The organism is Sphingomonas sp. HMP9 (assembly GCF_013374115.1).
In the GTDB taxonomy this organism is placed as follows: domain Bacteria; phylum Pseudomonadota; class Alphaproteobacteria; order Sphingomonadales; family Sphingomonadaceae; genus Sphingomonas.
Map to the genome: position 1 here is coordinate 635,514 of NZ_AP022673.1, position 56,729 is coordinate 692,242.

The following is a 56,729-nucleotide window of genomic DNA, read 5'->3' on the forward strand; positions in this document are numbered from 1 at the left end:
TGTGTTACCGGCATACCTCGTCGGGCATCGTTCACCGTTGGGAGTTCGAGCGCGACGGACGTGCGTTCGAGCGCGCGATCCGTGGCGACTTCGTCACGAACGACGTCGACGTGATGCGTGACGCCGCGGTAGGCGGGCTCGGTATCGCCTGTCTGCCGCTACCGCATGCCGAGCGGCAACTGGCCGATGGTACGCTCGTCGAGGTGCTCGCCGGCTGGGCGACGACCCTGCCGCCGAACCACCTCTATTATCCGAGCCGACGCCAGCCGACCGTCGCGTTCCGGGCCTTCGTCGACGCCATGCGCTTTTGATCCTTGCTTGAGATGAAGTCGTCGTAGCCGCCGATCGCCTGCTCAGTCGGTGAAACCGTGATGTCAGATCAGCATCGACTATGAATGGACCTCCGGAGTCCGGAAGACGGATCACAAGCTCGAGCCGCGCCTTCTGCTTCCTTGCCGATTTTGATTGCCCGCCGCCCGCCCCGCAGCGCTATGCAATCAAACGATGATTTCGCTTCAATGCACCGCGCCGTTGCGCTCGTTGATAAGGCGCTGATCGAACAGTGCCAAATATTTGGTAGCGTAGGTGCGGCATGCCGACGGGTCGATAAACGGACTCAGGGTTTTGCCGGCCGCTAAGGCGTGTGCCTTGCGTTCCCCGTCTGATCGGTCGGGATGCGCCGTAAGAAGCACGTCGCATGGCATGGTGCGGAAGGTCGCGAAGCTGTGGCGAAACGCGGCGACTGCGCGCGAATGGTCAGGCGCGGAAAACCGATAACCGGGGCCGCCAACGGAGTTGAGGCTCGAGGCGAAGACAATCGTGCGGCATTGTCGGGCTTCGCATTAACGCCACGTCCGGCTCATGCTGCCCAGCGTATGGCCCGGCGTCGCTCGGCCGGTCACTTCCGTCGCGCCGAGCCGAAGCTTCGTTCCGTCGGCGATTCCCCGAACGCGCGGCAGCGCAGGGTAGGCGACGCCGTATGCGATCTGCGGATCGTCGGCGGCGGGTTGCCCGCGACGCAAAATCTCGGCGGTCGGGATGCTCGCAATCACGGTTGCGCCGCTATCGCGCGTGAGTGCGGCGATCCCGCCGGCGTGGTCGAAATGCCCCTCGGTTGCGAGAATCAGCGTCACATCCTGCACCCGGAAGCCGAGCCGGCGGATGTTAGCCTCGATTGCATGGACCGCTTGCGGCACGGCGCCATCGATCAGTATCAGACCCGCGTCGGTGCGGATCAGCCCGACATTGAGACCCTGAAACCCGACCAGATAGGTATTGCCGTATAGCCGCAGTGGCGCTTGAGCGCCCAGCCACTTCGCGGCGTCTGCAGGCAGGATCGGCCGCAGCAACGGATCATCTTGCGCAGGCGACGCTCCGCCAGCGCTCGCCAACGTCACAGCGACAAGCGCGGTAGAGAGTAATTCCCTTATGGTCACGACGCTCTCTCCACAAGTAGGCGCGTCTCGTGGCGGCCCGAACGACGGTCGCACAACGCATCATGTCTCGACACAGGTATGAGCTGAAGTCTTTGGAAGGCATAAATCGTGCTCCCGCCCACTGACCTGCGCGCGTTCGATGCGGCTGCCAGACACCTGAACTTCATGCGCGCAGCGATCGAGTAGGATTTACGGTAGCAGGTAGGCGTGGACTTGCTTCAGAAAAGTGGAGAGTTTTCCTGAGATGAAAGGTGAACTCGATGACGAAGCAGCGACGATTTACGAAGGAATTCGAGGACGAGGCGGTCCGGCTGGTGGCGACCAGCGGGCGTACGCAGCGTGCGGTGGCGGAGGATCTGGGCGTTGGCCTGTCTACGCTGGTACGCTGGATCGGCCGTCGTCGTGATCGATTGATGGAGATGCCCGGCGAGGCGCCGCAGGCAGATATGGCTGCCGAGTTGAAGCACCTTCGGCGGGAGAACGAGATCCTCCGACAAGAGCGCGACATACTGAAGCGGGCGACCGCTTTTTTCGCCCGGGAGGGAAGTCGATGAGGTTCGCGCTCGTCGATCAGGCGAAGAAGGATTTCCCCGTACACCGCCTTTGCCAAGTGCTCGGCATCAGCCCGAGCGGCTATTTCGCGTGGAAAGATCGACCTGCCAGTCGGCGTCAACGCGACGATATGGTGATGCTGGCGCATGTCCGTTCTGCGTTCGCGCTGTCGAACGGCACCTATGGCAGCCCGCGTATGACACGCGAGTTGCAGGATGATGGCTTCGCCATCGGACGCAGGCGCACGGCGCGACTGATGCGTGAGAACGGCCTACGGGGCCGGCAGAAACGCCGGTTCAAACGAACGACCGACAGCGAGCACAGCTGGCCGATCGCACCGAATATCATCGACCAGGATTTTACTGCAACGGCACCCAACCAGAAGTGGGGCGTGGACATCTCGTATGTCTGGACGCGGGAGGGATGGCTCTATCTGGCCGTGGTCATCGACCTCTTCTCCCGACGTGTGATCGGTTGGGCCGTCGGCGACCGGCTGCACCGTGATCTGGCGCTCGCCGCGCTGCGCAAGGCCCTCGTCATGCGGCGTCCGCCTGAAGGGCTCATCCATCACTCGGACCGCGGCAGTCAATATTGTTCGGTGGATTACCAGGCCGAGCTGCGCCGCCACGGCATCCGTATCTCCATGTCGGGAAAGGGAAATTGCTACGATAATGCGATGGTCGAGACGTTCTTCAAGACGATCAAATCCGAGCTCGTCTGGCGCACCGTCTTCTATACCCGCGACGAAGCCGCACAGGCCATTGCCCGCTATATCGACGGCTTCTACAACCCCGTCCGGCGCCACTCCGCGCTCGACTACATCAGCCCCGCCCAGTTCGAACGAACTGCGTCACGCTGAGCAAATGCCTCTCCACTTTATCGGGGCAAGTCCAGCGTAAGCCACAAAGAACGAGATTGTCATGGTGGCAAGCACGATGCCAATTCCGATCCAACCATTGAGAGGTGGCTTTTTCGAGATGCTGCCTTCGCGAAATGGCTTTGTCATGCAGCGCCTTTAGCTTCTAGCGGTTCCGGGCGAAACCCGAGATGCTTGTCACCGGCTAGTCCATGGTTTGCGCGAGGCAACCGGACGCCGCGCCTCACTTCACGCCGACAAAACTCGCAGCACCCAGTTCAAGCCAGAATCCACCTTAACGGTCGTCCGAAGGCGGGAGAGGCGAGAGGGCTTGGGAACGTCGGTTTGTGGGTCTGGTCAGACGAGGACCGTAAGGACACGGAGGCGGTCACCGAAGCTGACTGTCCTTGCTGCCTCGCCGATTGAATGCTGCGGCCAGCGGCCGGTCGCGGCCGCTCTGGCACGCTACGCAGGTGCGTACCCCAGGCACCGCACGGCGTCGACCCTCGGGGATGTCATCGCCACAGATTGCACAGAATGGTTCACTCGTTCCGCTTGGCATGCTTGCTCGTGCCGCGAGCACTGCGTCTGCCACTGAATCGTCGATCTGATCCTGAACCGCGCCATCGCGCGTCCAACCGCCAGCCATATGCTTCTCCTTACCAGATTCATATGGGGAGCGCAGAGCCCCGATGCCATCGCCAGTGCGTAATTGACGACGTCGCGGCCGCGCAGTTTGCTACCCATTGCGACGTCAAATAGTTCTCGGCCCCGGAAACGCGTGTACCGGTCAAGCCAGAACCGAATAGCCCAAACCTGCTGCGGTCTCAGGGTGCTTTGCATCCCGCGCACGGTCTTCATTCCGGGGGCGGAGTTCGTGAAAAGCGGGATTTGACGACGAACGCCCATCGCATATCCGCACCGGGTCGCGTTAACACGCCAGCGGACATCGAAGATCGTCAAAGTAGCCGTTTCCAGCGATCGTCGGCGACGATGCCGGTGAACTAGCGGTAGAGAGCTCAATGGGTAACTACCCGCCGGCGACCACCGTATCGGCCGGCTGGAGATGGGTAACGACAATGCCGGCTAATCTCGTCACGAAACGAACGTCGGTCAGGGCAAGGCATCCGCATCCTATGTTAGTGTTCTTACCAAGATGGCCAAGCGACCAAAGTTGGGAGCAGGATGTAAGTCGCGAACGTCCTTCTGCGGGTCAGCGCCGCTCCCGAGCGCTGCGTCTCGGCCGCTGGCGACGACCGCTAACACGGTCTTGAGGCCTCGCGCAGAAGTGCGTTGAACGTTTCCGCCCAATTTTATACGAGCACCGGATTGGTGACTTCGGTAGCCTTGTGCCCGCCAACCCCGCGCCCAGCAGCACCATAAAGGTCGATCGTCAGGAATTTTGAGTTGCAATGAATTATCGCCATTCCTTCCATGCCGGCAACAGCGCCGATGTCGTAAAGCACAGCCTATTGATCGCCCTCGTACGGGCCTTGCAGCAAAAACCGGGCGCGCTGACGCTGATCGACACGCATGCCGGCTGCGGGCTGTACGACCTTGGCGGCGAGGATGCCCAACGGACCGGCGAGTCCATGCAGGGCGTGCTGCTGGCCTTTGCTGACCCGAACCCCTTGCTGAATGACTACCGCGGCGCCGTCCAGACGGTGAATGCCGGCGCCGAGCCGCGTTTCTACCCTGGCTCGCCGCGGATCCTGGCGCAGCTTCTGCGTCCGCAGGATTTGCTGATCCTGAACGAGAAACATCCCGAGGACGCCTATACCCTGCGCGGCGCGATGCGCGGCACATCCGCTGCCGTGCATGAGCGCGACGCCTACGAGCTTTGGCTGGCGATGCTGCCGCCCCGAACCGCACGCGGCGTGGTGGTGGTCGACCCGCCGTATGAGCAGCTGGACGAACGCGCACGGATCACAACCACCCTTGCTGCTGCGCACCGCAAATGGGCGCATGGCGCAACGGTGATCTGGTACCCGCTGAAAGACCGCGCCACGCATTGGCAGTGGAAGGATCAGTTGCGCAAACTCGGCATTCCGAAATTGCTGTCGGTAGAGCATTGGTTGTACGATCGCGATCAGCCTGGAGTCTATAATGGCGCGGGTCTTTTTATCGTTAATCCACCTTACGCCTTCATGCAGGCGCTACCGCCTCTGCTGGAAGCTCTGCGCGCCGTGCTGGCGCCCGAGGGGCATAGGGGCGAGATCACGACCGAGTGGTTGAACGCTTGAAGTAAACCCTCATCGACGCACGCCCATATTGCATACGCTGGCAATCCCGGCCTAGGTTTCGCCATGGACAACACCGCATCGCAGTTCGACCTTCTGAGGCAACTCCGCGCGTTGATCGCGCAACGCAACGAAGCGGCGGAGGCGTTCGAGATATTCAAGCAGGATGCCGTACTGGCGCCGACTACCGAATTGGGAGAGGGCGGCGTTTCCTCCGATGATGCTGCGGCCGTGGCGGCAGAGGAAGTCGACACGTTCAAGGCTCAGACCGAAGGCTTGTTGGTAAGCGCAACCGACGATGAAGTTCTCGCCGCGTATCAGCAGACCGAGGGTGGGGTAGGCGATCTCGCTGCCGAAGCGCTCCGTGATGAGATGCGGCGTCGGAACCTCGACGAATAAACCAACCGGCACTAAGCAAATGAAGGGGCAGGTGACCAAGCGCCACGAATGCCCGTGGCATGCGAAGCCGTCATGCCGGGCTCACCGTCTGAATAACGTCGAACCCCTCGAAGCGTGGTGGGCCCAGGTAGAGCGGCTTGTGGTCGCCAGCGCCTCGATGGGCAGCGCGAAACGCTTCCGACCGAGTCCAGGCCTCAAAGTCCTCTCGCGAACGCCAGATCGTATGCGAGGAGTAGAGGATGTGGTCCTCGGCTGCCGGTCCGCGCAGCATATGGAATTCGATGAAGCCTGGTACGTCGGCAAGATGCGAGTCGCGCGACAACCAAACGTTCTCGAACGACGCCTCTCCGCCAGGAAGTACCTGGAAGCGGTTCATGGCAATGAACATGGGTATCACTCCTCGGTAAAGGTCGGCGGAGTGGGCCGAAGCTTGCGGCTTTCCATCATGTCGTACTGTACCTGCTCCGGCGCGCAGGACCAGAGCATCGGCTGGTAATCGGGCTGAGCAAGTTCGTCGCCGTCGACCAGTTCCATCCACAGGCCCATCTCACGCCTGCCGAGCAGCTGCCGAATGCCATCATCCAGCATGACGATCTCGCCGTCCGGGTAGGTCTCGATCGGTTCCCAGTTCGGCTCCCAAACGGTACCGGCCGCATCCCGCTCGGGGTGGTGGAATGCCTCACCCGTCACCTGCGCATTTCCGGCCTCAGCAGCGTGAAGGTCGACACTTGAGAAATCCTCACTTACGGCACGGTCGGCCGGAAGTCGGTTGCCAAAGTCTGTACCAAGCGTATCGCCAGTCATACGGTTCGTTCCTTCTTTTGACCGGTGAGCAGGTAACGAACGCCGCCCTCGATCATCGCAGACAGCCTGAACGCCAGAGCGATGCGACATGATCCCTGGCTAGACCCGACCGATCACGGTTGCCGTTCGCGGCGCTAGAGGCATCATTTCTGCAGGGCGACGTGGCGGTATTTCTCAAGATCGCAACTTCATAAACTCCAGCCACGGCAACGACGGATTGCCATAGCCAAGGCGGCGCACTGAGTTTCGTGTAACGAGCAGTCAGTTGGTCGCACGGCGCGTCGTTACGTTTGCATCGCCTCGACGTTATCGAGGACCCGGCGAAGCAGCCCGACGAGCGTCGTGACCTCTTCCTCCGACAGGCCTCGGGTCATCCCGGCATTGCCCTCGCGCAGCACCTGTCGGCCGGCCGGAAGTCGCTCGCGTGCGGCGTCTGTCAGGCTGACGAGGCTGCTGCGTCGGTCGCCTGGATCGGGCTCGCGAAGGATCAGGCCGTCGCGCTCCATGCGCGCGAGCAGTTGCGCCATCGTGGGCTGCTCCACCTTCGCCGTTTTGGCGAGCTCAGCTTGGGAAAGCCGCTCTCCGCCGTGCAGCATCGATAACACCGGCAACTGGGCCGTCGCGAGGCCGAGCGGACGAAGCCGGGCATCGCCGATGCGAGTCAGTCCACGGCTGATACGGCTGAGATAGTGGCCCGGATGCTCCATGGGTGCCCAGTCATCGTCCTTCACGATCATTGCATAGCATCCTATGGTTATGTAGATAGGCACCTATGTAGCTGAAGGAACGAGTCAAGGCAACGACAGGGCGTATTGGTATCGTGTGGCGGCCCCGGGGGGCTGATGCTCGCGCGGCTGCTTCAGCGGGGTGGCGCAGACGTGACGGTGTTCGAGCGAGACGCCCATGCTGACGAGCGCGCGCAGGGCGGCTCGCTCGATCTGCACGTGGACACCGGGCAGCGCGCGATGCGGCTGGCCGGCCTGGAGGCAGAATTCGCAGCGGCGGCTCGCCTGGAGGGTCAGGGTGATCGTCTGTACGACGCCGACGGAACGCTATTGTTCGATCGCGATGGCGCTGACGACGATCGCCCCGAGATCGACCGTACCGAATTACGCCGCATCCTGCTCGCCTCGCTGACGCCGGGGACAGTGCGGTGGGGCGCAAGGGCCGAGGCTGAAAGCCGGGTCGACGGCGAACCGCGGATTGTGGCCGATGGCGTTGCGCATCCGTTCGACACGGTGGTGGGCGCCGACGGTGCCTGGTCGCGCGTGCGTCCATTGCTGACCGACGCTCGTCCGGTTTACCAAGGCGTGACGCTTGTCGAACTCGGCTTCGACGCCGTTCGTCACCGCCATGTCGATGCGCTGGTCGGCGGGGGCAAGATGTTCGCCGTCGGCGACAATCGCGTGCTCATTGCGCAGCGCAACGGGCATGACCACATTCGGGGTTATGCGGGCCTCCGTATCGATGAGGAGACGTCCCGGAGTGGGACCACGCTTTCGCCCGACAGGGTCCGTGGCGAGGCGTTGGGTGCGTTTAGCGCGTGGGCGCCTGAGCTGACCCGGCTGATCGTGGAGGGGGAATTTCTGGCGGTGCGGCGGCTCCATGCGCTCCCCGTCGGCCTCCGATGGGCGCCACGAGCTGGCGTCACGCTGATCGGTGACGCGGCGCACCTCATGTCGCCGTTCAGCGGTGAAGGTGTCAATCTGGCGCTCGCTGATGCTGTCGATCTTGCCGATGCGCTGATATCGGTAGAGCCGGACGCGATCGCCTGCGCCGAGACGCGCATCGCGATCCGTGCTCAGGAGGCGGCGGAAGGGGCCGCCGCAGGATTGGAGAATGCGTTATCTCACGCGGGAGCCGCACCGGTCCTGGAGCACTATCGGGAGCGAGCGTCCGCCTGAAACGCGGGGTCGGCGCTCGATTCTTACTAAGCAGGAAGCGTTGGGATAGGCGGCCGTTTCGCCCGGAATGAAGAGTCTGAGCGGAGGGCGGGAGTCGAGTATCGGGCAACAGGCCGAGAATGGCGGCTTATGGGTCGCCGTTACACATTGCGTCGCCGTGTCGGTGCGCGAAAATCGGGGGGCTTGCCAGCGATCCATCCAAGATATTGCCGTATATCATCGCGTTCGCGCAACTGGTCCATCGTGGCATAGGACGAAGCCAGCTCGCGGTTCGGCACAAAGGCATGGATGGTACGGTGGCAGATGGGATGCACGGGCACGGTGTGCGTGCCCCCCTCGCTCTTCGGAACGACGTGATGGCGCTCCACGCGTTGCCCGAGTTGCCGCCCGCATAACGCGCAGCTCTCATCCTTGTGCTCTGTTGCGGATCGCGCGGCGGCCTCCGCCAACCCAGCTATCCGTTTCACGCGACCGCCCATGCTCGCCATATGATGATTCCGCGGTCATATTCGAGTGCGCGCTGGCCTAAGGCGTTCGAAAATATGCATGATGTGACGTTCACGCAGCGCAAACAGACCGTTATTTCGGCTGGCTGATACTTTGGGGTTCGAGATGTCCGATCGCTTTACCGTTCTGCTTCAATATGCCCTGCCAAAACAGCGCCTGACCCGTCTGGCAGGTCGTATCGCCCGGGCGCGGGGCGGTGCCATGACGACCCGCCTGATCCGCTGGTTCGTCGCCAAATACGGGGTCGATATGAGCGAAGCCGAAAATCCCGACATCGCCAGCTACGCCAGCTTCAACGACTTCTTCTCGCGGCCTCTCAGGAAAGGCATTCGCCCATTGGCGCATGCTGACTTCGTCTGCCCGGTGGATGGCGCGATCAGCCAAGTCGGTGCGATCGACGATCATCACATCGTGCAGGCCAAGGGACATCGCTTCACCACGACTGAACTGATCGGCGGAGACGGGACGCTGGCTGCGGAATTCCGTCATGGCAGCTTTGCGAACCTTTATCTGTCGCCGCGCGACTATCACCGTCTCCATATGCCGTGCACGGGTAGATTGATCAGTATGCGCTACATTCCGGGCAGCCTGTTTTCGGTGAACCCCGTCACGGCGCGAGGCGTGCCCAATCTGTTCGCGCGAAACGAGCGCCTCGTGTGCGTCTTCGAGAGTCCGGAGCACGGCACATTCGTCATGGTGCTCGTCGGAGCCACCATCGTCGGCAGCATGGCTACCGTATGGCACGGCGTCGTCAATTCTACGCGGACCGGCATGCCGGCGGAGTGGTTCTATGCCGACAAGGGTATCGCTCTCGAACAGGGTGAGGAAATGGGGCGCTTCATGCTTGGCTCGACGATCGTGATGCTATTCCGGCAGGGGACGATCGCCTTTGACGACCGCTGGATGCCAGCCCAGCCGGTGCGGCTGGGCGAACGCATGGGCGATCGACCGGTTTGAACCCGAAGACCGAACTGGTGCATCCGTCCTGAAAAGCCGTTTGAAACCGAGATGAACCGGTGGCGGGTTTTCGGAAGCAACAGCACGATCGAAGAGGTTGGCTGGGCCGAAGCGGAGCGGCGCGTCGGAGACGGCAGTATCCAATCTTTCGTTCGTGAACTCTGTCCATTTTCCGAGTTCGCCACCGCTACGGAGAAACGTCGGAACCTCGGTGACGTCGAGCGGGCTTCACGTCGCGACTACGCAAACGCACTTGGTCTCAAACAGGACGCCAAAGGCAAACTTCGGCGCCGGATCGTCGATTTCCATACGCCCCAAAGGTCCTATCGCGCGTTCAGGCCTCTGCTAGCCCCATTGCCAGGGGGCGATCATCGGCCGCTTCGGATGGCACGCCGCCGACGATCCGCGGATCGATCGCGAAGTCGCGCGCGATCTCTCGGGCGGTCATTTTGGCGGACATCATCACCGAGGGCGTGCCGCCGCCGGGCTGCGTGCCCTGGCCGACCAGATAGAGGTTCGCGACATCCTCGCTGCGGTTGTGCGGGCGGAAGAACGCGGTCTGCGTCATCCGTGGCTCGACTCCGAAGCCATTGCCGAGATGCGCGCCCAGCACCTCCTCGAAATAGTCCGGTGTCACGAAGCTGCGATGGACGATCCGTTCGCGCAGGCCGGGAATGTAGCCGCGTTCGTCGAGGAATGTCAGCACCGTATCGGCAAAGCCTTCGCCGACAACGTCCCAGTCAATGTCGCTCTGGTTGTTGGGGACCGGGATTAGCGTGTACGCGGCGTGATGCCCCGGCGGCGCGAGACTGGGGTCGGTGATCGTCGGGATATGAAGATATTGCGAGAAGTCGTCGGCGAGGATCTTACGTTCGAAGATGTCGGTCAGCAGCTCCTCGTAGCGCGGGCCGAGGATGATGTTGTGATGGCGCAGGTCTGGGTCGCCGTCCTGCTTGCGATAGCCGAAATAGATCACCATCAGCGACATGCTCTGCTTGCGGAACTTGACCAGCGCGTCGCGATTGATCCGCCGGTGCGCCTTGTCGACGAGCTTCAGATAGGTCGTCGCATAGTCCGCGTTCGAGACCACGAGATCGGCCGCGAGCGTCTCGCCGTTCGCCAGCGTCACGCCGGTCGCGACCCGCTTGCGGCCGCGCTTCTCGACCTCGATCCGGTCGACCTTGGCGTTCAGCCGTACCGATCCGCCGAGTTCCTCGAACTTGCGGACCATTGCCGCGACCAGCGCGCCGGTGCCGCCGACCGCGAAATGCACGCCCCAGGTCTTTTCGACAAAATGGATCATCGCATAGATTGCGGGCACCTTCAGCGGGTTGCCGCCGATCAGCAGCGGTTCGAAGCTGAACACCTGCCGCATCTTGTCGCTCTTGAAATATTTCGAGATCAGCGAGAACAAGGGCTGGATCGCGCCGAGCTTCAGCAGGTCGGGCAGAACGCCGACCATCGAACCGAGCGAACCGAAATAGGTATAGCCGAGCTCGAGGAAGCCACGCTGGAAGATCGCGCGTGCGGCCTCGTGGAAGCGTTCGTAACCGTCGAGATCCTCGGGTGCCAGCCGCGCGATCTGCGCCCGCACGTTGACCGGATCGGCGTCGTAATCGAAGAAGGTGCCGTCGTCGAAATAGATCCGATAGAACGGCAGGATCGGCACGATGTCGACGTAGCGGCGGGTGTTGGAGCTGCCGCTGGCGCCCGATACCACGCGGCTCCCTTCCGCGAGCACCGATGGCGGAAAGTCCGGCTCGTCGAGCATCGCCGCGTCGCGTTCCAGCGAGAACAGCTCTTCGATGAAGTGGGGGACAGTCAGCACCGTGGGACCCATGTCGAAGACGAAGCCATCAACGCGCCGGACATACGCGCGACCGCCGACATCGGCGAGCTGTTCGACGACTTGTGTATCGAAGCCGAGGCTCTGCAGGCGGATCGCGCAGGCGATGCCGCCGATCCCCGATCCGATTACGATAGCGCGTTGGCGAGTCATGACGTCGGTCTTTCTTGATAGTCGTTTGTCGATCGGTCGCGCTGCGCGAGCCGTCGTTCGATCCAACGCGAGAACAGCAGATGCGGTACCGCTACGGTGGCGAGAAGCTGGAACGCCTGAGCGGTGATGTCGGGGGTCAGGAATCGCGATAAACTTGCAGCGAACAACAACCAGCCGCCGATCGCCAAGCTCGACATGATTGCGCCGGTCGCCAGCCACCAGCGGCGGGATACGCCGTCCAGTGCCACGCGAGCGCCTTCAAGATGGCGCGGCGAATGCAGGAACACGAAGAACAGCGCGAACCCTGCAACCGGGGGCGCGACGATCAGGGCGAGGAATGCGATGGCGGTCGCCGCGGCCCAGCCGCGCGCCCCGTCGCGCCAGGCGACGGTAATGCCGACTGCAGTAACGAGCAGCGCGACCGGCGCGACCGCGATCATCGCACGGGCAACTGTTTCGCCACCCTCGCTTCCCGCCATCGCCACGAACAGCCGCGCGACATCGGCCGGATGTCCGATCGCGGGCGCAGCGATGATTGCGGTGCCGGCGGCGACTTTCAGCACCGGTTCGTCGAGCATCGTCCAGTCCTCGCCGAAATGGACCGAGGCGACCGCGATAAACAGGACCAGCGCGATCAGCGGCGCGGCGATCCACGCGCCGGCCATGGCGCCGGCGATGGCGATATAGCCACCGACCGCGAACGCTAGGCCGCGGCGTCCGAGCCGGGTCGCGCGCAGGAGCAGGGCGATGTCGTACGCGCCGTGCGGCATGCCGCCCAAGACGAAGACGAGCGTCGCGATAGAGGTCGCGGTCGGTCCGTCGAGCGGTAGCCGCGCGACGAGCGTCAGGGCGAGAGCAATCGCGGCGATCCAGAACACCGGATGCACGACGCCGCCGCGCCCCTGGGGGACGCGGCGGTCGGACCGTTCGATGGCTGCGGCTCTCGTCACCATCTCGCGGCGGTCTGGACTTCCATTTCGATCAGTGTGCGTGGATGGCGACGTCATGCGCATCGACCTGCGACTTGCGGACCGAGATCATGTAGATCAGCACGCCGACGCCGGCCTTGGCGATGATGTCGGCGATCGTGTAGCCGAGCTGGATGACGGTCGTCGCGGTCGCTCCGGTGATCCCGGCAAACGGTGCCATGTAGACGATCGGGTAAAAGCCCCAGGACGCAAAGGTCAGCAAGCGGGCCTTGCGCACCAGGTCGCGCGCGGCGGCAGGCTGCTGCTCGATCGACTCGCCGAGACCGCGGAACAGCTCCCAGACGATGTAGACGAAGGGGATCGAGGACAGCGTGCCCCACAATGCGCGCGTCGGAATGTCGGTCGCGATCTCGCCGGGATAGCCCAGCACGATCATCAATGCGGCCGCCGTACCGAGCCGCACGGTCTTCGACGAGGTCTGCTCGGGCGACAGGCGCATCACGAGCACCAGCTCGATCAGCAGCAGGGGGACGGTCAGCAACCAGTCGACGTAGCGATAGGCGTCGTTGAATGCGAAGCCGGTAGCGGCGATGACACCGTCCTTGAGCACATAGGCTGCGTTCCAACTCTCGAAGATGCGCAGGTAGTGATAGGCGGCGATCGCGGTCACCAGTCCGGATATCGTGACCGCGGTACGATAGGCAGGCGACACTTGCGATCGACACAGCCAGAGGAACGCGGTTGCCGCGGCCATCGTCGCGAAGGTGAACGAGAACGCGTTGTAGACCAGCGAGAACTGGAACGGGGTCAAGATATCCATAAACGTCTCCATCGCCTTGCTGCGCACTGGCCCGCTACGGTGGCTGGCCGGCATTGTTGCGGGGGGCGAGGCCGATGGACGGATCGGTTCGGGCCTCCCGAGGATGGCGCCACAGCGACTCCAAAGGGTATCGGAGGGAGTTCCACCCACGCCGCGAGCCGTTGGCTATTACCGCTCGTGACCTAGCCGCTGTGACGGCCGGTCCCTGCATACGACCGGGCCGGATGCGTCACGATACGGTCCTTGGCCCATACCCGCTCCGGCTAGCACTGCTGCTACGCCGGTCAGAGCCCGGCTTCGACCGCCAGCCGGATCAGGTTCGCGGTCGTCGTCAGGCCGAGGCGATCCATCAGGATGGCGCGGTGCATCTTGACGGTTTTCTCCGCCAAACCGAGCTCCGCGGCGATCTGTTTGTTGAGCAGGCCCTGTGCGACGAACTTGAGCACCTGTCCTTGACGTGGCGACAGAGCTTTGACCATTTCTGCGGCACGGATCCGGCGCATGCTGGTCGGCGGTGCCGCGTTGGTATCGATCTCGATCTGCGAGCCGAGAAAATACAGCAGCCTGTCCTCGTCGTCGTAGAGCGGCGCCACCAGCACGGCGTTGCGGAACGGTTGCCCATTTCGCTTATAGTTGAGGATCTCGACCAGCACCGGCTTGTGCTCGCGAACGCCGCGGCGGATTTCCTCGGACAGCCAGGGCTCGGTCCCGGGCCCCGACAAGAAGCGGCAATTGCGGCCGACGACCTCGTCCGCGGGGTAGCCGGTGAGATCGCAGAATGGTTGGTTGCAGGCGACGATGGGATTGTCGGGCAGCCGTGGATCGCTGATCACCCCCGGGATCGGGCTGTCGGTAACCAGCCGCATGAATCGCGTATTGACGCTCGCCAACGCGGAGCCAGTCGACAGACTATCAATGGTCATGCGCACCGATCTTCCCCCCTCCGGCGCAAAGTATATGCGTCCACCTTTTATGATCGAATAGCATGGTTTCTATCGCCGTACGAAAACCGAAGTTCGCGCCGGAATCGCAATGCCGAAAGGCGGAATTTGTTTATCGATTCGATTAACACCCGGCATGATTTCGCGTTCGCGGTGAAGATGAACCGCCAAAATATTATAGTCTACCACGCTCGATCTCAATATGTCCCGGTTGCGTCAGGTAAAGACTTTATGGTTGGTGGCTGACTTTCAACGCCTTACGCTCACGAAAACCGACGCGTTCGAACGCTACGGGACTGTCAGAAATTCTATGAATAAACATGATATCAGTGCACAACGGATATACTACCGAAAGTGTATCCATATTAGTTTAGAATAGAACTAGCATTCCTAAATAAACGCATGTCTCTCCGAGGGGCGTATTCGCAAATGTGAAGAATGATTCGGTTTACTGGTGAACTGAGGGGGCCGGTATTGCCGATTTGCTCGAAAAAATTAACCGACGGTATTTAGCAGAGCCGGCATGACGGTCGGATGACGCCGGGAAGCAGTCCTCGATCGAATGGCATATGCGAACCGTTCGTTTGCACTTTCTGGGTGGATCATGTTCGCGTAATCCAGAACCGATGCGCAGAGCGTTATCGGCCAACTGTCCGGCTAGATCGCCCCTTTACAACGATATGCATCTGCACCGCGCGTCGCGCTATCCATACCCACGCGCGTTCATCGCACAAACGTGCGAGGCTCTGTCGGGCCGCTAAGGCGCTACAGTAGCAAATGACCACGGCCGGTTGCTTGCCTGGTCGCTGCTATCCTACAGCACGTCGATGGCTCGCCGACCTGAATCTCTCGATACGGCGTCCACCACCGATCGCCGTTCGACTGGCTTCCTGCTGACCTTGGCATTGGCCTATATCGGCGGTGTCGTGGGTTACCTGCCGCTGCTGACGCTGTTGCTGCCCATGGAGGTCGACGCCGTCGCGGGGGCCGGGCGGCTCGGCGTCCTTACGGCGATCGTTGTCGCGGGCGGGTTGGCGGCCAGCCTCTCGAACATCGCGTTCGGCTGGCTCAGCGACCGATCGGTGAGACGCGGCGGCGGGCGTAGGGCGTGGCTCGGCACGGGGGGTGCCGCCACGGCGCTGTCCTACGTGGCAATCGCCGTGGCGACGTCCCCCGTTCGCCTGATCCTGGCCGTCGCGGTGTTCCAAGTCGCGGTGAACGCGCTGCTCGCGCCTTTGCTGGCGATCATGGCGGACGAAGTGCCCGATGCGCAGAAGGGCGTGGCGGGAGGGTTGCTGGCGATGGCGAACCCGGTTGCGTCGGCGCTGGCGGCGGCGCTCATGGCGACTGCCGCACTCGGCGCTGCGGCGCGTCTGGCGGTCGTACCGATCGTGACGGTAGCCTGTATGATCCCTCTGCTCCGCACCCGCGCGCAGCCGGTCGAGCCGCGTGGCCATCCGACCGTACCGATGAAGGCGGTCCTACGCTGCGATCTGGCCCTTGCCTGGAGCGCGCGGCTGCTCGTCCAGATCGCCGGTAGTGCGCTGTTCGTCTATCTCTTCTACTATCTCGAAAGCGTTTCGCCGTCCGTCGCACCGGTCACGATCGCGGCGTGGATGGGGACGTTGATGATCGTCGCGTACACCGTACCGCTGCCGATCGCGGTATTGGTCGGGCGGTTCGCGGATCGCTCGGGGCGAACCAAGCCGTTTCTGTTCGCCGCGGCGATTGTCGCTGCGGCGGGATTGGTCGGGATGGCAGTCGCCTACGACTTCACCAGCGGCGCGGTCGCGTTCTGTGTCTATACCGCGGGTGCGTCGGTCTTCCTCGCGCTCCACGCGTCGTTCGCCATGCAGTTGCTGCCGGACCCTCGTCACCGCGGGCGTGACCTGGGTGTGTTGAACCTGACCAACACGCTGCCGGGGTTGCTCGGGCCAGCGCTCACCTGGACGCTCGCGACGCCGACTGACTTCCATGCGGTCATGCTGGTCCTGGCCGCGCTGACGCTTTGCGGCGGGCTCATCATGCTCGCGGCGCGCGGTCGACGTTAGCGCGGGCGCCAGTAGCGGAAATAGTCGATCGTCATGCGCTGCGGAAAGGCACCATCGTCGATGCCCTTCTGGCCACCCCAGTCGCCGCCGACCGCGAGGTTGAGTATCAGGTCGTATGGACGCGTGAACGGCCACGCCGCCTTGCCGCCGGGCGGGTCATTGGCAACGCGCATGATGGCGCGGCCATCCACGCCGATCGTGATCCTGTCCGGACGCCAGTCGAGTTGATAGCGGTGATAGGCGGTGCATGTCGTTGCGATCACCGTCTGGGCGCCGCGCTGCGTTCCCTTCGCGTGATTGAAGGCGGCGGTGTGCAGCGTCGCGTGGACGATGCCGGCATCCCAGCCGACCATCTCCATCACGTCGATCTCGCCTTCGTCGGGCCATGTGCCGCTGGACGGGAGCAGCCAGATCGCCGGCCAGCTTCCACGACCGCAGGGCAGTTTGGCGCGGACTTCGTAAAAGCCATAGCCTCGCGGTGTACGGGAGACGAGCTTGGCGGACGTATAGGCCTGACCACCCCAATCGGCGAACCTCGCCTTGTCGAGCAGCTCGCGGCGGGCCTTGATGACCAGCACGCCGTGCTCCAGCCGGGCGTTCTCGGGTCGGTCCTTCGCATAATATTGACGTTCGTGATTGGGCCAGCCCTGAATGTTGCGCGACAGGTCGAAGCGCCATTTGGTCTGGTTGATAGCCGTGCCGTCGAACTCGTCGGCAAAGTTCGGTTTACCCTTTGGCACGCGCATTGGCGCGCTGACGCTGTAGTTGGTCGCGCCCAGAGTGGCTGCTTGCGCGGCGAGTATCAGCAGGATCATCGGATACCCCTTGCGCTTAGGGATAGCGGACCAGCGTCTGGCGGAGGGCGCCTGGTTGTGCTGGGGGGCCTACGTCATTGACTAGATGCGCGATCGTGCCCTGGCCGGTGCCGAGCGAGATTGTCGTGATGCTGGCGAAGCGGACTCCCGGTCGGCGTGGTGCCTCGATCGCGCTTTCCAGCACGATCGAGGGGTCGGCGGTGAAGTTGGCGTAGATGCCGAGCCCGGTCGCTTCATGCGAGGTGACGGTATCGCCGACCTTGTACGCAGCCCAGCCCCGCGTGGTGCGCGCCATATACGCGCCCTGGTTTGGCGGATCGTAGGGGAGTTCGCACTGGAAGAAATTGGTCCGGCCGCGCTCGCCGTTCCACGTCACCTGGTATTTCTGGAAATGCTCGACGAACAGGCCGTGGACGGTCACGTCGTCGCCGTTGACGACCAATCCCTGGTCGGCGGTGCTCTCGGTCCAGCCGACATGAACGCGGCCGGTCTCGCGGTCGCCATGGTCGGCGCGCCAGATCCAGAGGTGATCGCCGATCACGTGGTGGCTGTTGATCTCCAGGCAGGTCCCCGCCTTGCCGACGGTCGCGCCGCCGACCCGGAAGAACAGGTCGGCGAGGAGGGTAGGGTTGCGGCTGTGGTCGCGCCTGGCGCCGCGGGGACCGACCTGGACGAGTACCGGTGTCTCAACCGGCCCGGCGTCGATCAACAGTCCGGCGATCACGACACCCGGCACGTCCGCGACGACGATTGCCGCGGCGCCGTTTTCGGCAAACAGAGTCGCGAGCCCGAGGCCTAGTACGACCGTGTCGGCATGCGTGATCCGCAGGGGTTCGTGGTTGCGGTAGATGCCGGGGGTGAGCAGAAGGTGCCTCCCCGCGGCCAACGCCGCGTTGATCGTGGCGATGGGTGTATCGGGGTGGGCGATGAGGAACCGCGACAGGGGAATGGCCGACCCTGCGGGAGCATCCTTGGCCCAGCTCGTGCCGCGGGCATCGCGGCGGACGGCGGGGACGAAGACCGCCCAGTCGCCCGCCCGGGTGACGTGCAGGAAGGGTTTCTCGCGGACCACAGATATGGTGGGCAGGCTGGTGTAGGGTGGTTCTGGGAAGCGCGTCGGCGGCGCGCCTTCGACGCCGGCGAACATCATGTTCCAGTTCGATCCGCGCCATCCGCCGATATGGCTGTTGCGCGTGAACCATTGCTGCTGCGTGCCGGACCGCACCGTCCCGTCGATCCGGCAATCCGCCATGAACCCGCCGCTGGACCAACCGCCGTCGTCGAGCGCCAGATCGCCATGCAGGTGCACGCGGCGATAGGGTGCGGCCTGCGACACCGCCCAGCGATCCGCGCCATCGGCCGGCCGTACCGCCAGATTCTCGACGCCGCGCCAGAAATTGACCAGCGCCATGCCCTTTGCCCAGTCCGCCTCGGCATGGACATGCCCGTCGATCGCGACGTCGCCCGGCATACGCCCGAGCCCGGCGACCTGGGTGAAGAAACCGACGTTCACGTCGAGCGCGTAGCGTCCCGGCTTGAACAGGATCGCGTGGCGCGTGTCGGTAAAGTGGGCGCGCTCCTGCGCGGCGAAGACCGCGTCGATCCGCGCCTGGACCCGTTCGCGGGGCATCGCGGGGTCTACGACGAAGACGTTGGGACCGAAATCGGGCGGGGCGACCGCTTTCGCTGCGGCAGCGTCAGGCAACGCTGCGGCAAGGCCCGTTCCTGCCAGTCCTCCGAGAACGGACCGACGCGTCGGTGCATGCGTCACGCTAGGCCTCCCTTCATCCGTCCCGACCCTGTCGCCGCGTCGCGCGGCCCGTTTCGGTAACGACATGCGGACTAGGCCAACCATCGGCGCACCTCAATGCCCGCATTGTCCCGGCGCTGTGCGGTGCGCATCGGCTTGGTGATGAACGGCCCTGCGCGCTACACGGTCGGTGTACGAGAGTTTCGCTGGCAGGACGGACATGATGAACGAACCGGTATTCACATTGCACCGGGTTGGACGCGAGGCACAGCCGGTGGTCGTGATCGACGGTTTTGCCAGCGACCCCGATGCGTTGCGTGCCGCTGCGCGTCGGTCGACGTTCGAGCCTGCCGCCCATCATTATCCGGGACTTCGGGGCGTTCTCCCCGAACCCTATGTCGTGCAGCAATCTGCCGTGCTGGCGGCGATACTCGGGCCGATGTTCGGACGGGCGGGGGCGGTCGACGTGATCGACGCGAGCTTCTCGATCGTGACGACGCCACCCGGTGACCTCAATGTCCGCCAGCGACTCCCGCACTGCGACGCGTTCGGGGCGGACCGGATCGCCTTGGTCCATTACCTGTCGCTGGGCGACGGCGATGGCACCGCGTTCTTCCGCCACCGGTCGACCGGGTTCGAAACCGTGGACGAGAACCGCGCGCCCATCTTCTTCGGCCAGCTCGAAGCCGAGATGCGCTTGGGCGGCGTGCCGCCCGCATCCTATGTCGTCGACGACACGCCGTTGTTCGAGCGCACCCTGAGCGTGGAGGCGCTCTACAACCGCGCGCTCGTCTATCCGAGCTATCTGCTGCACAGCGGCGCGATCGGGCCCGATGCCGTACTCTCGCCCGATCCTGCCAAGGGTCGACTGACGGTCACCGCGTTCCTGTCCGTGGGCGGGGCGTAGCGGTCACCCCGCGTCACGGGGGAAGCGATCGTCAAGGCTTGATCGTCGCGGCCGTGACCATCGCGGTGGACACGACGCTACGGTCGCTCGCGTCGCGGGCGAGGGCTACACGGTACCGCCCACCGGCAACGCGCCAGCCGGGCAGCCTGGTGTCGTAATCCGCCAGGATGCGCGGTTCGGCAACGAGCGTGATGCGAGTCGATTCGCCGGGTTTGAGAGTCACCCGCCGGAACCCGGCAAGCCGCATCGGCGTCTTCGAACCTTCGCGCGTCACGTACATCTGCGGCACGTCGGCGCCCGCCATGCGCCCCGTGTTGACGATGTCGAAACTGACGCGGAGCGTAGCGCCCCCGGTGACGACCGGGTTGCGATAGGCGAAGCCGGTGTAGCTGAGGCCGTGGCCGAACGGGAACAGCGGCTTGGCGCGGGTCTTCTCATACCAGCGATAGCCGACATCGGCGCCCTCGACATAGTCCACCGGAAAGCTCGGCAGTTGACGCTCGCTGACATGGCCGGGATCGGCGGCGGCCTGTGCCTCGGCAGTGCTCAGCCTGTCCAACCCGACCGGCGCGGGTCGGGGTGCCTGCGACGCGGCGGCCGGGAAGGTGATCGGCAATCGGCCCGAGGGGTTTACGCGTCCGGTAAGGATGTTGGCGATCGCTGGCCCGCCGCGTTGACCGGGATACCAGGCCTGCACGACGGCAGGTACTGCCGACAGCCACGGCATCAGCACGGGGCCACCGGTTTCCATCACCGCCACGGTCTTGGGTTGTGCAGCGGCGACCGCCGCGATCAGCGCGTCCTGATGGTCGGGCAGCGAGAGGTCGGTGACGTCCTGTGCCTCGGTGGTCCACTGCGTTGCGAATATGATCGCGACGTCCGCGGCCTTGGCCGCCGCCGCCGCCGCCGCCGGATCGCGACCGTCGATCCAGGTGACCCTGGCTTGCGGCATCGCGGCGCGGATCGCCTGAAGGGGCGAGGATGCGTGCCATGTGACGCGGGCGAACGACATAGCGGCGCCATGCGTCAGCGGAATCTCGACTGGGGCGCCACCGACCGACCGCACCTGGCTCGAACCGCCACCCGACAGCACGCCGACATCGGCGCGACCGCCGATCAACACGACTCGTTTTGCGGTGCGGGCGAGCGGCAGTACGTTGCCTTCGTTCTTCAGCAGCACGATGCCAGCTTCCGCCGCACGCTGCGCGACGTCGGCATGCGCCGCGTACGGGATCGACTGTGGCACGCTGGCCGGCGCGTCGTAGGCACCCGTTTCGATCAGCCCGGTCAGATAGCGCGTCACCATGTCGTCCAGGCGTGCCACGGGTACGCGACCGGCCTGGACGTCGGCCTTGAGGTCATCGGCAAAGTAGATCTTGCGGTCCAGTTCCTGGCCCGATTCCTGGTCCAGCCCGGCGTTAACGGCCTTCGCGGTCGAATGCACTGCCCCCCAATCGCTCATCACCCAGCCGCGATAGCCCCAGTCGCGCTTCAGCACGTCGTTCAGCAGGTGCGCATTCTCGCACGCCCAGTCGCCGTTCACCTTGTTGTAGGCGCACATGACCGAGCCCGGCTTGCCGGTCTCGATCGCGATCTCGAACGCCAGCAGGTCGCTCATCCGCAGCGCCGCTTCGCCGATCCGCGCATCGACGACGGTGCGTCCGGTTTCCTGCGCGTTCAGCGCGAAGTGCTTGACCGTCGAGACGATCCGGTTCGACTGGACACCGGCGATGTGCGCGCCCGCCATCGTGCCGGACAGCAGCGGATCCTCGCCGAGATATTCGAAGTTGCGTCCGTTCCAGGGATCGCGCGTCAGGTTGACGCCGCCCGCGAGCAGCACGTCGAAGCGCTTGGCCCGGGCCTCAGCGCCGATCATCGCGCCGCCCGAGCGGGCGATCGACGGATCGAACGTCGCCGCCGTGGCGAGGCCGGAGGGCAGGGCCGTCGCCACGTCGCCCTTGCGCTGCTCGACCTGGTTGGCAACGCCGAGTGATGCATCGCTCTCGCGGATCAGCGGAATGCCGAGACGGGGGATGCCATCGACATGACCCGCCGACGGGATCAGTTCGTTCGTCGTCTTGCCCTTGGCAAAGGGCGGGAAGAGGCCGTGGACGAGCGCGATCTTTTCATCGAGCGTCATTTTGCCCACGATCGCAACTGCGCGCAGGCGCGCATCCTGGACCGCGGCCTGTGGGCTCGCATCACGCGCGAACGTGACCCCGCTCAGGCCGAATAGAAGTGTTGCACCCAGCAACACACTGCGCATCGTCTTTGCCATTTTCCCGATCCTCCCCCGTGTTCGGCGGTCGCGGCCGGTACGCCCGGCACTTCGCCTGTTCTGTCCCATAGACAGCATAATTGGAGAACGTTCACAACCTAACGATTGCCGCGTGTTGCAGGCTTGACAAAATTTGGACTTTGGCAGAGGGGAACGTTCTCAAACAAGACGGCGCGGGGGTAACTGCGCCGACACAGGGAGGATGATGATGAGGGGCTGCAGCACCCGTTTGGCTACGCGACTCGCGCTTGGCGCGTCGATGCTCGCACTAGCGGGCTATCCGATGATCGCGGCGGCGCAGGACACGTCCTCGACCATGGGCAACCCTGGTCCGTCGACGATCCAGGACAGTCCCTCAACCACCGATGCGACGACGACGCAGAGCACGGGTGTAGCCGATGGTACCGATGCGAGCGGCGACGATATCGTCGTTACCGGCATCCGCGCGAGCCTTCGCAAGTCGATCGATCTGAAGCGCGATGCCCAGGGTATCGTCGATGCGATCTCGGCCGAGGATATCGGCAAGTTCCCCGATACCAACCTGGCGGAATCGCTGCAGCGTATCACCGGCGTGTCGATCGACCGCTCCAACGGCGAAGGGCAGTTCGTCACCGTCCGCGGTTTCGGCCCCGAATATAACCTCGTCACGCTGAACGGTCGCCAGCTCGCGACCTCGATCATCGGCGACGGCAACAGTGCGCCGGTGTCGCGCTCGTTCGACTTCGCCAATCTCGCGTCCGAAGGCGTCGCGGCACTCGAAGTCTACAAATCGGGCCGCGCGAGCGTGCCATCGGGCGGCATCGGTTCGACCATCAACATCCGCACGCCGCGGCCGTTCGACAAGATGGGCCTGCGCGGCTCGCTGTCGGCGCGTGGCGTGATGGACACGTCGCAGAACGGCAAGAACGACATAACGCCGGAAGTGTCGGGGATCATCTCGAACACGTTCGCCGATGACCGGATCGGTGTCCTGCTGCTCGGGTCGTTCCAGGAGCGTCACTTCAGCGCGAACCAGGCGAACATCGGCTTCCGCGACGGCTATCTCGGGTCTGAGAACAACTGGGGTTCGCTGGCCCCGGCTGGCGATCCCCGCGCGGCCAACATCACGAACCGGCCGGATGCAACCGACGTCTACCAGGTGCCGCAGAATGGCGGCTATGACGTCGTCAACGGCAAGCGTCAGCGTATCAACGGGCAGGCCGTGCTGCAGTTCAAGCCGACGGACTCGCTGACGGCGACCGTCGACTATACGTACTCGCGCAACACGATCGATATCCGCGATAACAGCGTGGGTATCTGGTACAATCACGGCGATACGTCGAGCGCCTGGACCGATGGTCCCGTAGCCGGCCCTGTCTTCTATACCGAGCGCTTCGGCGCGGGCGAGACCAAGGATCTTGCCTATTCGGCATCGCAGACCTCGGCGCGCAGCGAGAACAAGGCGCTCGGCGGCAACCTCACCTGGAAGGCGCCGGGCGGCGTCACCATGGTGCTCGACGTCAATCACTCCACGGCGGAGTCGAAGCCGAACAGCCCCTACGGCAACAGCAATTCGGTCGGCACCGCGGTCTTTGGTATTCAAAACCAGACGATCAATTTCGAGAACACGCTGCCGGTCATCTCGTTCAATACATATGCCGGCATCGATCCGCGCAATGCCGCGAACATCGTCCCTACCGGCAGTGCGTTCCGCAATTCGTATTTCCGTGACGAGATCAACCAGGTCCAGGTCAAGGGTCATTACGACCATGACGGGGGTTTCCTCGACAGCCTGGATTGGGGCGTACAGTACACCGACAACAAGGTGCGCTCGGCGTACAGCGTGCTGCAGAACGACACGTGGGGCGGCACTGGCGGCGACAGTGCCGCGCAACGTGCAGCAGCGGCCGCGCTGCTGCCGGACAGTCTCTTCAATCTGACCAGCATTCCGGACAAGTTCTCGGGCCTCAGCGGCTCGAACGATCCGAACATCGTCCAGTCATTCTACTCGTTCGACCTCCCGAGCGTCGTCAAGTTGCTTGATCCGGCCTACAAGATCTGTGGCGGCAACGGTCAGTGCCTGATCCCGTACACGACCGATTCACGGGTGCGGGAAAAGACGATTGCGCCGTATTTCCAGTTCAACGGCAAGTTCGAGGTGGCGTCGGTACCCGGGCACATCATCGGCGGCGTGCGGTACGAGACGACCAACGTCACCGCGTCCGCGCTGGTGCCGACCCCGTCCGGCGCACGCCAGAATTCGCAGAACGAGTTCAATATCCTGTTCGCGGGTACCGGCTTCACGTCGTTCCGGGGCAGCTACCAGAACTGGTTGCCGTCGGTCGACTTCGACATCGAACCGGTCGACAGCGTCAAGCTGCGCGCGTCGTACAGCCACACGATCACGCGTGCGGACTATGGCAGCCTGCAGGGTGGCCAGCGGCTCGACACGCTGTTCCGCGTGGGCGGTGGCACCGGATCGGTCGGCAATCCGAACCTGATCCCGTACAAGTCGAAGAACATCGATCTGTCGGCGGAATGGTATTACGGCAACGAGAGCTACATCTCGGTCGGCTATTTCCACAAGAACGTGGCGAACTATATCGGCAACACGGTGGTCAACACCAACATCGCCGGCATCACCTCGCCGACCACGACGTTCAACGGTGTGACGCGGAACGGCCCGCGCTATCAGGCGGCACTCAACGCGTTGGGGGCGAACGCCACCTTCGCGCAGATCCGCGACTATATCGGCACCAACTATCCGGGCGGCGTCGTCAACGGCACGATCATCGCGCAGCCCAACGACCCGCAGGTGAATTTCGTCATCCAGACGCCGTTCAACAGCGACCAGACCGCCAATGTCGACGGCTTCGAATTCGCGATCCAGCATAATTTCTGGCAGACGGGCTTCGGGACGATCCTCAACTACACGATCGTCAACGGCAACCGGAACTACGACAACCGGCTGCCGTCGAGCGTGTCGCAGTTCGCGGTCACGGGGCTTTCGGACAGCGCCAACGCGGTGCTGTTCTACGACAAGAACGGCCTTCAGGCGCGCGTCGCGTACAATTACCGCAAGGGGTATCTTGCGGGCGCCGGCGTGAACCCGACCTACATCAACACCTACGGGCAGTTCGATGTCAGCGCGAGCTACGCGATCACGAAGAATATCGGGATCTTCGTAGAGGGCATCAACGTCAACAGCGAGGATCGTGGCGGTCACCTGCGATCGAACAACAATATCACGTTCGCCACGAAGCAGGATCCGCGCTACTCGGCGGGCGCGCGGATCACCTTCTAGGATCCGTGACGAAAGGCCATTCTCGCGTTCGAGGATGGCCTTTCCTGTCATCGACCGGCAAAGAGAGGTCGAACAAAGCCCGTGCTCGGGTCATTAGATAGGACGGGCCAAGTGGATACGGCCATTTCCAGCGTCGTCATCGTCGGCGGCGGCACGGCAGGCTGGCTTGCCGCCTGCCGGATCGCCGCCGCCGCTCGGCCGACGGCGGCACACCCGATCACGGTGACGGTGGTGGAGTCGCCCGATGTTGCGACGATCGGTGTCGGCGAAGGCACATGGCCGACGATGCGCGCCACGCTGGAGCGTATCGGGATAGGCGAGGCCGAGTTCCTGCTCGCCTGCGACGCATCGTTCAAGCATGGGTCGCGCTTCGTCGGCTGGGCCAGCGACGGGGCCAGTAGAACGGCCAGCAAAACGGCCAGCGACACGGCCAATGACGCCTATTTCCATCCGTTCACCCCGCCGGTCGACGCCGACGCGCGTACGCTCGTCGCCGGCTGGCAAGCCGACGCGCCCGGCTGCGCGTTCGCCGAAATGGTCACGTCGCAACCCCAGGTGGCGCGACAGGGGCTCGCCCCCCGCCAGCGATCGATGCCCGACTTCGCGGGCGCGTTGAACTATGGCTATCATCTCGACGCCGGCAAGCTGGCCGCGTTGCTCACGCGCCATGCCACCACGCGACTGGGTGTCCGGCATCTGCGCGACCATGTGATCGACGTGGAACGGACAGCCGACGGCGTCGTGACCGCGGTCCGGACCCGGGAGAATGGCGCCGTGTCCGGCGACCTGTTCCTCGATTGCACGGGGCATGCCGCGTTGCTGGTCGGTGATGTGCCGTTCATCGATCGCGGCGACGTGCTGTTCAACGATCGCGCGCTCGCAGTGCAGGTTCCGGTCGCGGCCGACAGTCCGATCGCCGCGCAGACCGATGCGACCGCGCATGCCGCGGGATGGATCTGGGACATCGGCCTGCCGACGCGACGCGGCGTCGGCTGCGTCTATTCCTCCGCGCACATCAGCGACGACGAAGCGGCGGCGACGCTGAGCCGGTATCTCGGGACGTCGGAGCCGATCGCACCGCGGCGCCTGACCTTCCGCTCCGGCCACCGTGCGCGGTTCTGGAACGGCAACTGTCTTGCAATAGGGCTGTCCGCGGGATTCCTCGAACCGCTCGAAGCGTCGGCGATCGTCACGATCGAACTGTCGCTCGACGCGTTGCTCGACGACTGGCCGACGCGCGAGACGATGGCGCTGACCGCCGCACGCTTCAACACGCTGTTCCGCTATCGCTGGGACCGGATCGTCGAGTTCCTCAAGCTGCACTACATCCTCAGCCGGCGGGAGGGGACGTATTGGCGCGACCACCGCGATCCAGCATCGGTGCCGCCGCGGCTCGCCGAATTCCTCGCGCTCTGGAAGTATCGACCGCCGACCCGTGCCGACTTCCCGATGGTGGACGAGGTGTTTCCGGCCGCAAGCTATCAGTATGTGCTGTACGGCATGGGCGGGCACCTTCCCGAGACGGGTCCACTCAAGACCGGAGCGTCGCCGGCGTTCGCGCCGATCGCGCAGCGCACGCGCGGCCTCTCTGCCGCACTTCCCACGATCCGCGCCTATCTCGACGCCTGTCGGATGGCATACAGACCGACCGCTATGGAGCAGCTTTCCTGATGGCCAATCACGTTATCCTCACCGGCGAGGAGCACCGTGCGCTGCGCATTGCTACCGCGCGCGGCGCAGACCTCGGCGATGCCGTGATGTCGTCGTTGGTGGTACCGAACGAATTTCGCCGCGTGCAGAACGACTACCCGATCCTGTTCCGGCTCACACCCCAGCGCGATCGGTTCCAGGCGCTGGCGATGTTCGGGTTCGAACCCGGCGAGAACCTGTTCCTCGCCGGCGACCGTTGGGACGCGCCCTATCGCCCGCTCGCGATGCAGATCCAGCCCTTCCTGATCGGCCACCCCGCGGCCGAGGGCGGCGACAAGCAGATCCATCTCGACCTCGACAGCCCGCGGATCGCGACCGACGGTGAAGGCGTGCGCGTGTTCGACGATCTCGGCCGTCCGACGCCGTATCTGGAGGGGGTCGCCGAGCAACTGGGCGAGCTCGACGCGGGTTGGCAGCAGACCGACGGCTTCTTCGCGGCACTGACCCGCCATGAACTGCTCGAGCCGTTGACGCTCGAGATCACGCTGGATGACGGCTCGACCAACCGGCTGGTCGGCTATCACGGTATTGCCGAGGAACGCCTTCATCAACTCGACGCGAGCGCGCTGGGCGCCTTGCATGCGGACGGCCATTTGTTGCCGGTGTTCATGGCACTGGCCTCGCTCGCCAACGTTACCAAGCTGATCGCGCGCAAGAACCGGCAGGCCCGAGCGCATGGCTGAAGCCGATCCCGGCATCTTTGCAGGGCTCGCGACTGTGCCCGAGATACGCGTCGCCGATGCGTCCGATCTCGACGCCCGGCTGCGGGATGCGACGACGCCGTTCATCGTGCGCGGGCTGGTTAAGGACTGGCCGCTGGTCGAAGCGGGCCGTCGCTCGTCGCGCGACGCCCGCGCGTATCTGTTGCGGCATAACCGCGATCTGGCCTTCACCGTCTCGGTCGGGGAGCAGGGCAGCGACGGACGGTTGTTCTATGATGCCGGCATGGCGATGAACTTTCGCACGCTGCGCGCGTCGTTGCCCGACATCTTCCAGCGGATCGACTCGATCGAGGGGCAGGCCGGGGCACCGCCGGTCTATCTCGCGTCGATCGACATGCACCAGTTCTTCGCTGGGCTGTACGAGGCGAACCACGTCGATCTTGGCGACCGGACCTGCCTGTCGAGCATCTGGATCGGCACCAAGACGCGGATCGCCGCGCATAACGACCTGCCCAACAATCTCGCTTGCGTGGCGGCGGGGCGACGCCGCTTCACGCTGTTCCCGCGCGAACAGTTCCGCAACCTGCATCTGGGGCCGATCGACAACACGCCCGCCGGACGCGCGATCAGCATGGTCGACTTCCACGCCCCCGATCTTGATCGCCATCCACGCTTTCCCGACGCGCTGGCGCATGCGCAGGTCGCCGAGCTCGAAGCGGGCGACGCGCTCTACATCCCCGCACTGTGGTGGCACCATGTCGAGGGGCTCGCCGACTTCAACATCCTGGTGAACTATTGGTGGCGCGAGACGCCGCGCTGGCTGGGGTCGCCGCAGGATGCGCTCAACCATGCGATGCTGGCGATCCGCGACCTGCCCGAGGACCAGAAGGCGCATTGGCGCGACCTGTTCGACTATTACGTGTTCGCGAATACCGACGACGTGACCGCCCATATCCCCGAGGAGGGCCGCAGCGTGCTGGCCCCGCTCGATCCGGAAAGCGCCGGACGCATCCGCGCTTTCCTGCTCAGGAATCTCAGCCAATGACCGTGACACCACGCAGGATCGTCGTCGCGGGGGGCGGCACGGCGGGCTGGATGGCCGCCGCCGCGATCGCGCGGACGATGGGCAGCACCGCGAAAGTGACGCTCGTCGAGTCGGACGCGATCGGCACCGTCGGGGTCGGCGAGTCGACCATTCCGCCGCTCGTCACCTATAACCGGCTGCTCGGGATCGGCGAGGCGGACTTCGTGCGCGCCACCCAGGCGACGTTCAAGCTCGGCATCCTGTTCGACGGGTGGAAGGACGGCAGCGATCGGTATTTCCACTCGTTCGGGATCACCGGCAAGGACCATTGGTCCGCCGGCTTCCAGCATTTCTGGCTGAACGGACGCACGCGCGGGCATGACGAGTCCTACGACGCCTATTGCCTCGAACTGGCCGCCGCGATGGAGGGCAAGTTCGCGCACCTTCCCGACGAGGGCATGAACTATGCGTATCAGCTCGATTCCACGCTCTACGCGAAGTTCCTGCGCGGCATGGCGGAGGCGGATGGCACGACCCGCATCGAGGGCCGCATCGCGCGTGTCGCGCTCGACGGCGAAACTGGCGACGTAGCCGCGCTCCATCTTGAGTCCGGCGCCGTAGTCGAGGGCGACCTGTTCCTCGACTGCACCGGGTTCCGTGCGTTGCTGATTGAGCAGGCGCTGCATGCCGGGTTCGATGACTGGACGCACTGGCTGCCCTGTGATTCCGCCATTGCGGTGCAGACCGAGAATGTCCGCCCGCCGGTGCCTTATACGCGCGCGATGGCGCATGATGCGGGGTGGCAATGGCGTATCCCGCTCCAGCACCGCACCGGCAACGGCATCGTCTGGTGCAGCCGCTATCTGGGTCGTGACGCCGCTCTAGAACGGCTGCTCGGCAACCTCGAGGGTGAGGTGCTGACCGAGCCCAATCACATCCGCTTCGTGACCGGCGCACGGCGTCGCCAATGGCATCGCAACGTGATCGCGATCGGCCTTTCGGGCGGCTTCATGGAGCCGCTCGAATCGACGAGCATCCACCTGATCCAGCGCGCGATCCTGCGGCTGATCCGGATGATGCCGCAGGGTGCGATCTCGCCGCGCGACGTCGCCGAGTTCAACGACCAGCAGTTCGCCGACATGGAGCAGATCCGCGACTTCCTGATCCTGCACTATAAGGCGACCGACCGGCGCGACTCCGCGTTCTGGCGTCAGTGTGCGGCGATGCCGATTCCCGACAGCCTGGCGCAGAAGATCGAGCTGTTCCGCGAGACCGGCCGCGTGTTCCGCCGCAACGAGGAATTGTTCGCGGAAAATAGCTGGGTTCAGGTGATGATGGGGCAGGGGATCGTCCCGCGGGCATATCACCCGATCGCCGACAAGTTGGGCGACGAGGAACTGACGCGCTTCCTCTCGACGTTGCGGGAGAACGTCACGCGCACCGTCGCGGGGCTGCCCGCCCATGCCGACTATGTCGCGCATTACTGCGGCGGCTGACGGCATGGCGCGGCGAAGGCAGGCAGTGACGATACGGCACGTCGCGGCGGACGCAGGCGTTTCGCTGCAGACCGTCAGCCGCGTGATCAACCGGGAGACGGGCGTGCGGCCCGAGATGATCGCGCGCGTGCAGGAGGCGATCGATCGCCTCGGCTACGTGCCGTCGATCGCGGCACAGCGGATGCGGGGGTCACGTTCGTATCTGATCGTCGCACTCAACGATCGCGAGCGGACGATCGCGGACTGGCAGGCGCGCCAGGGCACCGACTGGATCGACCAGATGCTGCTCGGCAGTATGCTGACCTGCGCCGAACACGGGTATCGGATGATCGTCGAGCTGGTCGACACGCATAACGACCATGTCGTCCGCGAGCTCAAGGCGGCGATTGCAGCGCTCCAGCCCGACGGCGTGATCCTGACCCCGCCGCATTCGGAGAACCCGCTGATCATCCGGCTGCTGGAAGCGCAGGGGATCAGCTTCGCGCGGATCGGCTCGCTGCATGAGGGCGCGGGCTTTGCGCTGACGATGGACGACGAGCGCGCTGCGCGGCTTGCGACCGAACATCTGTTGGCGTTCGGTCACCGGCGGATCGGCTTTATCGCCGGGTCGTCCGACTATGCGTTGAGCGACTGGCGCGTGACCGGCTGGCAGGCGGCGATGGCGACCGCTGGGCAGGGGGTCGACGGGCTAATGGCGCGTGGCGATTTCGGCTATGCGTCGGGGCGTGCGGCGGCGATCGCGCTGCTCGACACCGCGGATCCACCGACCGCGATCATCGCCAGCAACGACCAGATGGCGCTGGCCACGCTTGAGGCGTGCCGCGAGCGCGGGCTTGCGATTCCGCAGGACGTGTCGCTGATCAGTTTCGACAACACGCCGATCGTGCGCTTCACGCACCCGCCGCTGACCGCCATCGACCAGCCGATCGCCGAAGTCGCGGCGCGCGCGGTGGAACTCATCATCGCCGATCTGGCCGGTGAGGAAGCGTCCGAGCAACCGATCGTCGTTCCGGCCAAACTGGTGCTGCGCCAGTCGACGGCGCCATGCCGGCCGGCGTCGCAAGCGATCGGGCGAACAAGCGAAGAGTGACGGGTTTCGGGATGCGCGCCGGTGGCTTGCGCGACGGCAATCGGATTATACGGTGCAGGTCCGGACTGCCTCGGCGAGGGCTTTCAACGGATCGCCGACAGGCACGAATTCGTGCGCGAAAAAGCCCTGGAAGCCGAGATCGGCAACGCTGCGCGCAACCGCGTGCCAATTCACTTCCTGCGTGTCGTCGAGGTTATGGCGCCCAGGAACCCCGCCGGTATGGAAATGACCGATCCACGGGATATTCTGCCGGATCGTATCGATCAGGTCGCCTTCCATGATCTGCATATGGTAGATGTCGTACAGCAGCTTGACGCGGGGCGAGGCGACCTCCTTGGCGACGCGCACGCCCCAGGCGGTATGATCGGCCATATAGTCGGGATGGTCGACCTTGCTGTTGAGCAACTCGACGCAGATCGTCACACCATAATCCTCGGCAATTGCCTTGACGCGGTTCAGGCCTGCGACGGCGTTGTCGGCACCCTCCGCGTCCGACATGCCGCGGCGATTGCCCGAGAAGGCGATCACGTTGGGCACGCCGGCCTTGGCCGCTTGCGGGATGCCGATGCGGAACGCCCGTTCGATCGCCGCGTGGTTGTCACGCCGGTTCAACCCATTGGGGATCGTCATGATGTCGGCGGCATACCCCATCGTGCAGCGCAATCCATGCCGGCGCGGCACGTCGTACTCGGATGGCTGCAGCAGATCGATGCCTTCCAGCCCGATCCGCGCCGCGGCGGCGCACAATTGATCGAGCGGCATATTCTGGTAGCACCACCGGCTCACCGACTGCTTCAGGCGGCCACGCCGCAACGGTGCGGCAGCCAACCCCGCGGTCGCGCCCATGATGAGGGAAGAAGCGATGACGTTGCGCCGTGTGATCATGGCTGCACAGTAATCCAGAAGGCGATACCGGCAAGGCGTATTGCTACCTCCAGCGGCTGGTGGGCACGCGGGGTCAGCGGGATCCGAGCAGGGCGTCCAGCGAGATTGGCGAATAACCGTTAGCATCGACGCCGACGTCGAACTGGCGAGGCATCGGTTTCAGTCTACCGTGACTGTGGCCGTGCAGATTGAGCGCGCCGCGATGCTGCCCGTTCCAGCTTCGGAACGGATAATGACACAGGACGAGCGACCGGCCGTCCAACGCGATCTCCGCATAGTCAGCGACGCTGGTCCACCCCTCGGCCGCGAGCGTCGCGTCCGGATCGTTGTTCCCGCGAAGCAGGTGCTTGGTGCCGTTTAGCCTGGCGAGCAGTTTGGCGACGTCCGCCGGTCGCCGCGCGACGTCGCCCAGGTGCCACACCACGTCATCCGCGCCGACGACGGCGTTCCACCGCGCGACCAGCGCCTCGTCCATGTCGGCTGCGTTGGCGAACGGCCGGCGGGAGATGTTGATCGTGCGGTGGTCGCCGAAATGCGTGTCCGCGGTGAAGAAGACGTGCATCAGCGGTGGAGTTTCGACGGGCCGGCCATGGCGTCCCAACACTCTCCGGCGTCAAAGGTTCGGCGCAATCGGGTGGCTTGCGTAGTCGGCTCAACGACCTGCCATATCGGGCAGTATGATGTCGGCGAAATTCTGCCGGATATAGTCCAGCTTGGGATCGATGTAGCGGCGGCAAAAGGGCCTGTCCGGGTCGGTCCGGTAGTAATTGTGGTAGCGCGCGTCGGATGGTTTGAAGTCCCGGAACGCAAGCACCAGCGTTCGGGCTGCGGCGTTGGTTTCCTGCGCGAACGCGGCGACCGTCCGTGCGACCTCGCCACGCTGGTCCGCGTCGAATATGTAGATCGCGCTTCGATACCGTCCTTCGGGCGAATAGCTCCCGTTCACCGAATGCGTCCGCAAATGAACCTCTGCCAACGTCCCCAGGTCGATGATCGCAGGGTCGAACGCGACGACGACGCCTTCCGCCCATGTGTCGGATGGCGCGTCCGATCGTAGAAAGCCCTGATCGACCTGGATGACGCCGCGCAACGCCTGGAAGACCCCCTCGGTGCACCAATGGCACCCACCGCCAAAACCGATCTTTTCCACCTTCATGCTCCTGCGCCTACCATAGGGCATGTCATCCTTCGGAGAGATAGATGTGCCAACCGCGTCTTTCAAAGCCAGCCGCCGAGGTCCGCCCGTCTGAGGTGAGCAAGATACGTTCCCTATTCGTTCGGGTTGCGCTATCGCATCGCCATGGTCGCTAAGCTCAGTCGCAACAACAGGCTTCCCGCTGCGAAAGGCACCGGGATCGTTAGCGCGACAGTGTCGAACTTTGCCGATCTCGTAGAGGCGAAGAGCGAACGGCTGCCGATCTTTGCAGAGGCCGTAGCGGCATAATGCTCGACCTGTTCGATACGCCGATCCTGCCAGGACTGCGCACGCGTCCCGACATCATCGATCGGGAGGAAGAGAGCATGCTGATCGCGCAGATCAATGCCACCGATCCGACCCCGTTCAAGTTTCAAGGCTGGACAGGCAAGCGCCTCACCACGTCGTTCGGCTGGGCCTATGATTTCGAGGCGGGACGTCCGGTGGCGGCCGAACCACTTCCCGGCTGGCTTCTGCCGATCAGAGACCGGGCGGCGTGTTTCGCCCAGCTCGACCTGATCCTGCTCATTCAGGCGCTGCTGATCCGCTATGATCCCGGCGCAGGTATCGGCTGGCACCGCGACCGGCCAGTCTATGAGGATGTCATCGGTATCTCGCTCGGAGAGCCTGCAACCATGCGATTCCGGCGCCGGCGCGAGGGCGGATTCGAACGGGCGGCGATCCCGCTCGATCCCCGCGCCGCATACCATCTGGGCGGAGCCGCTCGCCATGACTGGGAACACAGTATCGTCGAAATGGATCGTCCCCGTTGGTCGATCACCTTCCGCAGCCTATCCATGATCGGGCAAAGGACGATCGTCAGGCACTAGGTCGGCAAGACGCGACGCGATGCGGTGTCGCTTTCCCGCCCTGCCGATCCGTCAACCAGCGCGATTGGAGGACAGCCGTAGCAACCGGCCGCCGGGTGCGTCTTCCAGGAGCCAGAGCGCGCCGTCCGGGCCAGCCATGACCGCGCGGATCCGCGCACCCATGGCCCACCGCTCCGCTTCGCTGGGAACCGTACCTTCGAATGTGATCCGGATGAGCGCTTCCGACGCCAGCCCGCCGACAAAGGCCGACCCGCGCCATTGTGGAAACATCGTACCGTCATAGAATGTGAGCCCAGCCGGCGCGATGATCGGGGTCCAATACAGCGCCGGCTGCTGGAACTTCGCCTTGCCGATCGGTGAAGCGATAGGCGTGTCGTCGTAGTTCTTGCCGTACGAGACGACGGGCCACCCGTAATTCTTGCCCTGTTCGATCAGGTTCAACTCGTCACCGCCTTGCGGGCCCATCTCGGTCGACCACAGGCGACCTTTGGCATCGAACGCAAGGCCGTAGGGATTTCGATGACCCGTCGTCCAGGTTTCCGCCTGGGTCAGGTTCGGGCCGGGTATTGTCTCCTTGCGTACCGGCGCGCTAGCGGCCGAGCCGGTATTTTCTGGCGGGTCGATCACGCCGATGGTCGTCGCGCCGACCTTACCCGCTTCGGGGTTGCCGGGCGCAGGCTTGCCGTCCAGCGTCAGCCGCAGGATCTTGCCGAGCGCCTGGTCGGGGTCCTGCGCCGGGGTAAAACGCTGCCGCTCACCGGAGGTAAGGAAAAGATAGCGGCCGTCCGGCGAGAACGCGATGTAGCCGCCGAACTGACCGCCATGGCCGCGGGGCAGCTGCCGCCATAGGACTTGAAGGTCTTTCAACGTCGGTCGAGCCGCGCCGAGATCGAGCGTTGCCCGAGCAAGCGCCAGGCCATCGCCGCCCTCGCCGGGTTCGGAATAGGTGAGGTAGATTTGCCCGCTCTGCGCGAAGTCGGGGGCCGTGGCGACGAACAACAGGCCTCCCTGTCCCTCGAAGTGGACACGCGGCACGCCGCTGACGGGCGTCTTTGCGCCCGCCGCGGTGACCAGCCACAGCCGGCCCGGTTTCTCGGTCACCAGCATCCTCTGGTCCGGAAGAAAGGCCAGTGCCCAAGGTGCATCGAACGCGGCGACGGGATTGACCTTGAACGGCTTGGACGACGCGGGTTTCGCCGCCCCGTAATTTACCGGTGGCGCGGGAGCCTGCGACCCGGACGGTGGCGTGGCGCGGTCCGTCGGTCCGCACCCGATCAGGAGCGACAGCGCAGCCATGGACAGTCTATGATAGGCAGGCACAGGTGATCCTCTCGATACAGGTGACGGGTGTGTCGCAAATGCGATCGAGCAACCAGCCGATTATTGCGCCAAAAGCAGATTTCATCGGTGCAGATTGGTGTCTGCCCAAATCGCCGCGCCTGCGGATAGCGCCGGCGTGGCTCCTCATTGGCGGCCGTTGGCGCCCTTCCGACGCCCTGCCGTGCGCGACGCCGGGCTGATGACCAGTAGCGACACGCCCTGGCGCGGCAGGGCGAACGCCAGCCTGGCGTCACCGCCGTGCGCTGTAAGCTGCCTGGGTTCAGCGTCCATCGTCGCGAGTTCGGCGGCCTTGAGCAACGTGACGCGCTGCTCGTTCGTCGGGGCTAGCGGCGATCCCATCGCTCGCCATGCGGCAAAGCTGTTCGAATGATCAGCATCGACCCGGTAGTGGGTCAGTACCGCGCCCTTCGCGAAGGCGCGAGGCAGTCGGTGGAGCCGCAATCGGACCGCCGCTTTCGGTCCCGGGAGATCATCGTCATGATAGTGCCAGACGAGCACCGTCAGCGTGTTGCCGTCGAGGCTTGCAATGCTGCCGACATCGGCGGCGCCGCGCACGCCGTTGGTCATCACCGTGTCCAGCGCGACCTGATGATCGGACACCGCAGGCACGTACCGACCGTTCATTCGCGCGAACATCTTGAACATGTTCATGACTGGCAGGTCGATGCCGTTCGACGTTAGCTGGCGAAAGCCCGCAAACGGGGCCTGATCCTCGAACTCGAACGCCCAGGACAGGATACCTGTGAGATTGAGGCGATGGCGGTCGGCAAGCGCGAGCAGCCGCGGAAACGATGCCGCGGTGTAGCTCGAATACATCGTGCCGTTGCGGTACGCATTGGCCGGTCCCTGGCACGCCGCGCAGCCTTCCGGATCGGACTCGCCGATGACGATGGGTTTGTCCCGGAATGCCGGGTTGGCGCTGATCGCGGTGAATTCGTGATCGGCGGCCTTGAGGTGGGTGTTCAACCCCATGCGGACATGACCGCCCGTCGCATCCTCGACAAGCAGGGGCTGGCCCTTTGCGTGGAAGGACAGGAAGTCGGTCGGTGTGCCCGCCGCCTGTACGTGCGCCATGAATGCGCTGAGGAAATCGTCGCCGGCGCCGGCATTGTCCGGTCCTCCGACGCGCGCGCCGGGTAGCGCCCGTCGGACGCCGCGGACCGCGGCATCGTGCAGCCGGAAGAATGGCTCACGCGTGCCGCCCCAGTAATATTGCGGCAGATTGGCTTCGTTCCAGGTCTGGAAATACCAGCTCGCGACGTCTTCGCGACCATAGCGGTCGACGCAATGACGGACCCATTGGTAGATCAATTCCTCCCAACGGCCGTAGTCGCGCGGGGGATAGGCCCAGCCGGTGCGCAATGCGCCGCTGCCCGGTCGCCAATCATGCTGATAGGGAACAGGCTTGGTCGACATCGCCTCGGGCATGAAGCCCAGCTCGACATAGGGTTTGACGCCGCGCGCGCGGTACGTGTCGAAGATCCTGTCGATCACGGTCCAGTTGTAGACCGGGCGACCGCTGGCATCCTCTGCATAGATCCCCGTGGACCCCCATTTCAGCGCAGGCGTGCCGTCGCCCGACGTGAAAAGGTTGTGGGTGCGGAAATACACGTGGTCGGGCGCGAGTTTGCCAAGGGTCGCCAGCGTGGTTCGCCCGTCCTTCATCGTCGCATAGTTCGGCTCGTCTGCGCCGAAGAAACGCCACACCGGTTCCACGGGCCGTTCTGGACGACCGGCATCGACCTCCACGACGACAGGAAACGCGTCGGCAGCATGTGTCGGGTCGGCTCTTGCGGGAGCGAGAATGGCGACCGCCGCAGCACCGATCATCACCAACCGCATCATGCTGTCGTCACCTGCTCCTGCGGCGGCGAACACGATGCGAACGATGTCGTCTCCGACCATGCGAGCGGCGCGATGGCGGACAGTCCAGAATGCTCGGTCCGATCGAACGCTATCATCTGGGCCTCACTTCGTCGTTCGGGGAGCAAGCCATCCGCCGTCGGCCAGCCAGTCCTGCAAGCGATCCGGCCAATGCAGGATCGAAATCCGGTCCGACTCGTCGAGGTTGAACGCGTGGCCGCTGTCCGCATACATATGGAGTTCGGCTGACACGCCGCTCTTGCGCAGCTGTTCATAAAGCGCGACCGTGGGCGCCGCACAGCAGGGATCGCGGCTGCCGGCCACCAGGAAGGCCGGCGGCGCGTTCTTGACGGCGGTGGCTGGGATGCCGCGCGGTCCGGGGAAGACGAGGACCTGGAAATCGGGGCGCGCGGATTGCTTGTCGACGGCATCGCCGGCGCCGCTTCGTGCTGGCTCGGGATTGTCTGCGATCAGCGAAACGAGTTCGCCGCCGGCTGAAAAGCCCATCGCACCGACGCGCGACGAGTCGATACCATAATCGGCGGCATGCGCGCGGACCCAGCGGAGCGCGCGTCGTGCATCGTCCGCGGCATCGCCCTCGACCGAGTATTTCGAACCAGGCTCGTTCGCGAGCCGGTATTTGAGCACGAAGGCGGTGACGCCCATGCGGTTGAGCGCCGTCGCGACCTTGGTGCCTTCATTGGTCCACACCAGCAGTTTGTGACCACCGCCGGGCATGATCACCACCGCGGCCCCGTTGCGGTGCGCAGGCGCGGCGGGGAAGGCGATCAGCGACGGATCGTGGATGTTGCGAACCCAATAGTCGCGCGCAACTTCGGCCTCGCCGCGACGGGCAGCCGATCCCGGCGCGCCGTTCGGCCACAGCTTGATCATGGTGTAGTGCGGCGGCTGTTCGGGTGCGGGATCCTGCGCGCCGAGCGGAGCGGCCACGAGCAGTGCGACGGCCGTGAGCAGGACACGCTTCATTTGGCCTCTCCAGCCGCGGCCACTGCCGCACGCGCGGTGAGGATCAAGGTCGACGTCGTGCTGACGGTATAGTCGTTTTGGAACCACAGGAACGACCATTCGGTCTTGGCGATACCCTTGTGTGACACACATCTCTCCTGTCGAATGGCGGGGCCCATGGCGCGCTTGGTCGCGCGGCGGATCGTCACTGCGCCGGTTTCAGCCAGCCATGCATCGCCATCCAGCGGGTGAACTCATCGAACCAGCCCGTGCTCGTCGTCGTCTTGGGGTACATGCCGAAGCCGTGTCCGCCCTGTTCGAACAGGTGGAATTCGACCGGGCGCTTGGCCGCACGCCAGCTCTCGATCAGTCCGAAGCCGCTATTGCCGAAGAAGGGATCGTCCGCCGCGAGCGCAACGAACATCGGCGGTGCGTCGGCGGGAACCGTCATGGCGGCGAGCGGGCCGTAGATGTTGCCGATGAACGCCGGTTTCGCATCCTGTCCCGCGACGGTCGTCGCCATCGTCAGCATCGCACCTGCCGAAAACCCGACCATCCCGATGCGGGCGGGATCGACATGCCATTCGCCGGCGCGCGTGCGGACCAGCGCAAACGCCGCCCGTGCGTCGGCGATCTGCGGCGCAAGGCCCGCCATCATCGCCGCAGCGCTCGGACGTGGCGGCTGCGTGCCTCGTGGCGCCGGCTGCGCGAACGTAGCGAGATCCTGCGGTGTCGGGTTCAGGCGATATTTCAGGACGAACGCAGCGACGCCCCGGGCGGCAAGCGCACGCGCCACGTCCCAGCCCTCATTCTGCATCGACAGTGTCTGGAACCCACCGCCTGGCGCGACGATCACTGCGGTACCGGTGGCCTTGCCAGGATCCGGCAGGAAGGGGGTCAGCGTCGCGACAGTGACGTTGCGTGCGAACACGCTGCCATATTGGCGGTGCCACGCCTCCGGTGCGGTCGCGCCAGCGAGTTTACCGGTACCAAGGACAATCGCGCTTGGCTGCGTGGGGATGGCGATCGGGGCCATGACGTCGGTTTGCGCCAGTGCTGGCGTGGTCATGACGATCGTCAGCGCGGACAGATACACAAAAGGCTGGCCGATCCATCGATGGACGGCACGCACGTGGATCCCGAATCCCATAGTCACTCTCCCGATTTTATCGTTCTTTTCCCGACGATATCGATAGCGCTACCACAGTACAATGATTCGAGTTCGTTCTCAGCGGCTAGGTTGGCCCTGATCCTGACAACAACCAACGCCGTTTTTTAGAAGGCATGGGGCCCGTGCAGCGCGATGACGAGGAGAAGCAATGGGCGAGCCTGGTCGCTGCCTTCTCGGAGGAGGCCTACTGATAGTACCCCCTGATAGAAGGACCGTAAGTACAGTTGAACCGGTCCGCCGTCTGTGGTTTCATGACGGTTTAGGGGGCTAGCCGCATGAAAATTAGACAGGCCCTATGCGGCGTTGTTTTTGCCGCGACTGCGGCAGCGGCCGTTGCGCAGCATTCCGAACCCATGCCGCTGCCGTCGGAGGAGCCGGCGCTTGCTGTCCTGACTCGGTCGTCGACGGCTGCTTCTGATACCGAGCGTCTCGAGCTGATCGATCGGGCGCTGGCGCTGCTGCTTCAGCCCACCGCCTTTCGCGGTTCGATCCTGTGCTACAAAGGCGCGGTTCTCGACCATATGGGGCGCCGCCAGGAGGCCCGGGCTGCGTTCGACCAATGCCGCCAGCTTCGACCCGACGATCCCCGTGTGTTGATAACCATCGCGTTCGATAATGCTCAGGACCAGAAGCCAGTAGAGGCCGCCGAGCTCATCATGCGCGCGGTGGCGGTCGATCCGCATGCCGCGGATTATGTCGACCCGTCTTCGATGGACACCGTCCTGCGTCAGCTGCGTTATGCGCGGCAAGACAGGCTGGCGAACGACCTGCTCGCCGGGTTGGCGACGACCGGCTATGCCCGCCTCAATCCCAGCGCGTTTTCGGACGCGGCCTTCGCGGCAGTGCTGAGCCGTGTGCAGGACAGAAACGTGAGAGGCGCGGTGCAGATGCTGCCGTCGGTCATCGCGCCCGAGCCTGGCGTGAAGATGCTGATCGATCGGCAATTCGAGGCGATCTGGCCCAGCGTCGAGCAATGGGCGGGCGGCGATCTCTCGGTTCAGCGCAAGGTGCTGCTCGATGGCGCGCGATCCGCCTACGAGGCGGCGGCAACGCCGGCGAACAGAGTCGCCTATGCCGTCGCGCTGGTCCAGACCGGACACCGACAAGATGGCATCGCCCTCCTCGATACATGGGTCTCCGATCCGACCTCTTCGAACGTCGACGCCTGGTATCAGAACATCGCGGCTGTGAAGCTCGGTCGGTGGCTGAGTAGGGAGGGCAAGCGCGCCGAAGGCATTCGACGGATGCAACAGGCGATGTCCGCACCGGCAGCGCGCGACCCGAGCGTCGGCAATATTGCACCCAATCTCGTCGTCGAACAGCTGATCGCGCAGGATTATCAGGGGGCAGTCAAGACGCTGGATCAATATACACCGTCGCCCGAGAAGCTCGAGACACCGGCCGCTGCCGGGTTCTTCATCGCCCTCCATGCCTGTGCCGATGAGGGTATCGGGAAACATAGCGTGGCCTTGGCGGAAGCCCAGCGCGTTCGAGCCGTCTATGCCAGCGTCGATGGCGCGGTCACGCTTGCCGTGGCGTGTCTCGCGACGCCAGACGACCAAGCGCGCCTGTGGCACGACCGCGTCAAGGATCCGATGAAGCGTAGTATCGCGCTGCTCGACATCGCTCAGGCCCGTTACAGGACGCAGCATGGTTTGCCCCTGCAAGCCCTGGATGACGCGATGATGCGCCGACTTGCCGTCCGTCCCGACGTGAAGGAGGCGTATGCCCGGTTCGGCCGCGACCTGCCGATCACGTACCTGCCGGCGCTCGACGACTTCAGCGAGATCGAAGCCAAGGCTGCCTCGGCGACGAAAGGCCCCCGCAGAACGAGTAGCCTCCAGTAAGGCGTTCAATACGGCTGCCGAACCGGATCGCCGTGCGTTCGCAAGGGCTGCAAACCCGAACGGAGGGATGAAATCAATCACGCCACCTTCATTTGGGCATCTCGCGCAGTCCCAAATTCTTGATACGCGGCGAACGGCAGGATTCGTAACAGCACTGACATGAACACTGCCCATAGGGGCCTTCGCTAGGCCGAAACGGCAAGCACCCCAGGGAGATTTCATGAGACTAACCGCCATAGGCGCCAGTGTTCTGGCGCTTACCGTCGCTTGCGTGCAGCCCGCGTTCGCGCAGGAAACCACCTCCGCCGTCCGCGGTCGCGTCACCGATGCGGGCGGACAGCCCGTTGCGAACGCGTCGGTCACGATCGTTCACATGCCGTCGGGCACGCAGATCAGCCAATCGACCGACACGACGGGCAATTTCAACGCGTCCGGTCTGCGCGCAGGTGGTCCGTTCCGCGTGACCGTCGATGCACCGTCGTACGACAGCAAGGCCATCGAAGGCGTGCAGACCGCCGCTGGCAGCACCGTCACGCTGAACGTCGTGCTCGATCCGCAAACCGGCAACGATATCGTCGTTACCGCCAAGGCCAAGCGCAACGGTCTCGCCATCGCCGGGCAGACGAGCCTGAACGCCGATGCGATTCAGGGCATCGCGTCGGTCAATCGCGACCTGCGCGATCTGCTGCGCCGCGATCCGCTCACCAGCCTCGATCCGAACCCGCGAGGTCGGGCGATCTCGATCGGCGGCGCCAGCCCGCGCGGCAATCGCTTCACGATCGACGGCGTCGCGATCGGCGACGATTTCGGCCTCAACGCAGGCGGCCTGCCGTCGGCGCGCGGCATCGTCTCGCTCGACGCGATCGACCAGCTCAACGTGAAGGCGGTCCCGATCGACATTGCCGAGGGCGATCTCCAGGGCGGATCGGTCAACATCATCCTGAAATCGGGCAGCAACCGGTTCCATGGCAGCACCTTCGGAATCTTCGGCGACGATTCGCTTCAGGGCACGAAGACCTACGACAATGTCCGCTCGGACGGGACGGTCGTCCCGGCGGCGGCGGGACGGCTGACCCCGGTGCCGAGCTTCCGCGATTACGGCGGCAACCTGTCTGGCCCGATCATCAAGGATAAACTGTTCTTCGCCATATCCTATGAGCAACTCAAGGAAAGCCAGGTCAGCGCGCGCGGCTTGACGGGCGAGGGCGCGAGCACCGAGATCCCGTTCGTCACCCGCGCCACCGTCGACCGCGTCCGCAGCATCCTGAACAGCCGCTACGGCTTCGACCCACTCGACATCGCCAAGACGCTGCCGGAAAAGGACAGGAAGGCGTCGGCAAAGCTCGACTGGAACATCAGCGACCGGCACCGGCTCGCGCTGACGTACATCTATCACAAGAACGAGGTGCCGCGCGATGTCGGCTTCAGCGAGACCGGGTCGAACCCGTCGGTTGGGCTGCAATCCAACTTCTATCTGCTCGGCGAGACGACCAATGCCTATGCCGCCCAGCTGAATTCCAACTGGAGCGACAATTTCTCGACCGAGCTGCGCGTCACGCGCCGCGACTATGAGCGGACGCAGAACCCCTATGGCGGCAGCGATTTCCCCGAGTTCGAGGTCTGCCTCGACACCGTGTCGCGCGGCAGCGGGCTGAACTGCCTTGCCCCGACCGGCGCCAACCCCAATGGCCGCGTCCTGCTCGGCCCCGATCAGTTCCGCCAATCCAACTATCTCAGCATCCGGAACAGCGGCGTGTCGTGGTCGGGCCAATATTCGGGCGGCGGCCACGTCATCAAGCTTCTCGCCGAGGGGCAGCAGGTCAAGATCAACAACCTGTTCGTCGCCGCGACCAAGGGCAAATATTACTTCGATTCGATCGCCGATCTGGAGGCGGGGCGCGCGAACCAGCTGACCTATGCCAATGCATTGTCGGGCGATCCCGCGGACGCGGCCGCACGCTTCAACTACATGTCCTATACGTTCGGTGTGCAGGACAGCTGGTCGGTATCGCCCGATATCACGGTGACCGGCGGCCTGCGCTACGACTGGGTCGATGCCGACCGACCGCAGCTCAACGCCCGCTTCCTCGCGGCGTACGGCTTCACCAATGCCGCGATGCCGACCGGCGGCGTGCTGCAGCCGCGGTTGGGCGTGACCTGGGATGCGAAGCCTAATCTGCGGCTGTCTGCCGGCGGCGGTCTGTTCGGTGGCGGTACGCCGGACGTCTGGTTCTCGAACTCCTTCTCGAACGACGGCGTGCGCCAGAACAGCCTGTTGTTCCAGCGCAACGGCGCCAGCTTCGTCGATGCCACGCAGACCGGGGCCGCGGCGAACATCGCCCCGTCGCTGGGATCGGCGGCGCTCGACAATGTCACCGGCCAGAGCATTCCAAGCGTCGTGGACCAGTATCTGGCAGGGGCCGGCGCCCCCGCGGCGGCGTCGGTCGGGGCGCTCGACCCCGATCTGAAGCTGGCGTCCACCTGGAAGGCCAATGTCGCGCTCAACTGGTCGGGCAGCCTGCCGTTCGGCCCCGGCTGGATCGCGGACAATTGGGAATTCAACCTCAGCGCGCTCGCCAGTGAAGTGAATAACGGCTTCGTCGCGAGCGACGTCCGGACCACCCAGATCGGCGTGCTTCCCGATGGCCGCCCGCGCTACAATCCCGCGGTCGGCGCCAATTGGGACATCGTGCTGCGCAACACCGGCCAGGGCAGTTCGCGCGTCCTCGGCGTCGGGCTGGGCAAGCGGATCGGCGGGCTGTCGCTGGGGGCGAACTACATCTATTCGGACGTGAAGGATGTCGGCTCGTTCACCGGCTATACGCCGACCGAGTTGCTGAGCGTCACCACCGCCGATCCGAACCGCGGCACGCTGGGCCGGTCGAGCTTCGAGACCCGGCACAACGGCAAGGTGCAGATCGGCTATCGCGCGGACCTGTTCGGCGACAACGAGTTCCGGATCGACCTGTTCGGCGAATTCCGCAGCGGCCGCCCGTACAGCTACACCTTCACCGATGCCAGCAACGGCCGGTCGCAGGTGTTCGGCACGGTCGGCGGTAACGGGCGGCATCTGTTCTACGTCCCCGATTTCGACCAGGCGGCGATCATCAACGCGGCGGGCCGTCCGCAGGTCGGTATGGTGGAGTTCGCCGACCAGGCGACGCTCAACGCGCTGCGTGCCAGCGTCGACGGCAGCAAGTTGCGCAAATATTACGGTGCGATCGCGCCGCGCAATCTGGGCACGTCTCCGGGGTTCTCGAAACTGGATCTTCACGTGTCGCAGGAGATCCCGTTCTTCTTCGGCAAGGCGAAGGTCTTCACCGATGTCGAAAACGTGCTGAACCTGCTCAACCGCAACTGGAACACCTACAAGGTCTTCTCGGACTCGGTCAGCATCGCCAACGTGTCGTGCGTCGCGGCGGCGGGCAATCCGTGCGCCCGCTACCTCTACTCCAATGCGAGCAGACAGACCGCCACGACCTATCAGAGCGCCTCGCTCTGGCAGATGCGGGTCGGCCTGCGCTTCGACTTCTGATCGACGGACGGGGAGGCCAGGACGCCTCCTCGTCGCGCACAAGGATTACAGCATGCGATTCATCAGGGCCTTTCTCGCCGGTGCGCTGGCGCTGGCATCGACACCGGCGATGGCGTGGGGACCGACCGGGCACCGCGTCAGTGGCGCGATCGCGGACCGCTTCATCTGCGGCACGACCCGGCTGGAGATCCGCGATCTCCTCGGCGTCGAAACGCTCGCCGATGCCGCCAACTGGGCGGACTATATGCGGATGCAGTCCGATCCCTATTGGAGCAAGACGACCTTCAACTGGCATTTCGTCACGATACCCGACGGCAAGACCTATACGCAGGCCGGCGTCCCCCCGCAGGGCGATGCGGTGTCGGCGCTGGCCAAGTTCCGCGCGGTCGTGCGCGACCGTACGGCACCGCTCACCGCGCGGCGCGACGCACTGCGGATGATAATCCATATCGCCGGCGATCTCGGTCAGCCGCTGCATTCGGGCAATGCCCGCGACCGCGGCGGCAATGACGAGATCGTGACGCTGCGCGGCGAACAGACCAACCTGCATACGATCTGGGATTCGACGCTGATCGACAGCGAGCAGATGTCGTACACCGAATGGACCGACTATCTGCTCGCCCGGATCACCAGCAAGCAGGCCATCGCCTGGTCGACCCCCGATCCCGTGGCATGGGTCGACGAGGCGCGGGCGCTTCATCCGCGGGTCTATCCCAAATCGAAAACGATCGACGGCGACTATCTCTACAATGCCCGGCCGCTGTTGCATCAGCAGATGACGAAATCGGGACTGCATCTGGCGGCGTATCTGAACGATCTTTTCGGGCATTGCAGCGGGTAAGGAGACGGGGCCTGGCATAAGAGGTCGACCGGCCCCGCCACCCGATCCGGATCATGCACCGCCATGAGCCGGAATGATGGCAGTTACAGCCGCGTCGGGTTCTTGGGCTCAGGAAATCGGGACGCCGCCGGTCACGGCTACGACGTTGCCCGACATATAGCTGCCTTCCGCCGAGGCGAGCAGTACATAGGCGGGGGCGAGTTCACCCGGCTGTCCGGCGCGGCCGATCGGCGTGTCCTGACCCAGTGTCTCGAGTTCCTCCGGCGACTTGGCGATCGGCTGGATCGGCGTCCAGATTGGGCCGGGCGCCACCGCGTTCACGCGAATGCCGTCGCTGGATAGGAGGTTCGACAGGCCCACAGTCAGGCTCGAGATAGCGCCCTTGGTCGCCGCATAGACGATCATGGACTTACCGGCGACCTTGGCCTGTTCGCTGGTCGTGTTGATGATCGCCGAGCCCGGCTTCATGTGCGGTACCGCTGCCTTGGCCAAACGGATCATGGCAAAGACGTTGGCAGAGAAAGCGGCCTGCATCTCGTCGTCGTCGATGCTGTCCAGCCCCTCGTTCATGGTCTGCGCGGCGGCATTGTTGACAAGGACGTCGATGCCGCCGAGGTCCGCGACGGTACGCTCGACAAGGGCTGCGCAGTGATCCCGGTCGCGCAGATCGCCCGGCAGCAAGATGCATCGCTGTCCTGCCTTCTCGACCCAGGTCCGCGTCTCCTCGGCGTCGGCCTGCTCGTCCGCGAGGTAGGAGATAGCAACGTCTGCCCCCTCACGGGCATAGGCGATCGCCACTGCCCGACCGATACCGGAATCTCCGCCGGTTATGAGCGCGACCTTGCCCTTGAGCAGGCCCTTGCCGACATAGCTCTCCTCGCCATGATCGGGCTTGGTTCGCATCTTGGTCGTTAAGCCGGGGCTTGGCTGCTGCGGCTCGTCAGGGAAACGGGTCGGCTGGCTGGTGCGCGGATCGTCCGTCATATCGGTTCCTGCTGGTGGGATCAGCAGCAAACGGTTCAGAAGGAATAACGTGCCGGGCAGACGCCATCATGAACGGGAAACAGGCCGCCTAAGTGCGACGGCGACGGAGTGTCGGATGGTGGAAGGCGGGGAAGGGCGACGTAAAAAGGGCATCCGGGTCGCCCCGAATGCCCTCGTTATACAAGCCGCTTGGGAGCAACCTGCGTGCGGTTTTACGCGCTCAGTATCTTAGATGCCGTTCGAAAGATTGGTATCCGGGTCATTGGTGCGCATGTCGTCGGCCTGGTTCTGGCCGGTCGCGCGCACTGCATCGGCCTTGTTCTCAAGGCTTGCTTCCGCTGCAGCATTGTCAGTGGTGTCGGCAGCATCCTCGAGGTTGTCGGCAACCGCTTCGGTGTTCGACTCGATGGTATCAGCGGCGTTCTCACGCGGGCTGGTGTTGCAGGCTGCGAGCGAGAGCAGGCCGGTAACGACGGCGACAGCAAAAATCTTCTTCATGATCTACCCTTTTTGTGGTGCCATACGGATACACAAGGCGCGTCCGAAATCAACGCCGATCTGACTAGTGGGGTATGGCTGCCTGCCGCCGCGCATGTCGGTCCGGGTCACCGCACCCACCCGCGGGGTGCGCATGGTCTAAGATGCTGCGGTGGCTCATCTGCAAATACCTTGGCCCGTGATGAGCATCACCGTACATCGCTGCGACGCCACGCGGCCATTAAATTGAAGCTACCAATACGGGGCAAGCTAGCGGCGACAGGAGCGATGAATGATCGGCGATCCCAAAGCATTGGCCGTTATCGCCGTTGCGCTTTTGATGGCGACGCTCGTCACGTGGGTCGCAGCTCGCCTTGTCGGGCGGCGGCTGGCGAAGCGGAACCTGTTCCTGGCGCGCTCCGTCACGGTCCTAGCCGCGCCCGCGATTGCGCTCGCGTACGGGATCGTCGTGTTCCGGGTCGACTCCGCTGCGCATCCGGAGTCGGACTGGCCACCGATGGCGCTCACGGGTGCAATCATGATCGCGATGACGATGCTGCTCGCGACTGTTCCCACGGCTCGGCTTTTACTGAAAAGCCGGACGGTGGCGGTTGGCGGCGACACCGCTGGCCGCTTGGCGTTGCCGGGTGAAGCGGCAGGGGGACGCAGCACGACGGCGATGCCGCTGAACATCAGCATGACGCGGGACAGCGTCTGTCTGGCGGACGATGTCGATGCGCCGCACGAGAAGACACTCGTCATGACGGCCGTCGATGCGCTCGCCGACGTCGCCGCCAAGGTTGCGGCGTCAAGCTATCTGCCGATGCCGAGCGACGCCTGGGGCTGGACGATAGAGGCGGGTGATGCCGTGGTGGTAATCCGTCCGGGTTTTTTGCGCCGTCGCGTAGCCACACTGCAAGGGGATCCTGCAGCCGTCCTGGCAAGCGACCATCCGGCGTTGGAAGCGCTCTACGTCCGTCCGGGCTCGCGGTGGCGAGACGCAGCGGCGACCCCGTTACAACCCGGACCAGTCAGGGGCGGTCAGCGCGAGGCTGAGTAGAGCGGTTTTCTCGCTCCTCGTCGGCATAGTGGCGTTCACCACTGCCTTCCAGCCGAGCAAACCCAAACGGCATTTTCAGTCGGCTTGCATTACCTGAGGTATTAAAGACCGCTACACGCTTCAATCCCGCCGAGACCACCGGCCGCAGCATGCGCCGATCGCCAGCAACAGCGCGCTTGCGGGCATGATCACTAGCAGGGCGAGCGTAAGCCCGAAGCCGTACCAGTAGCAATGCTCGCCACCCGACCCGGCCGCGCAGCCTGTGGCGAGGCCTTCAAGCACCAGCAGGAGCGGAGCGAGAAGAACCAGCAGCAGCATGGCCGCGTGTCGCCGCCATGATCGCTCGCGCCGTTCGAGCCACCACGAGATCGTGACGAGCAGCATCGCCGAAACCGGCCACCACGTCACTAGCAACGTGAAGATCGCGACAAACATGGCCCGTCGGTTAGCCCATCAAAATACCGCGGACAACCTTGCCGCGGAGGGGCCGAGGTCGGCGCTGGACCGGGTCGCCGATACCCCAAGATCCGCCGTCCGAGCGGATACCAGGCTGTGCGACCTTGCCGCGCGCGGCGGCGGCGTGCGGACATTCGGTTATGATGTGCGGGATAGCTCGAGCCTTCTCCTGGCGGAGCCGATCGCTTGCTGCTGATCTCGTCGCGCGCCGGCCTTCCGACACCGATCGCCGACATACTCGCGGACGACGCTCGCCGATGGGGTGAAGGGCAGGCGAGGCTCACGCTCGTGCTTCAAGCGCGGGAGTCGGGATTGCCCTTGGTCGACACGCGTGCGGGATTGCCGACGACCGTCGTTCCTGCCGCGACATCGCGGGTGACGACGCTGCCTGCGCCGATGATGGCATCGTCGCCGATCGTCACGCCGGGCAGGATCAGCGCGCCGGCGCCGATCCAGACGTTGCCGCCGATCCCGACCGGGCGACCGAACTCCAACGCCTTCGCTCTGACGGCTGGATCGCGAGGGTGATCCGCCGTCAAGATCTGGACACCCGGTCCGATCTGCGTCCCCGCGCCGATCCGGACCGATACGACATCCAGCACGATGCATCCGAAATTGAGAAAGACGCCGTCTTCCAGGTGGATGTTGTAGCCGTAATCGCAGTGGAACGGCGATCGCACAGTGGCGCCGTTGCCGACATGACCCAGCGCGTCGCCCAGCATGGCATGCCGCTCTGACGCAGGCGCAGCGGACGCGGCGTTGTAGCGGGCGAGCCAGGCAGAGGCCACGGCGGCGTCGGCCGCGAGTTGAGGATCGTCCGCGGTGTACAGGTCGCCGCGCAACATCTTCTGCTTCTCGGTCGCCATGCTCAGCTCAGATCGTGAAGGTCTTTGCCGAGCGGGGCGGTGATCTGGAAATCGGAGAACCGGATCTTCAGGCCGCTGCGCTCGGGCGTACAGGCCATCGGACCCACCTGATACGAAGTGGCAATGGGGAACGGCGCGAGGCGAACCAGCGGCCAGGTCTTTCCGTCAGCCGAGACCTGAAGTCGCAGCACGCCCTTGGCGACCGTGGCGCGCATCCAGAAATCCTGCGCCGGATGTTCATAAGGCCCGGTTGCCCAATCGGACTTGTCATCGGTCAGTACGCTGCTCAGCATCGCGCGTCCGTCGGACAATTCGATCCCCGCCTTGACCCAATGGCGTTCGTCGACCCGCACCATGATTCCTGCCTGGTCGTAGAGCTTTTCATATTGGCCGCGGATGCGGACCTGCGCGGTGAAGGCGTCGGGCGCGGTGAAGCCGAGGAAATGACCGCTGTCTCGGGTGAAGCCATAATGCGTTTCCCGCCAGAAGTCGGTTCCCTGGTCAGTGACGATCGACAGGTCGCCGCTCGGATCGACCGTCCAGGTCTTCGGCGCGTTCAGCCATCGCCCGTCGCGGCGGCCCAATATCCGCGTGCCGGTGGCCGCTTCGAGCGGCGTGGCCGTCACTGCCGGGATGGCCAATGCGGCAGCGCCGCCCAGAACCGTACGACGCGACATATCCAGGGTCTTCACAAGCAATGCCTTTCGCTACGATCGCAATATGTGTACATCTGTACATAAGTGCTGGAAAGGCAAAAATTGACTGTAGAACCCCGTCGGCGGAATGATCCGGCGCGCCGACAGCGGATCGTCGACGCGACGTTGATCGTCATCGAACGTCACGGCGTGGCCGGGACCACGCATCGTCGGATCGCCGAGGCAGCCGCGGTGCCGCTGGGATCCGTCACCTATTATTTCGTAACGCTCGAGGACCTGCTGACGACCGCGTTCCTGCAACTGGCGACGACCTCGTCCGGCGCGTTCGCGGCAAGACTGGATGCCGCGACCACGCGCTGCGAAGCAATCGAAGGCGTCATCGATATCATCGCCGGGTCGGTCTGGGCGGATCCGCGCACGCTGTTGCTGAGCTATGAGCTATACGCCTACGCGGCGCGCCATCCCGACGTCACGACGGTCATGCAGCACTGGATGGACAATAGCCGTGCGGCGCTCGGCCGGTTCTTCGATCCGGTCACGGCGCGGGCGCTGGATGCGCTCGTCGAGGGGATCGGCATCCACAATTCGATCGACACCGCACCGCTCGACCGGGATGCGATCCGTGTGATCATCGACCGGATTACCGGGGACGCGTGACGGAACGGGTTTTGCCGCTGAGTATAGCTGCGGACAAAGCTTGTGGCAGCCAGCGCTTGATACGCGACGCGAGGCGCAGACCGCGGCTCCCGGTTTAGTACTGCAGCGCCAGTCATAGGTATCTGACAGGCGCCACGGCGTTCCATGCGTCAGGCTTCGACGGTGGCGGTCAACGGTGGTGTCTGCTGGTGTTGGACGACCAGCCAATCGTCGTGTCCTCGCATCCGCAAGGTCGAGGTGCAGTGCGCCTCGTACTTTTCTTCTCCCTTCGCACACCGGGCTGTGTACGCGACGACGATCAGGCCCTCTTGCGGGCGTGACACTCGGCGGTCCGACAACTCGACCTTATCCCAATCGGGCGTAACCTTGACCGCATCCTTCGCGTCCTGGCCTTGGAAGACATAGGGCGGACGGGGCAGGACCATGACGATCTCCTCGTCGATCCGGTCCTGGTAATGCTCGTCGCTGGCATCCCATAGGCTGCTCTCGAATTCCCACACGCGCTGGTCGTCCATGCCGTCTCTCCTTCGTCGCTACAGCGCGAGAGGACAGGATAGGGTTCCGATATCTCGGCACCATCGTGTTGATATTCGTCGGCGTTTAAAGTCGCAGCGGATGAGAGACCGCATGGGCCACCGACATCTGCGTGGGCCTGCCGGTCGACTACGGACCGACCCTCGTAGCCTCGAAGTCGCGGTTCGTTGGAATGAGGGAACGGGTAGCGACAAAATGCTCTTACATCCAAACGGATCGTTACTGATAAAAGCGCTGCATGCCGGCGGCGAAGGAATGGCCGCGCGCTTTCAGCAGAGTGCGCCGTCCGCCGGCGCGAGAATAGACCAGCGCCAAGGCTCCGACCTTGGAACGAAAGGCAGGTCTGGTTGACATCGAACGACGGGATGCGGCTTTTGTCCAGTCCGAGTTCGCGCTGTACCAGAACCCCGTTCCGGGCCGCCGGCGGCATGGTCATTCCGCAATTTCCATTCCTGCGGCAGGGATGGGGGCGGGGGCGGTCGCGGTCGCACCGAGTGTCACATAGTCGATCTTGCCCGTGCCCAGCACCGGTAGCGCATCGACGATCCGCAGGTCGCGCGGGACCGAGAGTTCCGCGATCCCGTTGGCGCGCGCCCAGGCCTGCAAGACGGCGGCGGTAGCGGCGCGTTCGGTCGTGAACAGCACCAGCTGCTCGCCCTTGCGCATGTCGGGGCGCGTGACGACGGCATGCTCGGCGGCCGGCCAGACCTTGGCTGCATATCCCTCGACCGCGGGCAGGGAGACCATCTCGCCGCCGATCTTGGCAAAGCGCTTGGCACGACCGCGAATGACCACGAAGCCGCCCGCGTCGATCGTCACGATATCGCCGGTGTCGTGCCAGCCATCTGCCGGCGGCTGAAGCAGGCTGGGTGCGTCGGCCTTGAGATAGCCGGCCATGATGTTGGGCCCGCGCACCGACAGCCGTCCGCCCTCCTCGATCCCCGGAACGGCGTCGAGCCGTGCCTCGATCCCCGGCATCAGCCGGCCAACGCTGCCCGCCTGGAAATGCATCGGCGTGTTGACCGCGATGACCGGAGCGGCCTCTGTGGCGCCATAGCCTTCCAGGATGCGCAGGCCGAACTTGTCGGCATAGGTCCGGCGCGTCTCGTCGCGCACCCGTTCGGCGCCGGCGAAGATGTAGCGCAGCGAGTAGAAGTCATAGCCATGCGCCATCCGCGCATAGCCCGACAGGAAGGTATCCGTGCCGAACAGGATCGTGGCGTTCGCGTCGTAGGCGAGCGCGGGAACGATCCGGTAGTGCAAAGGACTTGGGTAGAGCAGCGTGCGTACGCCCGACAGGATCGGCAACAGCGTGCCGCCGGTCAGCCCGAAACTGTGGAACACGGGAAGCGCGTTCAGCACGACGTCGCTCGAGTTGAAGTCGATGCGGGCCGACAATTGGCGGCAATTCGCGAGAAGGTTGCGGTGCGTCAGCACGACTCCCTTGGGCAGACCTTCCGAGCCGCTGGTGAACAGGATGACGGCGGGCGCATCGGGCGCGATGCGGAGTCGGCGATGGCTGTGGCGTGCCCAGCGCGTCGCTATCAGCGCGCGCACCTTGTCGATGGCGCCGATGGTCGCACCGATATCCTCCAGGTAGCGGACGCCGATCCCGGCGGCTTCCAGGCCGGTGACGATATCGCCGAGCTTCGCCTGGTCCACGAACGCGCGCGCGGTCAAAATCGTGCGGATTTGCGCGGCGGTGCATGCGGCCTGCAGATTGGCGAGCCCTGCGGTGTAGTTGAGCATCGCCGGCACGCGGCCGTTCGCCTGCAGCGCGAAGACGGTGACGACGACCGCGCCGACGTTGGGCAACAGCACGCCGATTGCTTCGCCCGGCCGGGTGATCGTGGCGATCGGCCTGGCCAACGCGAGACTTCCGGTGACGAGGCGACCATAGGTCATCGGCGTGCGCTTCACATCCTCGACGATCGGGGTATTCGCGCCGTGGATGTCCTTCGCCTCGAGCAACGCCTCGAAGAGCGTCATGTCGATGTGCGACGTCGCGAAGATCATCTCGCTCATCACGTCGTACAGCTTGCGGCCGGCCATCGCCCGGCGCTCGCGCGCGCTGCCCGACGCCGGCAGCGCGAAGCGGCGCGGCGGTAGGATCGTCAGGCTGACCTTTGGGAACATGCGGAGCCGGACCTTGCCCCTCAGCCGCGAGAAGGGCGTGAATTGCGCGCCGTCGATACGCACCGGCACGATCGGTGCATCGGCCTTGTCGGCGACCATGCCTGGCCCGTCGAACACCTTCATCAGCGCGCCCGTGACGGTGATGCGACCTTCGGGAAAGATCACCAGCGTGCGCCCCTCGCGCACGGCTTTCACCATCGCCTTGGCCGCCATCGGATTCATCGGATCGACCGGGAAGGCATCGAACATGCCCAGGAACGGTCGTACCCACCATGCCTTCGCGATCCGGCTGTGGATGGCGAATGTCGGCTTACCGGGAAGGAAGGCGGCAAGCAGCAGCCCGTCGAGGAAGGACACATGGTTGACGACGATCACTGCACTGTCGCCCGGTCGGGGCATGTTTTCGCGGCCGTCGACCTCGACGCGGTACAGCAGGACGAGCAACCCGCGGATCAGCGCTTTGAACACCGTCTCGGGCAGCAGCCAGCACGAGATCAGCGCCACCGCCAGCGTCGCGAAACCCAGTGCACCGATGACGCCGGGGACGCTGGCGCCCGTCGCGAGCAGCAGGGTGACGACGAGGACGAGCACGACCGTGACGGTCGCGTTGACGATATTGTTGGCGGCAATGATCTGCGATCGCTGCTCGGGCGCGCTGTGCGTTTGCAGGATCGCGTAGAGGGGCACGATGAAGATGCCGCCGGCAAACGCTATCCCGGCCAGCGCGAACAGGATGTGCCAGCTTCCGGGCATGCCGACGAACGCACCGACATCGGAAACGGCTGGGCCCGGTGCGTACGCGCGCGTCGCGATCCACAGGTCGATGAGGAACGCCGCCAGCCCGAGGGCGGAGGCGGGAACATAGCGCGCGGAGACCTCGCCGCGCAGCAGTTTGTTGACGAGCACCGAACCGATCGAGACGCTGATCGAGAACACGAGCAGGAACAGCGTGACCACGCTGGCGTCGCCGTGCAGCGTGCCGCTGACCAACGGCGCGAACTCCGACAACAGGATCGCGCCGACCGAGAAGAACCAGCTGATGCCGAGGATCGAAAGCCACACGCCGCGACCGCCTTGCGCGGCCGCAAGGATACGCCACGTGCCCTTGAACACGTTGCGTTCGATGCGGAGGCCGGGCGATGCCGCGGGAGCCGAGGGTACCGCCATGCTGATGACGAGGCCTATGATCGCCGCACCGGTCGCGAACAGCCCCGCTTCCCAGGGCGGGACGAGCCCGCCGAGCAACTGACCCGATAGGATCGCCAGGAAGGTGCCGGCCTCGATCAGCCCGGTGCCGCCCATCAGTTCGCGCGGCGCCAGATGCTGTGGCAGGATCGAGTATTTGACGGGTCCGAAGATCGTGGAATGTACGCCCATCAGGAAGAGGCAGGCGAGCAGCACCGGGATCGACTGGATCCAGAAACCACCCAGCGCGAGCAACATGATGGCGACTTCGGCGGCCTTGATCGCGCGGATCAGCACCGCCTTGTCGAACTTGTCGGCCAGCTGGCCCGCGAGCGCCGACAGCAGGAAATAGGGGAGGATGAAAAGCCCGGTCGCGATGGTCGCCAGCAACTCCGCCTTTGCGGGCGCAGCGGCGTAGATGCAGAAATTCGCGAGGAACAGCAGGCCGAACTTGAGGACGTTGTCGTTGAAGGCGCCGAGGAATTGGACCGCAAACAGCGGCGCAAAGCGGCGCTTGGCAAGCAGCGACAGATCAGGTGCGGACATGGACGTAACTCCCCGTGCGCCGGTGTACCGACGAAATGCCAAACCGATAGTAATTTTTGGGCGGTACTACGCCCTCGAACGGACCTATGCCTAAATTGAGCGCTGTACAATTAAATAATTAGACGGCGCTCAATTTTATCAGTACCGACGCGTACAGATGGGACGCCGGTCGGATCATACTCGCGAGGAGCTTCATGCGTTGATCCTGAGCGCCGGGCACGCGGTGATGGCGGAGGACGGCTTTGCGCGGTTTTCAGCGAGAGCGGTCGCCAAACGGATCGGCTATTCGGTCGGCACGGTCTACAATGTGTTCGGCAGCAACGACGCGCTGGTGCTGGCGATCAATACCCGGACGTTCGCGCTATGGGCGCAGCATCTTCGGAGCGTTCTGGAGGATGCCGGCAGCGATCGCATCGGCGCGCTGGTGACGGGGTATTTCGTGTTCGCGCAGCGCAATCCGAACCTCTGGATGGCGATCTACGATCATCGCCTGCCTGCATCGATGCCGGTGCCCGAGGACGATGCGCGAGTCCGGGGCGCGCTGACCGGCATCGTCCGGGCCGAGATCCTTGCCGCTTTGGGGTGTGAGGACGACGATGCGATGGCGGCGCTGACCCGGTCGCTGATCGCCGTGGTGCACGGCCATTGTGCGTTTGCGCTTACCGGAAGCTTCGCGCTGATGGGCGAACATGACCCGATTCCGGCGGCTATCGCGCGCGTCCGCGAGAGCCTGAACGCGGCACGGCTGACCAGGCTTCCGGACTGAAGGCGCTCGGCCCGGCCGCGCGGACGACCGCACGCTCCCGTGCCTATTGCATCCACGGTGCCCTGCGGCAGCCACGGCAGTACAGGATCATGCGCGGGCGGCCAGGGCGATCCAGCCATCCCAGCGCGTAGCGATCGATCTGCCAGCGGCCATTCGTGCCGTCGGCGAAGCCTACGTGCCCCTGGACCACGCAGGGTGACTCCGGAAGGGTGTAATGCACGGCACGCGCGTCCGCCTCGCGGGCATCGCGGAAGAAACGGCGCGCATCGGTTTCGGTCAGGACAAAGCCGTGACAGGGTGGGTCGAGCGCGTCCTCCGGCCAGATCGCAAAGCCCTGCACCTCGCTGCGAAGCGCGACGACGCGCGCGAGCCCTGTCGGGCAAAGCGGCGGTTCGAACTCTCTGCCCGCGCTGCACGGGCCGACCGATGCGGCCAGCACCGAAAGCAAAAGGGTTAGCATCGCTTTGCGCTCATTGGCTCGGGACTACCCCCGTAGTTGACTGCCCGCATCTTGCCCTAGGC

The 56,729-nt window shown here is 64.4% G+C and carries 51 protein-coding genes (1 of these 51 only partly in view); 22 read left to right on the forward strand and 29 right to left on the reverse strand.

Annotation, left to right across the window (positions count from 1 at the left end):
• Positions 1 to 311: the final stretch of a LysR family transcriptional regulator gene (locus HMP09_RS02815; protein ID WP_176499091.1), read on the forward strand. It extends 577 nt beyond the left edge of the window; only the last 311 of its 888 coding nucleotides appear in the window; its start codon lies beyond the left edge, outside the window; the stop codon is at positions 309 to 311.
• A gap of 531 nt (positions 312 to 842) precedes the next feature.
• Here the strand turns inward: HMP09_RS02815 and HMP09_RS18330 are convergent.
• Positions 843 to 1,397 (reverse strand): MBL fold metallo-hydrolase, encoded by a 555-nt coding sequence (locus HMP09_RS18330; RefSeq protein ID WP_232090590.1) that lies wholly within the window; start codon positions 1,395 to 1,397, stop codon positions 843 to 845.
• Positions 1,398 to 1,696: 299 nt separating this feature from the next.
• Here HMP09_RS18330 and HMP09_RS02825 point away from each other — a divergent pair.
• Positions 1,697 to 2,847 (forward strand): IS3 family transposase gene (locus HMP09_RS02825; protein ID WP_176499007.1). Its coding sequence is split into 2 segments (ribosomal slippage): positions 1,697 to 1,961 and positions 1,961 to 2,847, totalling 1,152 coding nucleotides; the frame shifts between segments, so codons are not numbered across the junction.
• Between the two features lie 385 nt (positions 2,848 to 3,232).
• Here the strand turns inward: HMP09_RS02825 and HMP09_RS02830 are convergent.
• Positions 3,233 to 3,493 (reverse strand): DksA/TraR family C4-type zinc finger protein, encoded by a 261-nt coding sequence (locus HMP09_RS02830; RefSeq protein ID WP_176499092.1) that lies wholly within the window; start codon positions 3,491 to 3,493, stop codon positions 3,233 to 3,235.
• Positions 3,494 to 4,256: 763 nt separating this feature from the next.
• Between HMP09_RS02830 and HMP09_RS02835 the strand changes: the two genes are divergently transcribed.
• Both HMP09_RS02835 and HMP09_RS02840 read left to right on the forward strand, forming a co-directional pair.
• Complete coding sequence (locus tag HMP09_RS02835; protein ID WP_176499093.1) at positions 4,257 to 5,087, forward strand: 23S rRNA (adenine(2030)-N(6))-methyltransferase RlmJ; 831 nt, start codon at positions 4,257 to 4,259, stop codon at positions 5,085 to 5,087.
• A 63-nt stretch (positions 5,088 to 5,150) separates the two neighbouring features.
• Positions 5,151 to 5,483: a hypothetical protein gene (locus tag HMP09_RS02840; protein ID WP_176499094.1), complete on the forward strand. Its 333-nt coding sequence runs from the start codon at positions 5,151 to 5,153 to the stop codon at positions 5,481 to 5,483.
• Between the two features lie 70 nt (positions 5,484 to 5,553).
• Here the strand turns inward: HMP09_RS02840 and HMP09_RS02845 are convergent, their stop codons facing one another.
• From HMP09_RS02845 to HMP09_RS02855, 3 genes are all read right to left on the reverse strand, one after another.
• Positions 5,554 to 5,871, reverse strand: a complete 318-nt coding sequence (locus HMP09_RS02845) for an antibiotic biosynthesis monooxygenase family protein (protein ID WP_176499095.1) — start codon at positions 5,869 to 5,871, stop codon at positions 5,554 to 5,556.
• A 5-nt stretch (positions 5,872 to 5,876) separates the two neighbouring features.
• Positions 5,877 to 6,287: a hypothetical protein gene (locus tag HMP09_RS02850; RefSeq protein WP_176499096.1), complete on the reverse strand. Its 411-nt coding sequence runs from the start codon at positions 6,285 to 6,287 to the stop codon at positions 5,877 to 5,879.
• Positions 6,288 to 6,571: 284 nt separating this feature from the next.
• On the reverse strand, positions 6,572 to 7,024 hold the full coding sequence (locus tag HMP09_RS02855; protein ID WP_176499097.1) for a MarR family winged helix-turn-helix transcriptional regulator: 453 nt from the start codon (positions 7,022 to 7,024) through the stop codon (positions 6,572 to 6,574).
• A gap of 105 nt (positions 7,025 to 7,129) precedes the next feature.
• Between HMP09_RS02855 and HMP09_RS02860 the strand changes: the two genes are divergently transcribed.
• Positions 7,130 to 8,191 (forward strand): FAD-dependent oxidoreductase, encoded by a 1,062-nt coding sequence (locus HMP09_RS02860; RefSeq protein ID WP_176499098.1) that lies wholly within the window; start codon positions 7,130 to 7,132, stop codon positions 8,189 to 8,191.
• A 140-nt stretch (positions 8,192 to 8,331) separates the two neighbouring features.
• Here the strand turns inward: HMP09_RS02860 and HMP09_RS02865 are convergent, their stop codons facing one another.
• Positions 8,332 to 8,670, reverse strand: coding sequence for an HNH endonuclease signature motif containing protein (locus tag HMP09_RS02865; protein WP_176501532.1), 339 nt, complete (start codon positions 8,668 to 8,670; stop codon positions 8,332 to 8,334).
• 229 nt (positions 8,671 to 8,899) lie between these two features.
• On the opposite strand from HMP09_RS02865, the gene asd reads away from it, so the two are divergent.
• The gene (gene asd / locus HMP09_RS02870; protein WP_232090592.1) at positions 8,900 to 9,655 is read left to right on the forward strand and encodes an archaetidylserine decarboxylase; all 756 of its coding nucleotides are present in this window, start codon (positions 8,900 to 8,902) and stop codon (positions 9,653 to 9,655) included.
• Between the two features lie 334 nt (positions 9,656 to 9,989).
• On the opposite strand, the gene crtI is transcribed toward asd, so the two are convergent.
• The 4 genes from crtI to HMP09_RS02890 form a co-directional block, all read right to left on the reverse strand.
• Positions 9,990 to 11,654, reverse strand: coding sequence for a phytoene desaturase family protein (crtI, locus tag HMP09_RS02875; RefSeq protein ID WP_176499100.1), 1,665 nt, complete (start codon positions 11,652 to 11,654; stop codon positions 9,990 to 9,992).
• On the reverse strand, positions 11,651 to 12,607 hold the full coding sequence (locus HMP09_RS02880) for a Brp/Blh family beta-carotene 15,15'-dioxygenase (RefSeq protein WP_176499101.1): 957 nt from the start codon (positions 12,605 to 12,607) through the stop codon (positions 11,651 to 11,653). The genes crtI and HMP09_RS02880 overlap by 4 nt, the downstream gene beginning before the upstream one ends.
• Before the next feature lie 28 nt (positions 12,608 to 12,635).
• Positions 12,636 to 13,403, reverse strand: coding sequence for a bacteriorhodopsin-like (locus tag HMP09_RS02885; protein ID WP_176499102.1), 768 nt, complete (start codon positions 13,401 to 13,403; stop codon positions 12,636 to 12,638).
• Positions 13,404 to 13,687: 284 nt separating this feature from the next.
• Positions 13,688 to 14,326 (reverse strand): PAS domain-containing protein, encoded by a 639-nt coding sequence (locus HMP09_RS02890; RefSeq protein WP_232090593.1) that lies wholly within the window; start codon positions 14,324 to 14,326, stop codon positions 13,688 to 13,690.
• A gap of 845 nt (positions 14,327 to 15,171) precedes the next feature.
• Between HMP09_RS02890 and HMP09_RS02895 the strand changes: the two genes are divergently transcribed.
• Entirely contained in the window at positions 15,172 to 16,395 is a 1,224-nt protein-coding gene (locus HMP09_RS02895; protein ID WP_176499103.1) for an MFS transporter, read from the forward strand.
• Here the strand turns inward: HMP09_RS02895 and HMP09_RS02900 are convergent.
• Both HMP09_RS02900 and HMP09_RS02905 read right to left on the reverse strand, forming a co-directional pair.
• Positions 16,392 to 17,210 (reverse strand): glycoside hydrolase family 16 protein, encoded by an 819-nt coding sequence (locus tag HMP09_RS02900; protein WP_176499104.1) that lies wholly within the window; start codon positions 17,208 to 17,210, stop codon positions 16,392 to 16,394. The two genes, HMP09_RS02895 and HMP09_RS02900, sit on opposite strands and share 4 nt — an antisense overlap.
• Before the next feature lie 16 nt (positions 17,211 to 17,226).
• Complete coding sequence (locus tag HMP09_RS02905) at positions 17,227 to 18,981, reverse strand: adenylyl cyclase (protein WP_232090594.1); 1,755 nt, start codon at positions 18,979 to 18,981, stop codon at positions 17,227 to 17,229.
• 202 nt (positions 18,982 to 19,183) lie between these two features.
• On the opposite strand from HMP09_RS02905, the gene HMP09_RS02910 reads away from it, so the two are divergent.
• Positions 19,184 to 19,867: a DUF6445 family protein gene (locus HMP09_RS02910; protein WP_176499105.1), complete on the forward strand. Its 684-nt coding sequence runs from the start codon at positions 19,184 to 19,186 to the stop codon at positions 19,865 to 19,867.
• 31 nt (positions 19,868 to 19,898) lie between these two features.
• On the opposite strand, the gene HMP09_RS02915 is transcribed toward HMP09_RS02910, so the two are convergent.
• Positions 19,899 to 22,145 carry a beta-glucosidase gene (locus HMP09_RS02915; RefSeq protein ID WP_232090595.1) on the reverse strand — a complete coding sequence of 749 codons (2,247 nt, stop codon included), beginning with the start codon at positions 22,143 to 22,145 and terminating at the stop codon, positions 19,899 to 19,901.
• Positions 22,146 to 22,353: 208 nt separating this feature from the next.
• Between HMP09_RS02915 and HMP09_RS02920 the strand changes: the two genes are divergently transcribed.
• The 6 genes from HMP09_RS02920 (at position 22,354) to HMP09_RS02945 (ending at position 31,410) form a co-directional block, all read left to right on the forward strand.
• A complete protein-coding gene (locus HMP09_RS02920; protein WP_176499106.1) occupies positions 22,354 to 25,428 on the forward strand; it encodes a TonB-dependent receptor in 3,075 nt (1,024 codons plus the stop codon).
• Positions 25,429 to 25,539: 111 nt separating this feature from the next.
• Positions 25,540 to 27,099, forward strand: a complete 1,560-nt coding sequence (locus HMP09_RS02925; RefSeq protein WP_176499107.1) for a tryptophan halogenase family protein — start codon at positions 25,540 to 25,542, stop codon at positions 27,097 to 27,099.
• On the forward strand, positions 27,099 to 27,821 hold the full coding sequence (locus tag HMP09_RS02930; protein ID WP_176499108.1) for a SapC family protein: 723 nt from the start codon (positions 27,099 to 27,101) through the stop codon (positions 27,819 to 27,821). The genes HMP09_RS02925 and HMP09_RS02930 overlap by 1 nt, the downstream gene beginning before the upstream one ends.
• Complete coding sequence (locus tag HMP09_RS02935; RefSeq protein WP_176499109.1) at positions 27,814 to 28,845, forward strand: cupin-like domain-containing protein; 1,032 nt, start codon at positions 27,814 to 27,816, stop codon at positions 28,843 to 28,845. The genes HMP09_RS02930 and HMP09_RS02935 overlap by 8 nt, the downstream gene beginning before the upstream one ends.
• Complete coding sequence (locus tag HMP09_RS02940; protein WP_176499110.1) at positions 28,842 to 30,320, forward strand: tryptophan halogenase family protein; 1,479 nt, start codon at positions 28,842 to 28,844, stop codon at positions 30,318 to 30,320. Before HMP09_RS02935 ends, HMP09_RS02940 begins: the two co-directional genes overlap by 4 nt.
• Before the next feature lie 4 nt (positions 30,321 to 30,324).
• On the forward strand, positions 30,325 to 31,410 hold the full coding sequence (locus HMP09_RS02945) for a LacI family DNA-binding transcriptional regulator (protein WP_176501536.1): 1,086 nt from the start codon (positions 30,325 to 30,327) through the stop codon (positions 31,408 to 31,410).
• Positions 31,411 to 31,455: 45 nt separating this feature from the next.
• Here HMP09_RS02945 and HMP09_RS02950 read toward each other — a convergent pair whose 3' ends face one another.
• The 3 genes from HMP09_RS02950 to HMP09_RS02960 form a co-directional block, all read right to left on the reverse strand.
• A complete protein-coding gene (locus HMP09_RS02950) occupies positions 31,456 to 32,295 on the reverse strand; it encodes a hydroxypyruvate isomerase family protein (protein ID WP_176499111.1) in 840 nt (279 codons plus the stop codon).
• Positions 32,296 to 32,368: 73 nt separating this feature from the next.
• Entirely contained in the window at positions 32,369 to 32,857 is a 489-nt protein-coding gene (locus HMP09_RS02955) for a metallophosphoesterase family protein (protein WP_176499112.1), read from the reverse strand.
• A 90-nt stretch (positions 32,858 to 32,947) separates the two neighbouring features.
• Positions 32,948 to 33,451: a peptide-methionine (S)-S-oxide reductase gene (locus tag HMP09_RS02960; protein WP_176499113.1), complete on the reverse strand. Its 504-nt coding sequence runs from the start codon at positions 33,449 to 33,451 to the stop codon at positions 32,948 to 32,950.
• Between the two features lie 144 nt (positions 33,452 to 33,595).
• On the opposite strand from HMP09_RS02960, the gene HMP09_RS02965 reads away from it, so the two are divergent.
• Together HMP09_RS02965 and HMP09_RS02970 are read left to right on the forward strand one after the other, a co-directional pair.
• A complete protein-coding gene (locus HMP09_RS02965) occupies positions 33,596 to 33,739 on the forward strand; it encodes a hypothetical protein (RefSeq protein ID WP_176499114.1) in 144 nt (47 codons plus the stop codon).
• Entirely contained in the window at positions 33,739 to 34,320 is a 582-nt protein-coding gene (locus HMP09_RS02970; RefSeq protein ID WP_176499115.1) for an alpha-ketoglutarate-dependent dioxygenase AlkB, read from the forward strand. The genes HMP09_RS02965 and HMP09_RS02970 overlap by 1 nt, the downstream gene beginning before the upstream one ends.
• Positions 34,321 to 34,371: 51 nt before the next feature.
• On the opposite strand, the gene HMP09_RS02975 is transcribed toward HMP09_RS02970, so the two are convergent.
• From HMP09_RS02975 to HMP09_RS02990, 5 genes are all read right to left on the reverse strand, one after another.
• Positions 34,372 to 35,616 carry a PQQ-dependent sugar dehydrogenase gene (locus tag HMP09_RS02975; RefSeq protein ID WP_176499116.1) on the reverse strand — a complete coding sequence of 415 codons (1,245 nt, stop codon included), beginning with the start codon at positions 35,614 to 35,616 and terminating at the stop codon, positions 34,372 to 34,374.
• 168 nt (positions 35,617 to 35,784) lie between these two features.
• Positions 35,785 to 37,566, reverse strand: coding sequence for a GH39 family glycosyl hydrolase (locus tag HMP09_RS02980; protein ID WP_232090596.1), 1,782 nt, complete (start codon positions 37,564 to 37,566; stop codon positions 35,785 to 35,787).
• Between the two features lie 63 nt (positions 37,567 to 37,629).
• Positions 37,630 to 38,511, reverse strand: coding sequence for an alpha/beta hydrolase (locus HMP09_RS02985; RefSeq protein WP_176499117.1), 882 nt, complete (start codon positions 38,509 to 38,511; stop codon positions 37,630 to 37,632).
• Positions 38,508 to 38,639: a hypothetical protein gene (locus tag HMP09_RS18520; RefSeq protein ID WP_269473607.1), complete on the reverse strand. Its 132-nt coding sequence runs from the start codon at positions 38,637 to 38,639 to the stop codon at positions 38,508 to 38,510. The genes HMP09_RS02985 and HMP09_RS18520 overlap by 4 nt, the downstream gene beginning before the upstream one ends.
• Positions 38,640 to 38,695: 56 nt before the next feature.
• A complete protein-coding gene (locus tag HMP09_RS02990; RefSeq protein WP_232090834.1) occupies positions 38,696 to 39,559 on the reverse strand; it encodes an alpha/beta hydrolase in 864 nt (287 codons plus the stop codon).
• A 377-nt stretch (positions 39,560 to 39,936) separates the two neighbouring features.
• On the opposite strand from HMP09_RS02990, the gene HMP09_RS02995 reads away from it, so the two are divergent.
• The 3 genes from HMP09_RS02995 to HMP09_RS03005 all read left to right on the forward strand — a co-directional run bounded on the left by HMP09_RS02995 (position 39,937) and on the right by HMP09_RS03005 (position 45,884).
• On the forward strand, positions 39,937 to 41,508 hold the full coding sequence (locus tag HMP09_RS02995) for a hypothetical protein (protein WP_176499118.1): 1,572 nt from the start codon (positions 39,937 to 39,939) through the stop codon (positions 41,506 to 41,508).
• 220 nt (positions 41,509 to 41,728) lie between these two features.
• Entirely contained in the window at positions 41,729 to 45,043 is a 3,315-nt protein-coding gene (locus HMP09_RS03000) for a TonB-dependent receptor (protein ID WP_176499119.1), read from the forward strand.
• 52 nt (positions 45,044 to 45,095) lie between these two features.
• Positions 45,096 to 45,884, forward strand: a complete 789-nt coding sequence (locus tag HMP09_RS03005) for a S1/P1 nuclease (protein ID WP_176499120.1) — start codon at positions 45,096 to 45,098, stop codon at positions 45,882 to 45,884.
• 108 nt (positions 45,885 to 45,992) lie between these two features.
• On the opposite strand, the gene HMP09_RS03010 is transcribed toward HMP09_RS03005, so the two are convergent.
• Together HMP09_RS03010 and HMP09_RS03015 are read right to left on the reverse strand one after the other, a co-directional pair.
• A complete protein-coding gene (locus HMP09_RS03010; RefSeq protein ID WP_176499121.1) occupies positions 45,993 to 46,868 on the reverse strand; it encodes an SDR family oxidoreductase in 876 nt (291 codons plus the stop codon).
• A 228-nt stretch (positions 46,869 to 47,096) separates the two neighbouring features.
• The gene (locus HMP09_RS03015; RefSeq protein WP_176499122.1) at positions 47,097 to 47,366 is read right to left on the reverse strand and encodes a hypothetical protein; all 270 of its coding nucleotides are present in this window, start codon (positions 47,364 to 47,366) and stop codon (positions 47,097 to 47,099) included.
• A gap of 271 nt (positions 47,367 to 47,637) precedes the next feature.
• Between HMP09_RS03015 and HMP09_RS03020 the strand changes: the two genes are divergently transcribed.
• A complete protein-coding gene (locus HMP09_RS03020) occupies positions 47,638 to 48,405 on the forward strand; it encodes a hypothetical protein (protein ID WP_176499123.1) in 768 nt (255 codons plus the stop codon).
• 120 nt (positions 48,406 to 48,525) lie between these two features.
• Here HMP09_RS03020 and HMP09_RS03025 read toward each other — a convergent pair whose 3' ends face one another.
• From HMP09_RS03025 to HMP09_RS03035, 3 genes are all read right to left on the reverse strand, one after another.
• On the reverse strand, positions 48,526 to 48,840 hold the full coding sequence (locus HMP09_RS03025) for a hypothetical protein (protein WP_176499124.1): 315 nt from the start codon (positions 48,838 to 48,840) through the stop codon (positions 48,526 to 48,528).
• A 314-nt stretch (positions 48,841 to 49,154) separates the two neighbouring features.
• Entirely contained in the window at positions 49,155 to 49,733 is a 579-nt protein-coding gene (locus HMP09_RS03030; RefSeq protein ID WP_443026457.1) for a sugar O-acetyltransferase, read from the reverse strand.
• On the reverse strand, positions 49,730 to 50,419 hold the full coding sequence (locus HMP09_RS03035; RefSeq protein ID WP_197942452.1) for a DUF1349 domain-containing protein: 690 nt from the start codon (positions 50,417 to 50,419) through the stop codon (positions 49,730 to 49,732). Before HMP09_RS03035 ends, HMP09_RS03030 begins: the two co-directional genes overlap by 4 nt.
• A 66-nt stretch (positions 50,420 to 50,485) precedes the next feature.
• Between HMP09_RS03035 and HMP09_RS03040 the strand changes: the two genes are divergently transcribed.
• Positions 50,486 to 51,040, forward strand: a complete 555-nt coding sequence (locus HMP09_RS03040) for a TetR/AcrR family transcriptional regulator (RefSeq protein ID WP_176499126.1) — start codon at positions 50,486 to 50,488, stop codon at positions 51,038 to 51,040.
• A gap of 149 nt (positions 51,041 to 51,189) precedes the next feature.
• Here HMP09_RS03040 and HMP09_RS03045 read toward each other — a convergent pair whose 3' ends face one another.
• On the reverse strand, positions 51,190 to 51,555 hold the full coding sequence (locus HMP09_RS03045) for a DUF4440 domain-containing protein (protein WP_176499127.1): 366 nt from the start codon (positions 51,553 to 51,555) through the stop codon (positions 51,190 to 51,192).
• Between the two features lie 451 nt (positions 51,556 to 52,006).
• The gene (locus HMP09_RS03050; protein ID WP_176499128.1) at positions 52,007 to 55,441 is read right to left on the reverse strand and encodes an acyl-[ACP]--phospholipid O-acyltransferase; all 3,435 of its coding nucleotides are present in this window, start codon (positions 55,439 to 55,441) and stop codon (positions 52,007 to 52,009) included.
• A gap of 199 nt (positions 55,442 to 55,640) precedes the next feature.
• Between HMP09_RS03050 and HMP09_RS03055 the strand changes: the two genes are divergently transcribed.
• Positions 55,641 to 56,207, forward strand: coding sequence for a TetR/AcrR family transcriptional regulator (locus HMP09_RS03055; protein ID WP_232090597.1), 567 nt, complete (start codon positions 55,641 to 55,643; stop codon positions 56,205 to 56,207).
• Positions 56,208 to 56,250: 43 nt separating this feature from the next.
• Here HMP09_RS03055 and HMP09_RS03060 read toward each other — a convergent pair whose 3' ends face one another.
• Positions 56,251 to 56,667, reverse strand: coding sequence for a hypothetical protein (locus HMP09_RS03060; RefSeq protein ID WP_176499130.1), 417 nt, complete (start codon positions 56,665 to 56,667; stop codon positions 56,251 to 56,253).
• Between the last annotated feature and the right edge of the window lie 62 nt (positions 56,668 to 56,729).

What these genes read in the sequence shown, in the direction of transcription:
- HMP09_RS02940 (WP_176499110.1), top strand. Translation starts at nt 28,842, where the DNA reads ATGACCGTGACACCACGCAGGATCGTCGTCGCGGGGGGCGGCACGGCG.
- HMP09_RS02985 (WP_176499117.1), bottom strand. Translation starts at nt 38,511, where the DNA reads ATGAAGCGTGTCCTGCTCACGGCCGTCGCACTGCTCGTGGCCGCTCCG.
- HMP09_RS02830 (WP_176499092.1), bottom strand. Translation starts at nt 3,493, where the DNA reads ATGGCTGGCGGTTGGACGCGCGATGGCGCGGTTCAGGATCAGATCGAC.
- HMP09_RS02880 (WP_176499101.1), bottom strand. Translation starts at nt 12,607, where the DNA reads ATGGTGACGAGAGCCGCAGCCATCGAACGGTCCGACCGCCGCGTCCCC.
- HMP09_RS02850 (WP_176499096.1), bottom strand. Translation starts at nt 6,287, where the DNA reads ATGACTGGCGATACGCTTGGTACAGACTTTGGCAACCGACTTCCGGCC.
- HMP09_RS03000 (WP_176499119.1), top strand. Translation starts at nt 41,729, where the DNA reads ATGAGACTAACCGCCATAGGCGCCAGTGTTCTGGCGCTTACCGTCGCT.
- HMP09_RS02995 (WP_176499118.1), top strand. Translation starts at nt 39,937, where the DNA reads ATGAAAATTAGACAGGCCCTATGCGGCGTTGTTTTTGCCGCGACTGCG.
- HMP09_RS02950 (WP_176499111.1), bottom strand. Translation starts at nt 32,295, where the DNA reads ATGATCACACGGCGCAACGTCATCGCTTCTTCCCTCATCATGGGCGCG.
- HMP09_RS02990 (WP_232090834.1), bottom strand. Translation starts at nt 39,559, where the DNA reads ATGACCACGCCAGCACTGGCGCAAACCGACGTCATGGCCCCGATCGCC.
- HMP09_RS02865 (WP_176501532.1), bottom strand. Translation starts at nt 8,670, where the DNA reads ATGGGCGGTCGCGTGAAACGGATAGCTGGGTTGGCGGAGGCCGCCGCG.
- HMP09_RS02890 (WP_232090593.1), bottom strand. Translation starts at nt 14,326, where the DNA reads ATGACCATTGATAGTCTGTCGACTGGCTCCGCGTTGGCGAGCGTCAAT.
- HMP09_RS02980 (WP_232090596.1), bottom strand. Translation starts at nt 37,566, where the DNA reads ATGGTCGGAGACGACATCGTTCGCATCGTGTTCGCCGCCGCAGGAGCA.
- HMP09_RS02910 (WP_176499105.1), top strand. Translation starts at nt 19,184, where the DNA reads ATGAACGAACCGGTATTCACATTGCACCGGGTTGGACGCGAGGCACAG.
- HMP09_RS03010 (WP_176499121.1), bottom strand. Translation starts at nt 46,868, where the DNA reads ATGACGGACGATCCGCGCACCAGCCAGCCGACCCGTTTCCCTGACGAG.
- HMP09_RS02860 (WP_176499098.1), top strand. Translation starts at nt 7,130, where the DNA reads ATGCTCGCGCGGCTGCTTCAGCGGGGTGGCGCAGACGTGACGGTGTTC.
- HMP09_RS03045 (WP_176499127.1), bottom strand. Translation starts at nt 51,555, where the DNA reads ATGGACGACCAGCGCGTGTGGGAATTCGAGAGCAGCCTATGGGATGCC.
- asd (WP_232090592.1), top strand. Translation starts at nt 8,900, where the DNA reads ATGACGACCCGCCTGATCCGCTGGTTCGTCGCCAAATACGGGGTCGAT.
- HMP09_RS03015 (WP_176499122.1), bottom strand. Translation starts at nt 47,366, where the DNA reads ATGAAGAAGATTTTTGCTGTCGCCGTCGTTACCGGCCTGCTCTCGCTC.
- HMP09_RS03060 (WP_176499130.1), bottom strand. Translation starts at nt 56,667, where the DNA reads ATGCTAACCCTTTTGCTTTCGGTGCTGGCCGCATCGGTCGGCCCGTGC.
- HMP09_RS02930 (WP_176499108.1), top strand. Translation starts at nt 27,099, where the DNA reads ATGGCCAATCACGTTATCCTCACCGGCGAGGAGCACCGTGCGCTGCGC.
- HMP09_RS02960 (WP_176499113.1), bottom strand. Translation starts at nt 33,451, where the DNA reads ATGAAGGTGGAAAAGATCGGTTTTGGCGGTGGGTGCCATTGGTGCACC.
- HMP09_RS02955 (WP_176499112.1), bottom strand. Translation starts at nt 32,857, where the DNA reads ATGCACGTCTTCTTCACCGCGGACACGCATTTCGGCGACCACCGCACG.
- HMP09_RS02885 (WP_176499102.1), bottom strand. Translation starts at nt 13,403, where the DNA reads ATGGATATCTTGACCCCGTTCCAGTTCTCGCTGGTCTACAACGCGTTC.
- HMP09_RS02915 (WP_232090595.1), bottom strand. Translation starts at nt 22,145, where the DNA reads ATGGCAAAGACGATGCGCAGTGTGTTGCTGGGTGCAACACTTCTATTC.
- HMP09_RS02935 (WP_176499109.1), top strand. Translation starts at nt 27,814, where the DNA reads ATGGCTGAAGCCGATCCCGGCATCTTTGCAGGGCTCGCGACTGTGCCC.
- HMP09_RS02835 (WP_176499093.1), top strand. Translation starts at nt 4,257, where the DNA reads ATGAATTATCGCCATTCCTTCCATGCCGGCAACAGCGCCGATGTCGTA.
- HMP09_RS02945 (WP_176501536.1), top strand. Translation starts at nt 30,325, where the DNA reads ATGGCGCGGCGAAGGCAGGCAGTGACGATACGGCACGTCGCGGCGGAC.
- HMP09_RS02970 (WP_176499115.1), top strand. Translation starts at nt 33,739, where the DNA reads ATGCTCGACCTGTTCGATACGCCGATCCTGCCAGGACTGCGCACGCGT.
- HMP09_RS02855 (WP_176499097.1), bottom strand. Translation starts at nt 7,024, where the DNA reads ATGATCGTGAAGGACGATGACTGGGCACCCATGGAGCATCCGGGCCAC.
- HMP09_RS03005 (WP_176499120.1), top strand. Translation starts at nt 45,096, where the DNA reads ATGCGATTCATCAGGGCCTTTCTCGCCGGTGCGCTGGCGCTGGCATCG.
- HMP09_RS03020 (WP_176499123.1), top strand. Translation starts at nt 47,638, where the DNA reads ATGATCGGCGATCCCAAAGCATTGGCCGTTATCGCCGTTGCGCTTTTG.
- HMP09_RS03025 (WP_176499124.1), bottom strand. Translation starts at nt 48,840, where the DNA reads ATGTTTGTCGCGATCTTCACGTTGCTAGTGACGTGGTGGCCGGTTTCG.
- HMP09_RS02895 (WP_176499103.1), top strand. Translation starts at nt 15,172, where the DNA reads ATGGCTCGCCGACCTGAATCTCTCGATACGGCGTCCACCACCGATCGC.
- HMP09_RS02845 (WP_176499095.1), bottom strand. Translation starts at nt 5,871, where the DNA reads ATGTTCATTGCCATGAACCGCTTCCAGGTACTTCCTGGCGGAGAGGCG.
- HMP09_RS02975 (WP_176499116.1), bottom strand. Translation starts at nt 35,616, where the DNA reads ATGGCTGCGCTGTCGCTCCTGATCGGGTGCGGACCGACGGACCGCGCC.
- HMP09_RS02920 (WP_176499106.1), top strand. Translation starts at nt 22,354, where the DNA reads ATGAGGGGCTGCAGCACCCGTTTGGCTACGCGACTCGCGCTTGGCGCG.
- HMP09_RS02840 (WP_176499094.1), top strand. Translation starts at nt 5,151, where the DNA reads ATGGACAACACCGCATCGCAGTTCGACCTTCTGAGGCAACTCCGCGCG.
- crtI (WP_176499100.1), bottom strand. Translation starts at nt 11,654, where the DNA reads ATGACTCGCCAACGCGCTATCGTAATCGGATCGGGGATCGGCGGCATC.
- HMP09_RS02965 (WP_176499114.1), top strand. Translation starts at nt 33,596, where the DNA reads ATGGTCGCTAAGCTCAGTCGCAACAACAGGCTTCCCGCTGCGAAAGGC.
- HMP09_RS02900 (WP_176499104.1), bottom strand. Translation starts at nt 17,210, where the DNA reads ATGATCCTGCTGATACTCGCCGCGCAAGCAGCCACTCTGGGCGCGACC.
- HMP09_RS03050 (WP_176499128.1), bottom strand. Translation starts at nt 55,441, where the DNA reads ATGTCCGCACCTGATCTGTCGCTGCTTGCCAAGCGCCGCTTTGCGCCG.